72 protein-coding genes, 1 rRNA gene and 2 other annotated features (1 of these 75 only partly in view) are annotated in these 56172 nt (G+C 41.8%); of the genes, 1 reads left to right on the top strand and 72 read right to left on the bottom strand.

What is annotated here, in order from left to right:
• The 71 genes from ACOSV2_RS22010 to ACOSV2_RS21660 form a co-directional block, all read right to left on the bottom strand.
• Nucleotides 1-218 carry the beginning of a P-loop NTPase gene (locus ACOSV2_RS22010; protein ID WP_324746292.1) on the bottom strand. Its footprint begins 832 nt before the window's first position, so the window shows 218 of its 1050 coding nt (coding positions 1-218); its start codon is at nucleotides 216-218; its stop codon lies beyond the left edge, outside the window.
• Nucleotides 219-356: 138 nt separating this feature from the next.
• Entirely contained in the window at nucleotides 357-1085 is a 729-nt protein-coding gene (cwlD, locus tag ACOSV2_RS22005) for an N-acetylmuramoyl-L-alanine amidase CwlD (RefSeq protein ID WP_428976844.1), read from the bottom strand.
• 104 nt (nucleotides 1086-1189) lie between these two features.
• Nucleotides 1190-1636 carry a DUF2521 family protein gene (locus ACOSV2_RS22000; RefSeq protein WP_428976843.1) on the bottom strand — a complete coding sequence of 149 codons (447 nt, stop codon included), beginning with the start codon at nucleotides 1634-1636 and terminating at the stop codon, nucleotides 1190-1192.
• 243 nt (nucleotides 1637-1879) lie between these two features.
• A complete protein-coding gene (gene rpsI / locus ACOSV2_RS21995; protein ID WP_113970907.1) occupies nucleotides 1880-2272 on the bottom strand; it encodes a 30S ribosomal protein S9 in 393 nt (130 codons plus the stop codon).
• A 22-nt stretch (nucleotides 2273-2294) separates the two neighbouring features.
• Complete coding sequence (gene rplM / locus ACOSV2_RS21990; protein WP_113970906.1) at nucleotides 2295-2732, bottom strand: 50S ribosomal protein L13; 438 nt, start codon at nucleotides 2730-2732, stop codon at nucleotides 2295-2297.
• A gap of 182 nt (nucleotides 2733-2914) precedes the next feature.
• Nucleotides 2915-3667: a tRNA pseudouridine(38-40) synthase TruA gene (truA, locus tag ACOSV2_RS21985; RefSeq protein WP_428976842.1), complete on the bottom strand. Its 753-nt coding sequence runs from the start codon at nucleotides 3665-3667 to the stop codon at nucleotides 2915-2917.
• A gap of 14 nt (nucleotides 3668-3681) precedes the next feature.
• Nucleotides 3682-4479, bottom strand: a complete 798-nt coding sequence (locus ACOSV2_RS21980) for an energy-coupling factor transporter transmembrane component T family protein (protein ID WP_428976841.1) — start codon at nucleotides 4477-4479, stop codon at nucleotides 3682-3684.
• On the bottom strand, nucleotides 4476-5345 hold the full coding sequence (locus ACOSV2_RS21975; RefSeq protein ID WP_428976840.1) for an energy-coupling factor ABC transporter ATP-binding protein: 870 nt from the start codon (nucleotides 5343-5345) through the stop codon (nucleotides 4476-4478). The genes ACOSV2_RS21980 and ACOSV2_RS21975 overlap by 4 nt, the downstream gene beginning before the upstream one ends.
• On the bottom strand, nucleotides 5321-6157 hold the full coding sequence (locus tag ACOSV2_RS21970) for an energy-coupling factor ABC transporter ATP-binding protein (RefSeq protein WP_428976839.1): 837 nt from the start codon (nucleotides 6155-6157) through the stop codon (nucleotides 5321-5323). Before ACOSV2_RS21970 ends, ACOSV2_RS21975 begins: the two co-directional genes overlap by 25 nt.
• 285 nt (nucleotides 6158-6442) lie before the next feature.
• A complete protein-coding gene (gene rplQ / locus ACOSV2_RS21965) occupies nucleotides 6443-6805 on the bottom strand; it encodes a 50S ribosomal protein L17 (protein WP_034765940.1) in 363 nt (120 codons plus the stop codon).
• A gap of 46 nt (nucleotides 6806-6851) precedes the next feature.
• Nucleotides 6852-7796, bottom strand: coding sequence for a DNA-directed RNA polymerase subunit alpha (locus ACOSV2_RS21960; RefSeq protein ID WP_034765941.1), 945 nt, complete (start codon nucleotides 7794-7796; stop codon nucleotides 6852-6854).
• Nucleotides 7797-7967: 171 nt separating this feature from the next.
• A complete protein-coding gene (gene rpsK / locus ACOSV2_RS21955; RefSeq protein WP_113970901.1) occupies nucleotides 7968-8357 on the bottom strand; it encodes a 30S ribosomal protein S11 in 390 nt (129 codons plus the stop codon).
• 25 nt (nucleotides 8358-8382) lie between these two features.
• Nucleotides 8383-8748: a 30S ribosomal protein S13 gene (rpsM, locus tag ACOSV2_RS21950; RefSeq protein ID WP_034765943.1), complete on the bottom strand. Its 366-nt coding sequence runs from the start codon at nucleotides 8746-8748 to the stop codon at nucleotides 8383-8385.
• Nucleotides 8749-8772: 24 nt separating this feature from the next.
• Nucleotides 8773-8886 (bottom strand): 50S ribosomal protein L36, encoded by a 114-nt coding sequence (gene rpmJ / locus ACOSV2_RS21945; protein WP_003156543.1) that lies wholly within the window; start codon nucleotides 8884-8886, stop codon nucleotides 8773-8775.
• A 38-nt stretch (nucleotides 8887-8924) separates the two neighbouring features.
• Nucleotides 8925-9143, bottom strand: a complete 219-nt coding sequence (gene infA, locus ACOSV2_RS21940) for a translation initiation factor IF-1 (protein WP_034765945.1) — start codon at nucleotides 9141-9143, stop codon at nucleotides 8925-8927.
• Nucleotides 9136-9456, bottom strand: coding sequence for an RNA-binding protein (locus tag ACOSV2_RS21935; protein WP_397554513.1), 321 nt, complete (start codon nucleotides 9454-9456; stop codon nucleotides 9136-9138). Before ACOSV2_RS21935 ends, infA begins: the two co-directional genes overlap by 8 nt.
• Nucleotides 9457-9474: 18 nt before the next feature.
• Entirely contained in the window at nucleotides 9475-10221 is a 747-nt protein-coding gene (gene map / locus ACOSV2_RS21930) for a type I methionyl aminopeptidase (protein WP_148971245.1), read from the bottom strand.
• Nucleotides 10221-10871, bottom strand: coding sequence for an adenylate kinase (locus ACOSV2_RS21925; protein ID WP_113970899.1), 651 nt, complete (start codon nucleotides 10869-10871; stop codon nucleotides 10221-10223). Before ACOSV2_RS21925 ends, map begins: the two co-directional genes overlap by 1 nt.
• Nucleotides 10872-10934: 63 nt before the next feature.
• On the bottom strand, nucleotides 10935-12227 hold the full coding sequence (secY, locus tag ACOSV2_RS21920; protein WP_113970898.1) for a preprotein translocase subunit SecY: 1293 nt from the start codon (nucleotides 12225-12227) through the stop codon (nucleotides 10935-10937).
• The gene (rplO, locus tag ACOSV2_RS21915; protein ID WP_113970897.1) at nucleotides 12227-12667 is read right to left on the bottom strand and encodes a 50S ribosomal protein L15; all 441 of its coding nucleotides are present in this window, start codon (nucleotides 12665-12667) and stop codon (nucleotides 12227-12229) included. The genes secY and rplO overlap by 1 nt, the downstream gene beginning before the upstream one ends.
• A gap of 32 nt (nucleotides 12668-12699) precedes the next feature.
• A complete protein-coding gene (rpmD, locus tag ACOSV2_RS21910) occupies nucleotides 12700-12882 on the bottom strand; it encodes a 50S ribosomal protein L30 (RefSeq protein ID WP_044340532.1) in 183 nt (60 codons plus the stop codon).
• 13 nt (nucleotides 12883-12895) lie between these two features.
• The gene (rpsE, locus tag ACOSV2_RS21905) at nucleotides 12896-13396 is read right to left on the bottom strand and encodes a 30S ribosomal protein S5 (RefSeq protein ID WP_113970896.1); all 501 of its coding nucleotides are present in this window, start codon (nucleotides 13394-13396) and stop codon (nucleotides 12896-12898) included.
• A 23-nt stretch (nucleotides 13397-13419) separates the two neighbouring features.
• Entirely contained in the window at nucleotides 13420-13782 is a 363-nt protein-coding gene (gene rplR, locus ACOSV2_RS21900) for a 50S ribosomal protein L18 (protein ID WP_113970895.1), read from the bottom strand.
• A gap of 33 nt (nucleotides 13783-13815) precedes the next feature.
• The gene (rplF, locus tag ACOSV2_RS21895; protein WP_148971243.1) at nucleotides 13816-14355 is read right to left on the bottom strand and encodes a 50S ribosomal protein L6; all 540 of its coding nucleotides are present in this window, start codon (nucleotides 14353-14355) and stop codon (nucleotides 13816-13818) included.
• 30 nt (nucleotides 14356-14385) lie between these two features.
• On the bottom strand, nucleotides 14386-14784 hold the full coding sequence (gene rpsH, locus ACOSV2_RS21890) for a 30S ribosomal protein S8 (protein WP_060674108.1): 399 nt from the start codon (nucleotides 14782-14784) through the stop codon (nucleotides 14386-14388).
• A gap of 30 nt (nucleotides 14785-14814) precedes the next feature.
• On the bottom strand, nucleotides 14815-15000 hold the full coding sequence (locus tag ACOSV2_RS21885) for a type Z 30S ribosomal protein S14 (protein ID WP_010191505.1): 186 nt from the start codon (nucleotides 14998-15000) through the stop codon (nucleotides 14815-14817).
• A gap of 24 nt (nucleotides 15001-15024) precedes the next feature.
• The gene (gene rplE / locus ACOSV2_RS21880) at nucleotides 15025-15564 is read right to left on the bottom strand and encodes a 50S ribosomal protein L5 (RefSeq protein ID WP_113970893.1); all 540 of its coding nucleotides are present in this window, start codon (nucleotides 15562-15564) and stop codon (nucleotides 15025-15027) included.
• 26 nt (nucleotides 15565-15590) lie between these two features.
• Nucleotides 15591-15902: a 50S ribosomal protein L24 gene (gene rplX / locus ACOSV2_RS21875; RefSeq protein WP_034765969.1), complete on the bottom strand. Its 312-nt coding sequence runs from the start codon at nucleotides 15900-15902 to the stop codon at nucleotides 15591-15593.
• A gap of 39 nt (nucleotides 15903-15941) precedes the next feature.
• Nucleotides 15942-16310, bottom strand: a complete 369-nt coding sequence (rplN, locus tag ACOSV2_RS21870) for a 50S ribosomal protein L14 (RefSeq protein ID WP_060674112.1) — start codon at nucleotides 16308-16310, stop codon at nucleotides 15942-15944.
• Nucleotides 16311-16354: 44 nt separating this feature from the next.
• The gene (gene rpsQ, locus ACOSV2_RS21865; protein WP_032085279.1) at nucleotides 16355-16618 is read right to left on the bottom strand and encodes a 30S ribosomal protein S17; all 264 of its coding nucleotides are present in this window, start codon (nucleotides 16616-16618) and stop codon (nucleotides 16355-16357) included.
• Between the two features lie 20 nt (nucleotides 16619-16638).
• Nucleotides 16639-16842, bottom strand: a complete 204-nt coding sequence (rpmC, locus tag ACOSV2_RS21860) for a 50S ribosomal protein L29 (protein WP_060674114.1) — start codon at nucleotides 16840-16842, stop codon at nucleotides 16639-16641.
• Nucleotides 16832-17266, bottom strand: a complete 435-nt coding sequence (rplP, locus tag ACOSV2_RS21855; protein ID WP_428976838.1) for a 50S ribosomal protein L16 — start codon at nucleotides 17264-17266, stop codon at nucleotides 16832-16834. Before rplP ends, rpmC begins: the two co-directional genes overlap by 11 nt.
• Nucleotides 17267-17268: 2 nt before the next feature.
• A complete protein-coding gene (gene rpsC / locus ACOSV2_RS21850) occupies nucleotides 17269-17925 on the bottom strand; it encodes a 30S ribosomal protein S3 (RefSeq protein WP_034765973.1) in 657 nt (218 codons plus the stop codon).
• A 3-nt stretch (nucleotides 17926-17928) separates the two neighbouring features.
• Nucleotides 17929-18270: a 50S ribosomal protein L22 gene (gene rplV / locus ACOSV2_RS21845; protein WP_034765976.1), complete on the bottom strand. Its 342-nt coding sequence runs from the start codon at nucleotides 18268-18270 to the stop codon at nucleotides 17929-17931.
• Between the two features lie 19 nt (nucleotides 18271-18289).
• Nucleotides 18290-18568, bottom strand: a complete 279-nt coding sequence (gene rpsS, locus ACOSV2_RS21840; RefSeq protein ID WP_060674120.1) for a 30S ribosomal protein S19 — start codon at nucleotides 18566-18568, stop codon at nucleotides 18290-18292.
• A 60-nt stretch (nucleotides 18569-18628) separates the two neighbouring features.
• On the bottom strand, nucleotides 18629-19459 hold the full coding sequence (gene rplB, locus ACOSV2_RS21835) for a 50S ribosomal protein L2 (RefSeq protein ID WP_113970892.1): 831 nt from the start codon (nucleotides 19457-19459) through the stop codon (nucleotides 18629-18631).
• A 31-nt stretch (nucleotides 19460-19490) separates the two neighbouring features.
• Entirely contained in the window at nucleotides 19491-19775 is a 285-nt protein-coding gene (gene rplW, locus ACOSV2_RS21830; protein WP_397554501.1) for a 50S ribosomal protein L23, read from the bottom strand.
• Nucleotides 19775-20398, bottom strand: a complete 624-nt coding sequence (rplD, locus tag ACOSV2_RS21825; protein ID WP_113970890.1) for a 50S ribosomal protein L4 — start codon at nucleotides 20396-20398, stop codon at nucleotides 19775-19777. Before rplD ends, rplW begins: the two co-directional genes overlap by 1 nt.
• A gap of 30 nt (nucleotides 20399-20428) precedes the next feature.
• Complete coding sequence (rplC, locus tag ACOSV2_RS21820; protein WP_428976837.1) at nucleotides 20429-21058, bottom strand: 50S ribosomal protein L3; 630 nt, start codon at nucleotides 21056-21058, stop codon at nucleotides 20429-20431.
• Between the two features lie 35 nt (nucleotides 21059-21093).
• Nucleotides 21094-21402 (bottom strand): 30S ribosomal protein S10, encoded by a 309-nt coding sequence (gene rpsJ, locus ACOSV2_RS21815; protein ID WP_034676072.1) that lies wholly within the window; start codon nucleotides 21400-21402, stop codon nucleotides 21094-21096.
• A gap of 692 nt (nucleotides 21403-22094) precedes the next feature.
• Nucleotides 22095-23285: an elongation factor Tu gene (gene tuf / locus ACOSV2_RS21810; protein WP_113970887.1), complete on the bottom strand. Its 1191-nt coding sequence runs from the start codon at nucleotides 23283-23285 to the stop codon at nucleotides 22095-22097.
• Nucleotides 23286-23413: 128 nt separating this feature from the next.
• Complete coding sequence (fusA, locus tag ACOSV2_RS21805) at nucleotides 23414-25492, bottom strand: elongation factor G (RefSeq protein ID WP_113970886.1); 2079 nt, start codon at nucleotides 25490-25492, stop codon at nucleotides 23414-23416.
• A 51-nt stretch (nucleotides 25493-25543) separates the two neighbouring features.
• Nucleotides 25544-26014, bottom strand: coding sequence for a 30S ribosomal protein S7 (rpsG, locus tag ACOSV2_RS21800; protein ID WP_034765993.1), 471 nt, complete (start codon nucleotides 26012-26014; stop codon nucleotides 25544-25546).
• A gap of 42 nt (nucleotides 26015-26056) precedes the next feature.
• Entirely contained in the window at nucleotides 26057-26479 is a 423-nt protein-coding gene (rpsL, locus tag ACOSV2_RS21795) for a 30S ribosomal protein S12 (protein WP_032085266.1), read from the bottom strand.
• A gap of 99 nt (nucleotides 26480-26578) precedes the next feature.
• Nucleotides 26579-26827 carry a 50S ribosomal protein L7ae-like protein gene (locus tag ACOSV2_RS21790; RefSeq protein ID WP_113970885.1) on the bottom strand — a complete coding sequence of 83 codons (249 nt, stop codon included), beginning with the start codon at nucleotides 26825-26827 and terminating at the stop codon, nucleotides 26579-26581.
• Nucleotides 26828-26987: 160 nt separating this feature from the next.
• Nucleotides 26988-30587, bottom strand: coding sequence for a DNA-directed RNA polymerase subunit beta' (rpoC, locus tag ACOSV2_RS21785; RefSeq protein ID WP_113970884.1), 3600 nt, complete (start codon nucleotides 30585-30587; stop codon nucleotides 26988-26990).
• A 51-nt stretch (nucleotides 30588-30638) separates the two neighbouring features.
• Nucleotides 30639-34196 carry a DNA-directed RNA polymerase subunit beta gene (gene rpoB, locus ACOSV2_RS21780; RefSeq protein WP_113970883.1) on the bottom strand — a complete coding sequence of 1186 codons (3558 nt, stop codon included), beginning with the start codon at nucleotides 34194-34196 and terminating at the stop codon, nucleotides 30639-30641.
• Between the two features lie 232 nt (nucleotides 34197-34428).
• Complete coding sequence (locus tag ACOSV2_RS21775; protein ID WP_428976836.1) at nucleotides 34429-35037, bottom strand: class I SAM-dependent methyltransferase; 609 nt, start codon at nucleotides 35035-35037, stop codon at nucleotides 34429-34431.
• A 145-nt stretch (nucleotides 35038-35182) separates the two neighbouring features.
• Nucleotides 35183-35542: a 50S ribosomal protein L7/L12 gene (gene rplL / locus ACOSV2_RS21770; RefSeq protein WP_113970881.1), complete on the bottom strand. Its 360-nt coding sequence runs from the start codon at nucleotides 35540-35542 to the stop codon at nucleotides 35183-35185.
• Nucleotides 35543-35599: 57 nt separating this feature from the next.
• Nucleotides 35600-36100, bottom strand: coding sequence for a 50S ribosomal protein L10 (rplJ, locus tag ACOSV2_RS21765; RefSeq protein ID WP_113970880.1), 501 nt, complete (start codon nucleotides 36098-36100; stop codon nucleotides 35600-35602).
• A 42-nt stretch (nucleotides 36101-36142) separates the two neighbouring features.
• Nucleotides 36143-36287 (bottom strand) — a sequence feature (ribosomal protein L10 leader region).
• Between the two features lie 52 nt (nucleotides 36288-36339).
• Nucleotides 36340-37041, bottom strand: coding sequence for a 50S ribosomal protein L1 (gene rplA, locus ACOSV2_RS21760; RefSeq protein ID WP_113970879.1), 702 nt, complete (start codon nucleotides 37039-37041; stop codon nucleotides 36340-36342).
• 119 nt (nucleotides 37042-37160) lie between these two features.
• Entirely contained in the window at nucleotides 37161-37586 is a 426-nt protein-coding gene (gene rplK / locus ACOSV2_RS21755; protein WP_032085258.1) for a 50S ribosomal protein L11, read from the bottom strand.
• 175 nt (nucleotides 37587-37761) lie between these two features.
• The gene (gene nusG / locus ACOSV2_RS21750; RefSeq protein WP_113970877.1) at nucleotides 37762-38295 is read right to left on the bottom strand and encodes a transcription termination/antitermination protein NusG; all 534 of its coding nucleotides are present in this window, start codon (nucleotides 38293-38295) and stop codon (nucleotides 37762-37764) included.
• 169 nt (nucleotides 38296-38464) lie between these two features.
• Nucleotides 38465-38644: a preprotein translocase subunit SecE gene (gene secE / locus ACOSV2_RS21745; RefSeq protein WP_044340513.1), complete on the bottom strand. Its 180-nt coding sequence runs from the start codon at nucleotides 38642-38644 to the stop codon at nucleotides 38465-38467.
• Nucleotides 38645-38688: 44 nt separating this feature from the next.
• The gene (rpmG, locus tag ACOSV2_RS21740) at nucleotides 38689-38835 is read right to left on the bottom strand and encodes a 50S ribosomal protein L33 (RefSeq protein WP_079534455.1); all 147 of its coding nucleotides are present in this window, start codon (nucleotides 38833-38835) and stop codon (nucleotides 38689-38691) included.
• A gap of 72 nt (nucleotides 38836-38907) precedes the next feature.
• Complete coding sequence (gene sigH, locus ACOSV2_RS21735) at nucleotides 38908-39552, bottom strand: RNA polymerase sporulation sigma factor SigH (protein ID WP_374056919.1); 645 nt, start codon at nucleotides 39550-39552, stop codon at nucleotides 38908-38910.
• Between the two features lie 77 nt (nucleotides 39553-39629).
• Nucleotides 39630-40139 (bottom strand): NYN domain-containing protein, encoded by a 510-nt coding sequence (locus tag ACOSV2_RS21730; RefSeq protein ID WP_428976835.1) that lies wholly within the window; start codon nucleotides 40137-40139, stop codon nucleotides 39630-39632.
• A 5-nt stretch (nucleotides 40140-40144) separates the two neighbouring features.
• Entirely contained in the window at nucleotides 40145-40888 is a 744-nt protein-coding gene (gene rlmB, locus ACOSV2_RS21725) for a 23S rRNA (guanosine(2251)-2'-O)-methyltransferase RlmB (protein WP_428976834.1), read from the bottom strand.
• 2 nt (nucleotides 40889-40890) lie between these two features.
• On the bottom strand, nucleotides 40891-41310 hold the full coding sequence (locus ACOSV2_RS21720; protein ID WP_113970873.1) for a Mini-ribonuclease 3: 420 nt from the start codon (nucleotides 41308-41310) through the stop codon (nucleotides 40891-40893).
• Nucleotides 41310-42710, bottom strand: a complete 1401-nt coding sequence (gene cysS, locus ACOSV2_RS21715; protein ID WP_428976833.1) for a cysteine--tRNA ligase — start codon at nucleotides 42708-42710, stop codon at nucleotides 41310-41312. Before cysS ends, ACOSV2_RS21720 begins: the two co-directional genes overlap by 1 nt.
• The gene (gene cysE / locus ACOSV2_RS21710; RefSeq protein WP_397554494.1) at nucleotides 42707-43357 is read right to left on the bottom strand and encodes a serine O-acetyltransferase; all 651 of its coding nucleotides are present in this window, start codon (nucleotides 43355-43357) and stop codon (nucleotides 42707-42709) included. Before cysE ends, cysS begins: the two co-directional genes overlap by 4 nt.
• 203 nt (nucleotides 43358-43560) lie before the next feature.
• Nucleotides 43561-43782, bottom strand: a binding site (T-box leader).
• 43 nt (nucleotides 43783-43825) lie between these two features.
• Nucleotides 43826-45283, bottom strand: coding sequence for a glutamate--tRNA ligase (gene gltX, locus ACOSV2_RS21705; protein ID WP_428976832.1), 1458 nt, complete (start codon nucleotides 45281-45283; stop codon nucleotides 43826-43828).
• An 87-nt stretch (nucleotides 45284-45370) separates the two neighbouring features.
• Entirely contained in the window at nucleotides 45371-45847 is a 477-nt protein-coding gene (gene ispF / locus ACOSV2_RS21700; protein ID WP_428976831.1) for a 2-C-methyl-D-erythritol 2,4-cyclodiphosphate synthase, read from the bottom strand.
• On the bottom strand, nucleotides 45840-46544 hold the full coding sequence (ispD, locus tag ACOSV2_RS21695) for a 2-C-methyl-D-erythritol 4-phosphate cytidylyltransferase (RefSeq protein ID WP_428976830.1): 705 nt from the start codon (nucleotides 46542-46544) through the stop codon (nucleotides 45840-45842). The genes ispF and ispD overlap by 8 nt, the downstream gene beginning before the upstream one ends.
• 76 nt (nucleotides 46545-46620) lie before the next feature.
• Nucleotides 46621-47712: a PIN/TRAM domain-containing protein gene (locus ACOSV2_RS21690; protein ID WP_428976829.1), complete on the bottom strand. Its 1092-nt coding sequence runs from the start codon at nucleotides 47710-47712 to the stop codon at nucleotides 46621-46623.
• A gap of 213 nt (nucleotides 47713-47925) precedes the next feature.
• Entirely contained in the window at nucleotides 47926-48999 is a 1074-nt protein-coding gene (gene disA / locus ACOSV2_RS21685; RefSeq protein WP_113970866.1) for a DNA integrity scanning diadenylate cyclase DisA, read from the bottom strand.
• A gap of 3 nt (nucleotides 49000-49002) precedes the next feature.
• Nucleotides 49003-50379, bottom strand: coding sequence for a DNA repair protein RadA (gene radA, locus ACOSV2_RS21680; protein WP_428976828.1), 1377 nt, complete (start codon nucleotides 50377-50379; stop codon nucleotides 49003-49005).
• Nucleotides 50380-50710: 331 nt separating this feature from the next.
• Nucleotides 50711-53158, bottom strand: a complete 2448-nt coding sequence (gene clpC, locus ACOSV2_RS21675) for an ATP-dependent protease ATP-binding subunit ClpC (protein ID WP_428976827.1) — start codon at nucleotides 53156-53158, stop codon at nucleotides 50711-50713.
• A 1-nt stretch (nucleotide 53159) separates the two neighbouring features.
• Nucleotides 53160-54242: a protein arginine kinase gene (locus tag ACOSV2_RS21670; RefSeq protein ID WP_428976826.1), complete on the bottom strand. Its 1083-nt coding sequence runs from the start codon at nucleotides 54240-54242 to the stop codon at nucleotides 53160-53162.
• Nucleotides 54239-54787 carry a UvrB/UvrC motif-containing protein gene (locus ACOSV2_RS21665; protein WP_428976825.1) on the bottom strand — a complete coding sequence of 183 codons (549 nt, stop codon included), beginning with the start codon at nucleotides 54785-54787 and terminating at the stop codon, nucleotides 54239-54241. The genes ACOSV2_RS21670 and ACOSV2_RS21665 overlap by 4 nt, the downstream gene beginning before the upstream one ends.
• Before the next feature lie 19 nt (nucleotides 54788-54806).
• Complete coding sequence (locus ACOSV2_RS21660) at nucleotides 54807-55268, bottom strand: CtsR family transcriptional regulator (RefSeq protein ID WP_113970861.1); 462 nt, start codon at nucleotides 55266-55268, stop codon at nucleotides 54807-54809.
• Nucleotides 55269-55468: 200 nt separating this feature from the next.
• Between ACOSV2_RS21660 and ACOSV2_RS21655 the strand changes: the two genes are divergently transcribed.
• Complete coding sequence (locus ACOSV2_RS21655; RefSeq protein WP_428976824.1) at nucleotides 55469-55615, top strand: hypothetical protein; 147 nt, start codon at nucleotides 55469-55471, stop codon at nucleotides 55613-55615.
• Nucleotides 55616-55918: 303 nt separating this feature from the next.
• On the opposite strand, the gene rrf is transcribed toward ACOSV2_RS21655, so the two are convergent.
• Nucleotides 55919-56035: ribosomal RNA gene (gene rrf, locus ACOSV2_RS21650) — 5S ribosomal RNA — on the bottom strand.
• Between the last annotated feature and the right edge of the window lie 137 nt (nucleotides 56036-56172).

Genomic DNA, 56172 nt, shown 5'->3' with positions numbered 1-56172 from the left:
GATTCCGCTCCGTTATCCTTTAAGACTTGTACGATCTTTTGTTGGAATTGCATTTGTTCACCAGTACCTGTCTTGGCAATGGCGATCTTCACGCTTACATGCTTCTTTTCTTCCTTAATTGAAATTTCTGCGATACCATTTGTTTCTTCTAACGTTTTATTTAAAAAAGGATCTTTTAATCCAAATAAAAGTTCCCGTGTCTGTTGTTCAGTTAACATGAATAACCACCCTTTTCTATGTATTCGTTTTCAACCAATCTTCTTTCAGTATAACATATTCTCAGTTGAATGAATGATCAAAAGGTTTTGAATGCTTTTGTTGAATAATAAAAGCATTCACTAAAAAAAGCTGAGAGGTTATTCCTCGTCAGCCTTTTCTTCGTCTTCATCTTCCATTGTTAAATAATCGAGAACTCCCTGGTATACAGAGGCAGCGATTTTTTGCTGGTAGTCTTCTTTAAGTAAGTTAGCCCGCTCGCCCGGATTGGATAAAAACCCGATTTCCACTAAGGCTCCTGACTTTTTGGCGTGTTTTAAGATATACACATTTTGAATGCCCTTCGCTTCACGTGTCGTGTTTTCTAAATTACGTGTAAGCTCTCCTTGAATGGCTTTTGCAAGGGCTTTATTTTCTTTATACTTTGGATTATAGAATGTTTGGGCACCGCTCCACTTAGCAGATGGGATGGAGTTCAGATGGATACTTAAAAATAAGTCTGCTTCAGAATCATTGATTAAGCTTAGCCTCTTCTTTAAATCCTCCACTTTCCGGCGGCTGTATCCTTTGGTTCCTTCATCGGCAAGATCTTCGTCTTTTTCACGTGTCAGGATCACGAGAGCCCCTTGTTCCTGGAGATAATCCCTTATCATCAGAGACACATTTAAAGCGATGTCCTTTTCAAGGGCATCCTGATCACCAGCCCCACCGTCCGGCCCGCCATGTCCGGGATCTATATAGATGATTTTACCTGATAAGGGGAGATTCCAGGAATCCCACGTATCCTTGTCCAGAATCTTATATTGAATAATGAATAATAATATCGCCAGTGCAGAAATCATCCCGATAATCTTTAGTTTCTGAATCATTCCAGTCCTCCCATTTCAGTTTCAACCCGGAGTAAAACCTCTTTATAGCTCCGCTGTCCTTACTAAAAAATATGGGACGAGAATGATTTTTAGAACTGAAATGATTAATTCAAACGCAGTTTATGACGCTTGATCCCCTTTTCATACCCTTCTGACCACCATGTTTCCACATAGTGCTCGCAGCAGAAATAAAAGGATTCATCCACTTGATTAGAGACGCCCATCTCTGACCAATACAGCCAAAAATTATATAGGGTATCAATAAAGTGTTTTAATTCTTCCTCGCACCGCTTTTTCACGAGGTCTGCGGATTCACCCGTATAACCAAACTTGCTGACCTTTCCACCGAGCAGATAGGCTTCAATGGCCACATCAAAGCATGCCTCATCGAAGCCCTGCTGCATGAATACGCCGCCTTGAACCTTTATATATCCAAAATGCTTCCGGACACTCTCCTGAAGCATTTTAATCGAAATCTCTTTCAGCAATGTTCTTTCCGTCTTGATTTGCTTTTCTCTTCTCTTTGTATTGAAAGTTGTAATAACGTTCAAAAGTCATCCACCCCTTTGAACGTATTTTCCTACTTAACACAACACTTCATTCGAGTAACTGTTACCAATTTTTTTAAGGGACGGACCTCCACATTCAGCCTTCTTGCAGAGTATTTTCCTGGTATAAAGGGATTCAGGTACAGATTTAAGATGAAATCGCAGGTCCTTCCCTCAAACCACCAATTTTACAAACAAAAAAGCCCAACCGATAAGAATCGATTGAGCTTTTGTTTGAAATAATAATTAACGCTTAGAGAATTGTGGCGCGCGACGTGCACCTTTAAGACCGTATTTTTTACGCTCTTTCATACGAGAGTCACGAGTTAATAATCCAGCGCGTTTTAGAGATCCACGGTACTCAGGGTCTGCTTGTAGTAAAGCACGAGCGATTCCGTGACGGATCGCACCAGCTTGACCAGAATAGCCTCCACCATGAACGTTTACTAATACGTCATAGTTACCAAGAGTTTCAGTTGCAACTAGTGGTTGCTTAATTACTTCTCTTAGTGCTGCGAATGGGATATATACTTCTACTTCACGATCATTGATAACAATGTTTCCGTTACCTGGTACTAAACGTACACGAGCTACTGAGCTCTTACGACGACCAGTTCCGTAATATTGAACTTGAGCCAAGATAATAACCTCCTCTTATTAATTATCCACGAAGTTCGTAAACTTCAGGTTGTTGTGCTTGATGCTTATGCTCTGCTCCAGCATATACATGTAATTTCTTGAACATTTGACGACCTAGAGAACCTTTTGGAAGCATACCTTTGATAGTAAGCTCTAACATTTTCTCTGAGTAGTTTGTACGCATTTCTAATGCTGTACGTTGTTTTAAACCACCTGGGTGATTAGTGTGACGGTAGTAGATCTTATCCGTTAACTTTTTACCAGTTAGTTCAATTTTTGAAGCATTAAGAATGATTACATGATCACCAGTGTCAACATGTGGTGTGAATGTTGGTTTGTGTTTTCCGCGTAGAATTGAAGCAACTTCACTAGCTAAACGTCCTAGAGTTTTGCCTTCAGCATCTACAACGAACCATTTACGATCGATTTCGTTGGCTTTTGCCATATACGTTGTACGCATGATTTAACCTCCTATTTAATGAATCCGTAGTATTTATTTTCTAATCACAATAAGTTTCCGGGGCTTATCGTGGGGTTAATAACATACCATATGCTATATTATCTTGTTCCCAGACTATTGTCAAGAGAATGTTACACCAGGATTAGTTGTTTTAGTATTTTTTTTGAAAGGAATATAAATTCCTATTTAAGATTAGGTTCATAATCAACCTTCCACAGATATAACCCATGGGGTGGCGCTGTCTTCCCTGCCCTATTGCGATCCCGTGCTTCCAGTATTTCATGGATCTTCTCTACCGGTAAATCCCCGGAGCCTACCTCTAATAAGGTACCCACCAGTATCCTCACCATATTGTATAAAAATCCATTTCCTACAAAAGAAAAAATGATTTCTTCTTCATGTTCTTGAATCTCAATATGGTGAATCGTTCTTACTTTATCTTCTACTTCCGTCTTAGCCGAACAAAAGCTCGTGAAGTCGTGCTCTCCGATTAGAAGCTGTGCAGCATGCTCCATATCCGTCACAGATAAAGTGTAGGGATAATGAAGGGAGAAGTGACGGTTAAACGGACTTCTCGACTCTCCCGTATACACACGGTAGCGATATTCCTTCTGTACGACAGAGAACCTTGAGTGGAATTCGGTTGGAACAAACTCAGCTTCTTTAACGGTTACTTCATCCGGTAAGCGTGTATTCAGCACGACCGGCCATTTCTCTTCAGGGATGGATAAAGGTGTATCAAAATGAAAAACCTGACCATTCGCATGAACACCTGCGTCGGTCCGCCCCGACCCACTGATCCGGATTCTTTCCCCTTTATGGATCGTAGACAGAATATCTTCTATGAGCCCCTGGACGGTTCGCTGGTTGGGTTGTACCTGATAACCATGAAAATAGGTGCCATCATAAGCGATGGTACACTTCACTCTCTGCATACATGACACCCCCGTTAGCCTCTAAAAATAATTAATACAACTGTTAGAAAGGCCAGTACCACTAAAGACCCTGTATCTTTCTTGTGCCAGGATAACAGCCGGTATTTCGTCCTTCCTTCTCCGCCTTGATACCCTCTTGCTTCCATGGCTGTTGCCAGGTCCTCTGCACGTTTAAAGGCACTGACGAAAAGGGGGATCAGTAAAGGGATGATGGCTTTGATCCGATCTTTGATAGGACCGGAAGAAAACTCAGCCCCCCTTGCAATTTGTGCCTTCATGATTTTATCCGTTTCCTCCATCAAAGTCGGAATGAACCTTAAGGAAATCGACATCATAAGAGCCAGCTCATGAACGGGAAACTTCACTTTTTTCAATGGGTTCAAAAGCGTCTCGAGACCGTCCGTAATCGTGATGGGGGAGGTCGTCAGCGTTAATAAAGACGTGACGAGAATCAAATAAAAGAATCGTAAAGAAATAAATATCCCCTGCCTTAACCCCTCTTCATGAACAGATAATACGCCTAAGTTCAGGATGACGGGGCCTTCCTTGGTGAAAAACACGTGTAAAAAGAACGTAAACAAAATCAACCATAGGATAGGCTTCAATCCGCCGATAATAAAACGCAAGGAAAGATTAGAAAGAATGAGTGCGCTAAACGTAAAAAGACCGAGCAATCCATACGTAACAAAATTATTTGCGAGAAAGACGACACATATAAATCCAAAGATAAATAAAAGTTTTGCCCTCGGATCCATCTGATGAAGGATGGATTTAGCAGGTACGTAGCGACCAAAGATCATTTTCTCCATCATAGGACTGCACCTCCGTCACTGACTGTACGGATGGCTGAAGCTAATTCTTCTATCGTTAAACAGGTTTTCGGTAGCTTCTTTCCTGATTTGTGTTCAAATTGATATTGAAAACGAACGACGTCGGGCACGTCCAATCCCATCTCAAACAGTTCGTCCGCCGAAGAGAATATCTCCTCAGGACTTCCTTTTCTCTTAAGACGGCCTTTCTGCATGATCACAATCTCTTCTGCATAATGAGCAGCGTCTTCCATGCTATGGGTGACGAGAATGGTCGTCAGTCCTTTTTCTTTATGAAGCTCATAGAACATGTCCATGATTTCACGTTGACCCCTTGGATCGAGTCCCGCAGTAGGTTCATCGAGGACAATGACCTCAGGATTCATTGCAAGTACACCTGCAATGGCCACACGTCTCATTTGTCCCCCTGATAAATCAAAAGGGGATTTTGTAAGTACTTCTTCTGAAAGTCCAACCTTTACGATCAGTTCCTTGGCTCTTCTTATCGCATCTTCTTCGGATACTCCAAAGTTCATTGGTCCGTAACAGATGTCTTTAAGTACGGTTTCTTCAAACAGCTGATGCTCAGGAAATTGAAAGACGATGCCTACCTTCTGTCTGACCGGCTTTAAGCTTTTTGCCTTTTGTTTGGCTTTTATTTGATGCTCTCCAACTTGTACAAGGCCCTCCGTTGGCTTTAACAGTCCATTTAAATGCTGCAGGAGTGTTGATTTCCCTGAACCGGTGTGACCGATCACCGCGAGAAATTGACCTGTCGGGATGGAAAGATCGATGTCTTGAAGGGCAAGTTTTTCGAATGGAGTGTTGAATGAATATCGGTATTCTACCTGTTGAAATGTGATTTGCATAATTCATCCACCAACTCTTCTTCTGTAAAATAGGTTTTAGACAGGGGTATCCCTGCTTCTTTAAGGGCTCCGGCAAGCTTTATTGTAAAAGGAGAGTCAAGGCCCAGCTTGATTAATTCATCCTCTAATAAGAAGATTTCTTCAGGGGTTCCTTCTTTAAAGACCATCCCTTGATTTAAAACAATCATTCGATCGGCTTTTGTCGCTTCTTCCAGGTCGTGGGTGATGGAAATCACCGTCAGGTTTTCTTCCTCTTTCAGCTTACGTACTGTCTCAAGGACTTCTTTTCTTCCTTTCGGATCAAGCATCGATGTCGCTTCATCTAAGATGATGATCGATGGCTGAAGGGCTACGACCCCGGCAATCGCTACACGCTGCTTTTGACCCCCTGATAAATGGTGCGGCTCTTGATTAAGAAAATCTTCCATATGGACACTTTTTAAAGCATCATTGACTCGCTGTACCATCGATTCATAAGGTACCCCATGGTTTTCTAACCCAAAAGCCACATCATCTTCTACTGTAGCACCAACAAATTGATTATCGGGATTCTGAAAAACCATACCCAGCTTTGAACGGATGTCCCAAATAGAGCTCTCCTCAAGAGCGATCCCGTCCACCGTTACCCTCCCTTTTTCAGGAAAATGAAGCCCATTCAACATTTTGGCAAGAGTCGACTTACCGGATCCGTTATGACCGACAATCGCTAACCATTCACCTTGATTGACAGTCAAACTAATGCCTTCAAGGGCGAAGGAATTCTGATCAGGGTATCTGAAATGTACATCGTCTACTTTAATAATTTCCTTCAATTTCTGTATCCTCCTCTACGCTCTTCCATACTCAGCTCTGCTCAAAAAATCTCTGCATATAAAAAAAAAGCCTGCACCCCGACCAAAGAAAAGAGATCTTTTCTTGTTCAACCACTGAACAGCTTCTATGAAAATAGAAGTTGGAAGGGATGCACGAGCTAGACGAGTCAGCCGGAGCTGCTCATCGTAACGCTCTGCTTTTCATCAACATGCACTTATACAAAAAGGGCAAAGAAGCAGTTAAGGATTAACTGTCCTGCCCTTAATGTTAGAAGTCACGAATTATTAAACTAATTCGATGATTGCCATTGGAGCACCGTCACCACGGCGAGGACCAACCTTCATAATGCGAGTATATCCGCCTTGACGCTCTGTGTAACGAGGAGCGATGTCAGAGAATAACTTTTGTAAAGCATCTTGGTTGTTTTCAGCGTTTGCAACTTCTTTACGAATGAATGCACCAGCTTGACGACGCGCGTGAATGTCACCACGTTTACCTAAAGTGATCATTTTTTCCACAACTGAACGAAGCTCTTTCGCACGAGTTTCAGTTGTTTCGATACGCTCGTTAATGATTAGGTCTGTAGCTAAATCACGTAGCATTGCTTTACGTTGAGCACTGGTACGTCCTAACTTTCTGTAAGCCATTAAGGGTTCCCTCCTTTGTTGAATCTATATATGAAAGAAGATGTTATCAGTCGTCTTTACGTAAGCCAAGTCCAAGGTCTTCAAGTTTAACTTTAACCTCTTCAAGTGATTTACGTCCTAAGTTACGCACTTTCATCATATCTTCTTCTGTCTTGTTAGCAAGCTCTTGAACAGTATTGATTCCAGCACGCTTCAGGCAGTTATAAGAACGAACAGAAAGATCTAATTCTTCGATCGTCATCTCAAGAACTTTCTCTTTTTGGTCTTCTTCTTTTTCTACCATGATTTCAGCATTCTGCGCTTCATCTGTAAGGCCAACGAAAATATTTAAGTGTTCTGTTAGAATCTTAGCACCTAAAGAAATCGCTTCTTTTGGTCCAATACTTCCATCAGTCCATACATCAAGAGAAAGTTTATCGTAGTTCGTCATTTGACCAACACGAGTATTTTCTATTTGATAGTTAACGCGTGAAACTGGAGTGTAAATAGAATCGATTGGGATCACGCCAATAGGAAGATCCTCACGTTTGTTCTGGTCTGCTGGTCTGTATCCACGTCCACGTGATGCGCTTAAACGCACACGGAAGTGTCCACTCTTAGATAATGTTGCGATGTGTAAATCAGGATTTAACACTTCTACATCACTATCATGAGTAATATCAGCAGCCGTTACAACTCCTTCGCCCTGCACATCAATTTCAAGCGTTTTTTCTTCATCAGAGTAGATCTTCAACGCTAGCTTCTTGATATTCAAAATGATGGATGTGACATCCTCTACGACGCCTTCAATTGTTGAAAACTCATGCAGTACTCCATCTATTTGAATAGATGTGACAGCAGCACCTGGGAGTGACGATAGTAGGATACGACGTAAGGAGTTACCCAAAGTTGTACCATATCCACGCTCAAGTGGTTCTACGACGAACTTTCCATATGTGGCATCATCGCTGATCTCAACCGTTTCAATTTTTGGCTTTTCAATTTCGATCATTAATATTTACCCTCCTTCAAAACGTCGAAACTCCGGGCTAAATAAGTTAAAGTCCGAAATTCCCCATGTTTACGTTCCCTATTGTGCACCAACAACTGGTTACTTTTCTGAATGAACGTATCTTGTATCATATCCCATTATAGACAACGATACAAAATTTATACAGAAAAATTAAACGCGGCGACGTTTTGGTGGACGGCATCCATTATGAGGAACTGGAGTAACGTCTCTGATTGCAGTAACTTCTAGACCTGCTGCTTGAAGAGCACGGATAGCTGCTTCACGACCAGCACCAGGACCTTTAACTGTTACTTCAAGAGTTTTTAAACCATGATCTTGAGAAGCTTTCGCTGCAGTTTCAGCTGCCATTTGCGCTGCGAATGGAGTGGATTTACGAGAACCTCTGAATCCTAGTGAACCTGCACTTGACCAAGCAATAGCATTTCCGTGAACATCAGTAATAGTTACGATTGTGTTATTGAATGTAGAACGAATGTGTGCAATACCAGCTTCGATATTCTTTTTCACACGACGTTTACGAGTGTTTGTTTTACGTGCCATACTAAGAAGTAACCTCCTTTACCTATTATTTTTTCTTGTTAGCTACAGTCTTACGAGGACCTTTACGTGTACGAGCATTGTTCTTCGTATGTTGTCCACGAACAGGTAGTCCACGACGGTGACGAAGACCGCGGTATGAACCGATTTCCATAAGACGTTTGATGTTTAGTGATACTTCACGACGAAGATCACCTTCTACTTTTAATTTATCAACGATATCACGAATCTTTCCTAGTTCGTCGTCAGTAAGATCGCGAACGCGAGTATCCTCAGATACACCAGCTTCAGATAAGATTTTCGCTGCAGTATTTTTACCAATACCGTAGATGTATGTTAATGAAATGACAACACGTTTGTCACGTGGAATGTCTACACCAGCAATACGTGCCATAGTGATAGCGCACCTCCTTTAAGATTAGCCTTGTTTTTGTTTGTGTTTAGGGTTTTCACAGATAACCATGACTTTACCTTTTCTACGAATAACTTTACATTTTTCGCAGATTGGCTTAACAGATGGTCTAACTTTCATCTTATTCTAACCTCCTTAATAGTACGGAGTGCAATAGATTATTTATAACGATAAGTGATTCTACCACGAGTTAAGTCATACGGTGATAATTCTACTGTTACCTTGTCACCAGGTAGGATACGAATGAAATGCATACGGATCTTTCCTGAAACATGCGCCAGTACTGTATGACCATTTTCTAATTCTACCTTAAACATCGCATTGGGCAAAGTCTCAGCGACCTTACCTTCAACTTCAATTACATCATCCTTAGCCATCGAACATGTCTCCCTTCTTCTCATCATTTAAAACTTCGTTAACAAACTTTGAAACAGCATAACGCAGTTTACCGTTCGTAACTCTTCCTGTTTCTATAATACTGTTTTGAACTTCTGGAGAAACATAGTCACACAAGTGAAGATGAGCGATGTTCTTTCGCTTGGCGCGATCAAACTTTCTTCGATCTCCATCTGCTATGAGTACAAAACGTTCATCCAATTGCTGAACAACGACCGAGTAGCTTCCTGTTTCTCTCCCTTTAAGGGTTTGAACAATCTGGCCGATCCTCGGAATCGTCGAATCTGAGTCGATCAATCCAATCACCTTCACTTAGGCTTTCGTCAATATCTCATAGCCGTCTTCAGTAATTGCAATGGTGTGTTCAAAGTGCGCACACATTTTATCATCTACTGTGACGACTGTCCAGTTATCTGATAACGTTCTAACATATCGACTTCCTGCATTAACCATTGGTTCAATAGCCAGTACCATGCCAGGCTTTAAACGAGGACCTTTGTTGGGTGGTCCATAATGAGGAATTTGCGGGTCCTCATGTAAGTCTTGACCAACTCCGTGCCCCACATACTCTCGAACGATAGAAAAGCCATTAGCCTCAACAAATGTTTGTATACTATGAGAGATATTCGACAGACGCTCGCCTGGTTTAGCTTCCTTAAGTCCCAGAAATAATGACTCTTCCGTAACATCCAGAAGCTTCTGGGTTTCATCATCTATTGTTCCAACTGGATATGTCCAAGCCGAGTCACCGTGATAACCGTTATATTTAGCACCGATATCGATGCTGATTATATCGCCATCTTTTAAAACCCGATCGCCTGGAATTCCATGAACCAACTCATTGTTGACGGAAGCACAGATGCTGCCACGAAACCCATTATACCCTTTAAAAGATGGAATTGCATCATGTTTACGAATGAATTTTTCAGCAATTGCATCCAATTCCTTCGTCGATATTCCCGGAGAAATATGCTTTTGCAATTCCGCATGAGTTAATGCCACAATCTTTCCAGCTTGCCGCATAATCTCAATCTCTCTCGGAGTTTTAGAAATGATCATTATGAAAGGCCTCCAAGTAGTTCATCAATGTCATCAAACACTCTATGGATGTCTTGTTGACCGTCAATGTTTTTCAGATAGCCTTTGTCTTCGTAGTAAGCCAATAGTGGTTGAGTTTGCTTGATGTTTACGTCTAAACGGTTTTGAACCGTTTCTTCGTTATCATCTGCGCGTTGATATAACTCGCCGCCACAGCGATCACAAACGCCCTCTTCTGTTGGCGGATTAAAGACAAGATGATAAGTAGCGCCGCACTCTTTACAGATCCTGCGACCTGTCAAGCGCTCCATCAGGATGTCCTTATCTACATTTATATTAATGACATAATTCATTTTTTTACCAAGATCAGCCAGGATGTTTTCAAGTGCTTCTGCCTGAGCAACCGTTCTTGGAAACCCATCCAGTAAGAAGCCTTTTTCACAGTCCTCTTTGCTTAAACGTTCACGAACGATACCGATTGTTACTTCATCAGGAACAAGGTCGCCATTATCCATGAATGATTTAGCCTTCAAGCCTAGTTCAGTACCGCCTTTAATAGCTGCACGGAACATATCGCCAGTAGATATATGGGGGATACCATATTTATCTACGATCTTTTCAGCTTGAGTGCCTTTTCCTGCGCCTGGTAAGCCCATAAGAACTATATTCACTCTCGAACTCCCCCTAATTGTCTATAAAATGGCTTCAGGAACAAAACGTTCCCGAAAACCCTCTTATTTAATAAATCCTTTGTAGTGACGTTTCACTAACTGCGCTTCCAGTTGCTTCATTGTCTCAAGTGCAACCCCTACTACGATGAGCAAGCTTGTTCCACCGATTTGAGCTGCAGGAGGTAATCCCGCAAAGTTAATGAAGAAAACAGGAAGTATCGAGATGACAGCTAAGAAGATTGCCCCAACAAATGTTAGACGATACAGAACGCGAGTGAGATACTCTTGTGTGGTTTTACCTGGACGAATACCAGGGATATATCCACCTTGCTTCTTCAAGTTTTCAGCCATTTGTTCTGGATTCACTTGAATGAAAGCATAGAAATACGTAAAGGCAACGATCAGAGCTACATAGATGATCATACCAACTGGTTTAGTGTAATCAAAGATGTACTGAATAGTACTTGTCACATCATTTTCTCCGAAGAAAGATGAAATGGTCTGTGGCGTGATTATGAAAGATATCGCAAAGATAACTGGAATAACACCCGCAGCATTTACCTTTAACGGTAGATGTGTTGATTGTCCACCAACCGGACTACGCCCCACTAAACGTTTTGCATATTGAATCGGAATTTTACGAAGTGCTTGTTGAATAAACACGACACCAACCACGATTGCAATAACTGCTAAAACAAGAAGTGCAAGAACCACAATTCGAAGGAAGAGCTGTTCGCCTGCCCCTTCAATTTGTTGAGCATAGATTTGGTTTACTGTGTTAGGGATAGCAGCAACGATACCTGCAAAGATCAGGATCGATATACCATTCCCGACACCTTTAGCCGTGATTTGTTCACCTAACCACATAAGAAAAGCCGTACCAGCTGTTAGAACTAACGCTATTAGTAGGTACGTACTAACTCCTGGGCTCTGGATAAGCATTCCACCATATATTCTATTAAAACCATAGGACATACCTAAAGCTTGGATGAATCCGAGAACGATGGTGAAATATCGTGTGAACTGAGCTAATTTTCGGCGTCCGACTTCACCTTGCTTAGACCACTCTGTAAACTTCGGAACAACATCCATTTGCAGGAGTTGTACGATGATTGAAGCAGTAATGTAAGGCATAATTCCCATCGCAAAGATGGAGAAATTTTGCAGTGCACCGCCACCAAATGTATTAAGGAATCCGAGAATTCCTGCCTGGTCTTGCATTTTCAATACATTAGCGTCTACGTTTGGCACCGGAATGAAGGTACCAAGACGAAAGACTATTAACATTAGAAGGGTGAAAATAATTTTATTTCTTATATCACCCACGCGCATAAAATTGGAGATAGTTTGAAACATTAGATCACCTCGGATGTACCGCCAGCAGCTTCGATAGCTTCTTTAGCAGTGGTTGAGAATTTTTGTGCTTTTACTGTAAGCTTTTTCTCGATTGAACCTTTACCAAGAATCTTAATTCCCGCTTTTTCGTTACTCACTACGCCAGTTTCTACAAGTAGAGCTGGAGTAACTTCTGTACCATCTTCGAAGCGATTCAATGCGTCAAGGTTGACGATTGCATATTCTTTACGATTGATGTTCGTGAATCCACGTTTTGGTAGACGTTGGAATAATGGTGTTTGACCACCCTCAAAGCCAGGACGAGTTCCGCCACCTGAACGAGCGTTTTGTCCTTTATGACCTTTACCAGAAGTCTTTCCATTACCTGAACCAATACCACGTCCTACACGATTGCGGACCTTACGTGAACCTTCTGTAGGCTTTAACTCATGTAATTTCATGTCGGCACCTCCTTTTTTTCGAAAGAAATCGATTATTTTTCTGTAACCGTTACAAGGTGAGCAACTTTGTTGATCATACCGCGGATAGCAGCATTATCTTGTTGTTCAACTGTTTGATGCATTTTGCGAAGTCCTAAAGCTTCAACAGTTTTACGTTGATCTTGTGGACGACCGATTGTACTGCGAGTGAGGGTAATTTCTAGTTTGTTAGCCATCGTTATCCCTCCCTTATCCTAATATCTCTTCTACTGATTTACCACGTAATTTTGCAACGTCTTCAGCACGCTTTAATTGTTTTAAACCTTCGATAGTAGCGCGAACCATGTTAATTGGAGTGTTAGATCCTAAAGATTTAGATAGGATATCTTGAACACCAGCTAATTCAAGTACGGCACGAACAGGTCCACCGGCAATAATTCCTGTACCCGCAGAAGCAGGTTTGATCAGGATTTGACCAGCACCAAATCGTCCAGTTACTAGGTGAGGTGTAGTACCATCAACCATAGGAACTTCAATTAGATTTTTCTTCGCATCTTCAATCGCTTTACGGATTGCATCAGGTACTTCCTGAGCTTTACCAGTTCCGAAACCAACGTGACCGTTTTTGTCGCCTACTACAACAAGAGCAGCGAAACGGAAACGACGTCCACCTTTAACAACTTTCGCAACACGATTGATTGTAACTACGCGTTCTTCAAATTCTAGTTTACTTGGATCAATACGACGCATCTGGATTGTCCCTCCTTTTTTTATTAAAATTCTAAGCCGTTTTCACGAGCTGCTTCAGCTAAAGCTTTGATACGGCCATGATATAAATATCCTCCACGGTCAAATACCACGGATTTCATTCCTTTATCTACTGCACGTTTCGCAACTAGTTCTCCAACTTTTGCTGCTGCATCGATAGTAGCTGCTGAGTCTAGATCGAAATCTTTATCTTGAGAAGATGCACTTACTAGAGTAACACCGTTCACGTCATCGATAAGTTGAGCGTAGATATTTTTGTTAGAACGGAAAACGTTCAAACGAGGACGAGTTTCAGTTCCAGTAATTTTTGAACGGACACGAGCATGTCTCTTCTTACGTGTTTTGTTCTTATCTGGCTTAGTAATCACCTACGGTCACTCCTTTCTTTTGCCTACGCGGCATTATTTACCTGTTTTACCTTCTTTACGACGAACATATTCACCTTCGTAGCGAATACCTTTTCCTTTGTAAGGCTCAGGAGAGCGTACAGCACGAATGTTTGCAGCTAATGCTCCAACACGTTCTTTATCGATACCTTTAATAGATATCTTTGTGTTTGCCGGTACTTCGATCTCGATACCTTGTTCTGGTTCGATCTCAACTGGGTGAGAGTAACCAACGTTAAGTACAAGCTTAGTACCTTGTTTTTGAGCACGGTAACCTACACCGACTAGCTCAAGGTTTCTTTGGAATCCTTTAGATACACCTTCAACCATGTTCGCGATTAGGGCACGAGTTGTACCGTGTAACGCGCGGTGTTCTTTTGCATCAGAAGGGCGAGTAACTGTTGCTACGTTTCCTTCTAATTCTACTTTAATATCAGAATTGAATGTACGAGAAAGTTCCCCTTTAGGTCCTTTTACAGTTACAGTGTTATCTTCACCTACTGTTAGAGTAACGTCAGATGGAATTTCGATTGGTAGTTTTCCTACACGTGACATCCTGTTGCACCTCCATTCATATAAAAAATATTACCAAACGTAAGCTAGTACTTCTCCGCCTACTTGTTGAGCACGAGCTTCTTTGTCAGTTAAAACACCTGTAGAAGTAGAAACAAGTGCGATACCTAGACCGTTTAATACTCTAGGTACTTCTGTAGATTTCGCATATACACGTAAACCAGGTTTAGAGATACGCTTTAATCCAGTAATTACACGTTCGTTGTTTGCTCCATATTTTAAGAAAATGCGGATAACACCTTGCTTGTTATCTTCTACATATTCTACGTCACGTACGAAACCTTCACGTTTAAGGATTTCTGCAATTTCTTTCTTGATGTTAGAAGCAGGAACTTCTAATCTTTCGTGACGAACCATGTTCGCATTACGGATGCGAGTAAGCAAATCTGCAATTGGATCTGTCATTGTCATAATAATTTACCTCCTTCCCAAAATAGGGTATTACCAACTAGCTTTTTTAACGCCAGGAATCTGACCCTTGTATGCAAGTTCACGGAAACAAATACGGCAAAGCTTGAATTTACGGATAACTGAATGAGGACGTCCGCAACGTTCGCAACGTGTATACGCTTGAACATTATGCTTTGGCGTGCGTTTTTGTTTCGCAATCATAGATTTTTTAGCCACATTTTCGCCTCCCTTATATAGCGATTACTTTTGGAATGGCATTCCGATTTGTGTCAATAATTCACGAGCTTCTTCGTCCGAGTTCGCAGTTGTTACGATTACGATATCCATACCACGTACTTTAGACACTTTATCATAGTCAATCTCAGGGAAAATCAATTGCTCTTTAACTCCTAATGTGTAGTTACCGCGACCGTCGAATGCTTTTTTAGAAACACCACGGAAGTCACGTACACGTGGAAGTGAAACAGAAATTAACTTATCTAAGAATTGGTACATACGCTCTCCACGAAGAGTAACTTTTGCACCGATAGGCATACCTTCACGAAGACGGAAACCTGCGATAGATTTTTTAGCTTTCGTTACAACTGGTTTTTGACCAGTGATTTGAGTCAACTCATCAACAGCTACATCAAGAGCTTTTGAGTTTTGAACAGCTTCACCGATACCCATGTTGACAACGATCTTTTCAACTTTAGGTACTTCCATTACTGATTTGTAATTGAATTTGCTTACTAGAGCTGGACTGATTTCTTGTTGAAATTTTTCTTTTAGGCGGTTCATTCAGAATACCTCCCTTCTTAATCGTACTATTTATCTAGAACTTCACCTGATTTTTTTGCTACACGTACTTTTTTGCCGTCTTCTGTCTTATATCCTACACGAGTTGGCTCGTTGGATTTCGGATCTAGAAGCATAACATTTGATACATGGATAGATGCTTCTTGGCTGATGATTCCGCCTTGCGGATTCATCTGTGAAGGCTTAGCGTGTTTTTTCACAACGTTAATTCCTTCAACTAGCACTCGGTCTTTCTTAGGGAATGAAGCAAGAACAACACCTGTTTTGCCTTTGTCTTTCCCAGTAATGACCATTACTTTATCGCCTTTTTTTACATGCATTTCATCGCACCTCCTTGAATGGCCCAATGCTAATATCTATTAAAGAACTTCTGGAGCTAAAGATACAATTTTCATAAAGTTGCTGTCACGTAGTTCGCGAGCAACAGGTCCGAAGATACGAGTACCACGTGGTCCCTTATCGTCACGGATAATTACACAAGCGTTCTCGTCGAACTTAATGTAAGTACCGTCTTGACGACGTACACCAGATTTAGTACGTACAACAACCGCTCTTACTACGTCACCTTTTTTAACAACGCCACCTGGTGTTGCTTGTTTTACTGTACACACGATAACATCACCGATGTTAGCTGTTTTGCGTCCAGAACCACCAAGCACTTTGATAGTTAATACTTCACGAGCACCAGAGTTGTCAGCAACTTTTAAACGTGATTCTTGTTGAATCATGTAGGTAACCTCCCTTCGGAATATAAAATATCCGAACAAATATATTAGATAATAACTGCTTTTTCAACAACTTCTACTAAACGGAAACGTTTTGTAGCAGATAGTGGACGAGTCTCCATGATACGTACGATATCTCCTACTTTTGCTTCGTTGTTCTCATCATGAGTTTTAAACTTCTTAGAGTACTTAACGCGCTTGCCGTATAGAGAATGCTTTTTATAAGTTTCTACCATAACCGTTACTGTTTTATCCATTTTGTCGGAAACAACACGGCCAGTGTATACCTTACGTTGGTTGCGGTCACTCATTTAAGCAAACCTCCTCTCATTTATCGATTGTTAACCCCGATCTCTCTTTCACGGATTACAGTTTTCATACGAGCGATCCCTTTGCGGACTTCACGGATGCGAGCTGTGTTTTCTAATTGTCCAGTCGCAAGTTGGAAGCGAAGGTTAAATAACTCTTCTTTTAGAGTTTTTACTTTTTGTTCAATTTCAGCAGTGGTTAGGTCACGAATTTCATTACTTTTCATTTGATTCACCACCAATTTCCTCACGTTTTACAAACTTCGTTTTGATAGGAAGTTTGTGTGATGCTAGACGAAGTGCTTCACGAGCTACCTCTTCAGACACACCAGCGATTTCAAACATGATTTTTCCAGGCTTAACTACTGCTACCCAACCTTCTGGAGCACCTTTACCTGAACCCATACGTACTTCTAAAGGTTTTGCAGTGTAAGGTTTATGAGGGAAGATTTTAATCCATACTTTACCGCCACGTTTCATGTAACGAGTCATAGCGATACGAGCTGCCTCGATTTGACGGTTTGTGATCCAAGAAGCTTCCACTGCTTGTAAACCGTATTCACCGAACGCTACCTCTTGACCGCCTTTAGCACGTCCACGCATTTTTCCGCGGTGTTCGCGACGATGTTTAACGCGTTTAGGTAATAACATAATTATTTGCCTCCTTCCTCAGATTTCTTTCTTGTAGGAAGAACTTCTCCACGATAGATCCATACTTTAACGCCAAGCTTACCATAAGTTGTGTCAGCTTCTGCATGAGCATAGTCAATGTCAGCGCGTAGTGTATGAAGTGGAACAGTACCTTCACTGTAATGTTCTGCACGAGCGATATCTGCTCCGCCTAAACGACCAGATACTTGCGTTTTGATTCCTTTTGCTCCAGCACGCATAGCGCGTTGAATTGATTGCTTCTGAGCACGACGGAAAGAAACACGGTTTTCTAATTGACGAGCGATGTTTTCTGCTACTAGTTTAGCATCAACGTCAGCTCTTTTGATTTCAACGATGTTGATGTGTACACGTTTTGAAGTAAGTTCGTTAAGAGCTTTACGAAGAGCTTCAACTTCTGTACCACCTTTACCGATAACCATACCAGGCTTAGCTGTATGAACAGTAATGTTAATACGATTTGCAGCGCGTTCGATTTCTACTTTAGAAACAGAAGCGTCTACTAAACGTTTTGCAATATATTCACGTACTTTAATGTCTTCGTGTAATAGATTAGCGTAATCTTTATCTGCGTACCATTTAGATTCCCAATCACGGATTATACCGACACGAAGTCCGACCGGATGTACTTTTTGACCCACAGCTTATCCCTCCTTCTTTTCTGATACGACAAGTGTAATGTGACTTGTACGTTTGTTAATTTGACTTGCACGTCCCATCGCACGAGGACGGAAACGTTTAAGTGTTGGTCCTTCATTTACATAAGCCTCAGTTACCACTAGGCTATTAATATCCATGTCAAAGTTGTGCTCTGCGTTCGCAATAGCAGACTTAAGTACTTTTTCGATTACTGGTGAAGCAGCTTTAGGTGTATGCTTTAAGATAGCAACCGCTTCTCCAACTTGCTTACCTCGGATTAGATCAACGACTAAACGTACTTTACGAGGAGCAATACGTACTGTTCTTGCAACAGCTTTTGCTTGCATTAGGATACCCTCCTCTCAATTAGCGTCTTGTTTTCTTATCATCACTTGCGTGACCTTTGTAAGTACGAGATGGTGCGAATTCACCAAGCTTGTGTCCTACCATGTCTTCAGTGACGTATACAGGTACATGTTTACGACCATCGTAAACTGCGATAGTGTGACCGATGAATGCTGGGAAGATCGTTGAGCGACGAGACCAAGTTTTAACAACTTGTTTGCCTTCAGTTTCGTTCAATTTCTCAACCTTATTCATTAAATGATCATCAACAAAAGGTCCTTTTTTTAAGCTACGACCCATGTTTGAACCTCCCTTCGTGATTGATCTACGGCTCTTTTCAGGAACCGTAGTACAATCCCGTTATTTTTTGCGACGACGCACAATAAATTTATCAGATTTGTTGTTTTTCTTACGTGTCTTGTATCCAAGAGTAGGTTTACCCCATGGAGACATTGGTGATTTACGTCCGATTGGAGCACGTCCTTCACCACCACCGTGTGGGTGATCGTTAGGGTTCATTACAGAACCACGAACTGTTGGGCGTTTACCTAACCAACGAGAACGTCCGGCTTTACCAATGTTGATAAGTTCGTGTTGTTCGTTTCCAACTTGACCTACAGTAGCACGACAAGCAGAAAGAATCATACGAGTTTCACCAGAGTTAAGACGTACAAGTACATATTTACCTTCTTTACCAAGTACTTGAGCAGATGTTCCAGCAGAACGAACTAACTGGCCACCCTTACCTGGTTTAAGTTCAATATTGTGTACGATTGTACCAACTGGGATGTTGATAAGTGGTAATGTGTTACCCACTTTGATATCTGCTTCAGGTCCAGACATTACTTCCATACCTACAACAAGTGTTTTAGGTGCAAGAATGTAACGTTTTTCCCCATCAGCGTAGTTGATTAGTGCAATGTTAGCTGAGCGGTTTGGATCGTATTCGATCGTAGCAACGCGTCCAGGTATACCATCTTTTTCACGTTTGAAATCGATGATACGGTATTGGCGCTTATGACCGCCACCTTGATGACGAACTGTTAACTTACCTTGGTTGTTACGGCCACCCTTTTTGTGTAGGGGTGCTAAAAGTGACTTTTCCGGAGAATCTGTAGTGATTTCAGCGAAATCAGAACTAGTCATGCCGCGACGACCATTAGAGGTAGGTTTATACTTTTTAATCGCCATGTTTTTCCCTCCTCTTCTTAATTAAAGAATTTTATACTTCAAAGAATTCGATTTCTTTACTATCAGTAGTAAGCTTAACGATTGCTTTACGACGCTTGTTAGTGTAACCAGCGTGTTTACCCATACGTTTGAACTTACCTTTGTAGTTCATGATGTTAACTTTATCTACTTTCACGTCAAAGATTACTTCAACAGCGTCTTTTACTTGAGTTTTGTTCGCTCTAGTATCAACTTCGAAAGTATATTTCTTCTCAGACATAAGATCAGTTGAAGCCTCTGTAATTACGGGGCGCTTAATGATTTCACGTACATCCATTATGCAAGCACCTCCTCTACTTTTTCAACAGCTGATTTAGTGATCACTAGTTTGTCGTGTCCTAATACATCAAGTACGCTAACTCCATCAGCAGGAACAACAGTTACACCAGGGATGTTACGAGCTGAAAGTGCTACGTTTTCGTCGATTCCATCAGTGATTACTAAAGTTTTAGAATCAACAGAAAGACCTTTTAGAACGTTAGCAAATTCTTTTGTTTTAGGAGCATCGAATGATAATGCTTCTAATACTAAAATGTTTTCTTCTACTACTTTAGAAGAAAGAGCAGATTTAATCGCTAAGCGACGAACTTTCTTAGGAAGTTTGTAGCTGTAGCTGCGTGGAACTGGTCCAAATACAGTACCACCACCGCGCCATTGTGGAGAACGGATTGACCCTTGACGAGCACGGCCAGTTCCTTTTTGACGCCAAGGCTTACGCCCACCGCCACGTACTTCAGAACGATTTTTTACTTTGTGATTACCTTGACGTAAAGAAGCTCTTTGCATCAATACTGCTTCAAACATTACATGTTTGTTTGGTTCGATACCAAAAACAGTGTCATTAAGTTCGATATCACCAACTTTAGAACCGCTTTGGTTAAATAATGCTACTTTCGGCATTCTTGTTTCCTCCTTTCTTGAAAAGTTCTATTAGTTTGCTTTAATAGCAGACTTTACTTTGATCAGTTGTTTCTTAGGTCCAGGTACATTACCTTTAACTAAGATAAGGTTACGATCAGCATCGATTTTTACAATTTCAAGGTTTTGAATTGTAATCTGCTCTCCGCCCATACGTCCAGGTAGTAATTTACCTTTGAATACACGGTTTGGATCAACAGGACCCATTGAACCAGGACGACGGTGGTAACGAGAACCATGGGACATAGGTCCGCGAGATTGGTTATGACGCTTGATAGCACCTTGGAATCCTTTACCTTTTGAAACTCCTGTTACATCTACGATTTCGCCTGCCGCGAAAATATCAACTTTGACTTCTTGACCAACTTCGTACTCTTCTACGTTTACACCGCGGATTTCACGGATGAAGCGCTTAGGAGCAGTTTCAGCTTTAGCAACGTGGCCTCTCTCTGGTTTGTTAGAAAGCTTTTCACGTTTGTCTTCAAAACCTACTTGGATAGCTGAGTAGCCATCAACATCGACAGATTTCTTTTGAAGTACCACGTTTTGAGCAGCTTCGATAACAGTTACAGGGATAAGATCACCGTTTTCAGCGAAAACTTGAGTCATACCAATCTTTCTTCCTAAGATTCCTTTGGTCATAAGTCACACCTCCTAATAATTATGGTTTTTATGAATTAAAGTTTGATTTCGATATCTACACCTGATGGTAAGTCTAAACGCATAAGCGCATCAACTGTTTGAGGTGTTGGGTTTACAATGTCGATTAAGCGTTTATGAGTACGCATTTCGAATTGCTCACGAGAATCTTTGTATTTGTGCACAGCACGTAAGATTGTGTAAATAGACTTTTCAGTCGGTAGTGGGATCGGTCCAGAAACCGCCGCACCAGAACGTTTTGCTGTTTCAACAATTTTCTCAGCTGATTGATCAAGAATTCTGTGATCATAAGCCTTTAAACGGATACGAATCTTTTGTTTTGCCATTATTTTCCCTCCTTTATCGCCTATTTTTGAATAGACATTCTCCACAGAAATTTCCCACACACTCGCCATGGCAAAGCGGCCGTGTGTGTCAGCAACCTTCTGTTTCATCGCAGTCAAAGACCAACATTGTCTATTATAACTAAAACACCTAGAAGATGCAACTGTTTCTTGCAAAATCTTTGTGTTTTGCACACTTTCTCTATTATACAAACGAACCGTGTGATTTTCAAGGCTATGTGTTATTTTCACAATATTTAATATAACGGTTTTATTGGATCAAAGTATATTAATTTAAAGGAAACAAATATTCATTCCTTATTAGAACTTTTTTCTATTACTTCCTAAAAAGTGAGTGCTTGTTGATTTCCGCTCCACGATGTTCGCTTTCCGCGGGTGGGCGGTGATCCTCCTCGGATTCGCCTGCGGGGTCTCACCTGTCCCACTATTCCCGCAGGAGTCGAACATCCTTCCGCTCCAATCAACTTAGTGTATCGATTACTTATTCATGTAGGAAATTTATTTTATACGATAATCACTGTAGGTTGATCAACATAAATAAACGAGTACTATACTATATAGAAGAAACTCGACAACACCATTATTATATTCGGGATAGTACGTCCAAATTGTATAGCTATTTACACACAAAAAAACAGATGGACATGATGTCCATCTGTTTTTGATATCAATGATTACTCAGTGATTGTAGCTACTACTCCAGCACCTACAGTACGTCCACCCTCACGGATAGAGAACTTAGTACCTTCTTCGATAGCGATTGGAGCGATAAGCTCAACAGTCATTTCGATGTTATCGCCAGGCATAACCATTTCTACACCTTCAGGAAGGTTACAGATACCAGTTACGTCAGTTGTACGGAAGTAGAACTGTGGGCGGTAGTTAGTGAAGAATGGAGTGTGACGTCCACCTTCTTCTTTAGAAAGAACATAAACTTCTGCTTTGAACTTTGTGTGTGGAGTGATTGTACCTGGCTTAGCAAGTACTTGTCCACGTTGGATATCTTCACGAGCTACACCACGAAGTAGTGCACCGATGTTGTCTCCAGCTTCAGCATAATCAAGAAGCTTACGGAACATTTCTACACCTGTTACAGTTGTAGATTTTGGCTCTTCAGAAAGACCGATGATGTCGATAGTGTCTCCAACTTTAACTTGTCCACGCTCAACACGACCAGTTGCAACTGTACCACGACCTGTGATTGAGAATACATCCTCAACAGGCATCATGAATGGCTTTTCAGTGTCACGCTCTGGAGTTGGGATGTAGCTATCTACAGCTTCCATAAGTTCGTAGATTTTTTCTTCCCACTCAGCTTCTCCTTCAAGAGCTTTAAGAGCAGAACCTTTGATTACTGGTACGTCATCGCCAGGGAAATCGTACTCAGAAAGAAGGTCACGTACTTCCATTTCTACTAATTCAAGTAGCTCTTCGTCGTCTACCATGTCACATTTGTTCATGAATACAACTAGGTATGGAACACCTACTTGACGAGAAAGAAGGATGTGCTCACGAGTTTGTGGCATTGGGCCATCAGCAGCAGAAACTACTAGGATCCCACCATCCATTTGTGCTGCACCAGTGATCATGTTTTTAACATAGTCAGCATGTCCTGGGCAGTCAACGTGTGCATAGTGACGAGTATCAGTTTCATACTCAACGTGCGCAGTAGAGATTGTGATTCCACGCTCTCTTTCTTCTGGAGCACCGTCAATTTGGTCATATGCCATTGCAGTTCCACGACCATACTTCTTGTGAAGTGTAGTTGTGATTGCAGCTGTTAGAGTTGTTTTACCGTGGTCAACGTGACCGATTGTACCGATATTCGCATGTTGCTTGGAACGATCAAATTTTTCCTTACCCATTTGAAAATCCTCCTTTGATTTTAAAGAAAATAAGTATATTTTGGATGCCTCAGAGATAGCTAAAAACCATCTCTGACACAACAATTGCTTACATTAGTATTTATACTTTATAAAAGCGAATAAATCAATTATTCACCTTTATTTTTTTTGATGATTTCTTCAGAAATCGATTTAGGTACTTCTTCATAGTGATCGAAGTGCATGGAGTATGTTCCACGTCCTTGTGTGTTAGAACGAAGGGAAGTTGCATATCCAAACATTTCTGATAAAGGTACGAACGCTTTAACGACTTGAGCGTTACCGCGTGCTTCCATACCTTCTACGCGTCCACGACGAGAAGTTACATCACCCATGATATCTCCAAGGTATTCCTCAGGGATAACAACCTCAACCTTCATCATTGGCTCTAAGATTACCGGCTTACATTTAGAAGCGGCATTCTTAAGTGCCATAGAAGCAGCGATCTTAAACGCCATTTCAGAGGAGTCAACATCATGGTATGAACCATCGAATAATCTTGCTTTAACATCAACAAGTGGGAAACCAGCTAAGACACCATTTTCTAAAGCGTCAGTTAGACCGGCTTGTACTGCAGGGATGTATTCACGAGGAACTACACCACCGACGATACCGTTCTCGAATTCGAATCCTTTACCTTCTTCGTTAGGTGAGAACTCGATCCAAACGTGTCCGAATTGTCCACGTCCACCAGATTGACGGGCGAACTTACCTTCAACTTTAGCCGTATCACGGAAAGTCTCACGGTAAGATACTTGAGGAGCACCTACGTTTGCTTCAACTTTGAATTCACGTTTCATACGGTCAACGATGATATCTAAGTGAAGCTCACCCATACCTGCGATGATAACTTGACCAGTTTCCTGGTCAGTATGCGCACGGAATGTTGGATCTTCCTCTTGAAGTTTTTGTAGAGCTGTAGTCATTTTATCTTGGTCAGCCTTTGATTTAGGCTCAACAGATAGAGAGATAACCGGCTCTGGGAATACCATGGATTCTAAGATAACCAGACTCTTTTCATCACATAGTGTATCTCCAGTAGAAGTATCTTTCAAACCAACAGCTGCTGCAATATCCCCAGCGTAAACTGTAGAGATTTCTTCACGAGAGTTAGCGTGCATTTGTAGGATACGTCCTACACGCTCACGTTTACCTTTAGAAGAGTTTCTTACATATGAACCAGAATCTAATGTTCCTGAGTACACACGGAAGAATGTTAATTTACCAACATAAGGGTCAGTTGCAACTTTGAACGCTAAAGCAGAGAATGGCGCATCGTCTGTTGATGGACGAGTTACCTCTTCTTCTGTATCAGGAACAAAACCTTTGATATCTTCAACGTCTGTTGGCGCTGGAAGATAGTCAATAACTGAGTCAATTAATAATTGAACCCCTTTGTTTTTAAATGCAGATCCACAAACTACCGGGTAGAACTCGACAGTAAGTGTAGCCGCACGGATAGCAGATTTGATTTCTTCGTTAGAAAGCTCTTCACCTTCTAAGTACTTCATCATAAGCTCTTCATCAAGTTCAGAAACTGCTTCAATTAACTTTCCGCGGTATTCTTCAGCTTGATCTTTGTACTCTTCAGGAATGTCACGAGCTTCTGCACGCGTTCCAAGGTCATCTTCATAGAAGTAAGCTTTCATTTCTACTAAGTCGATGATACCTTCGAAATCATCTTCAGCACCGATTGGAAGCTGAATTGGATGCGCATTCGCTTGTAAACGTTCATGAAGCGTTCCAACTGAATAAAGGAAGTCAGCACCGATTTTGTCCATTTTATTAACGAACACAACACGAGGAACCCCGTAAGTTGTTGCTTGGCGCCAAACAGTTTCAGTTTGAGGCTCAACACCAGATTGAGCATCAAGTACTGCTACTGCACCATCAAGTACACGCAATGAACGCTCAACTTCAACAGTGAAGTCTACGTGTCCAGGTGTATCGATGATGTTAATACGATGGCCTTTCCATTGGGCTGTTGTCGCAGCAGAAGTGATAGTGATACCACGTTCTTGCTCTTGCTCCATCCAGTCCATTTGAGAAGCACCTTCGTGAGTTTCTCCAATTTTATGGATACGACCTGTATAAAATAGGATACGCTCAGTTGCAGTTGTTTTACCAGCATCGATGTGTGCCATGATACCGATATTACGAGTGTTTTCTAAGGAGAACTCTCTAGGCATGCGGTCTTTCTCCTTCCTTATATGAGAATGGTTTGTTTGTTTAAGATCAGATTACCAACGATAGTGAGCAAACGCTTTGTTCGCTTCAGCCATCTTGTGTGTATCTTCACGCTTCTTAACAGAAGCTCCAGTGTTATTAGCTGCATCAAGGATTTCGTTAGCTAAACGCTCTTCCATTGTCTTCTCACCGCGAAGACGAGAGTAGTTTACTAACCAACGAAGACCTAATGTAGTACGACGCTCTGGACGCACCTCTACAGGTACTTGATAGTTTGAACCACCAACACGACGAGCTTTAACTTCTAATACCGGCATGATATTTTTTAGAGCTGCATCGAATACTTCCATTGCATCTTTACCTGAACGCTCGCTAATGATATCAAACGCAGCGTATAGTTTCTTTTGAGCTTTACCTCTTTTACCGTCAATCATGATTTTGTTGATTAAACGAGTAACTAATTTTGAATTGTACATTGGATCAGGTAAAACGTCTCTTTTTGCTACAGGACCTTTACGTGGCATGTGATTTCCTCCTTTCAACGAGAAATGAATTTATGATTTTTATTATTTTTTAGCTGCTTTAGGGCGCTTAGTTCCGTATTTAGAACGTCCTTGCATACGGCCTTCAACTCCAGCTGTATCAAGCGCACCACGTACGATGTGATAACGTACCCCCGGTAAATCCTTTACACGTCCTCCGCGAATAAGAACAACACTGTGCTCTTGAAGGTTATGTCCGATACCAGGAATGTAAGCAGTAACCTCGATTCCATTTGTTAAACGAACACGAGCATATTTACGTAGCGCCGAGTTCGGTTTCTTTGGAGTCATTGTACCAACACGAGTACATACCCCACGTTTTTGTGGAGAAGACAAGTTCGTGTGCACTTTCTTAAAGCTGTTATAACCTTTGTTAAGTGCAGGTGACTTTGATTTAGTTGATTTAGACTGACGAGGCTTGCGAACTAATTGGTTAATAGTTGGCATTTTGTTTTCCTCCCTTCTTATTTGGTAAGCCCACACATCCAGGTGGTTCTTTTTTGGGTAAAAGTAAAGTTTTTGCAGATAGCTTCTACAAAAACTATTTTACTGTATAATCGCAACAGCTGCTGCTCCAACATCTATTCCGCACGATTTACCAAGTTTCTTCATAGAATCCACTTTGTTAACCGGTACTTTAAGATCAATAGCGGCCTGAACTACTTTCGCTGTAACTTTGGGATCAGCATCTTCCGCAATAACAACTTCTAGTACATGACCTGTTTTCAGAGCTTTCACTGCTTGCTTTGTTCCTACAATAATTTCATTAGCCTGCGCTACTTTTTCATAAGACATTTCGTATCCTCCAAAGTAACAGGTTATTAATAGGAGCAACCTTGAATATATTATCATCTTAAAATCTTTATGTCAACATAGATTTAAAAGATTTATAAAAGCTAACTCTTAGAGCTTCTGTTTGAGCAATCAAACACGCCTAAGAGTTAGCCTAAATAGATTACTCTACTGTTACTGTTTCTTCACTAGTATCTTCTGCTAAAACCGGTTCTGCCTTGCGGTAACGTTGCATACCTGTACCGGCAGGAACCAATTTACCGATGATAACATTTTCTTTCAACCCAAGTAACTCATCACGTTTTCCTTTAATAGCAGCGTCCGTCAACACACGAGTTGTTTCCTGGAACGATGCTGCTGATAAGAAGGAATCTGTTTCAAGTGAAGCTTTGGTGATTCCGAGCAGTACAGGACGTCCTGTTGCTGGAAGCTTTCCGCCAAATAATGCTTTTTCGTTCGCATCTCTGAATTGATGGATGTCCATAAGTGTACCTGGCAGTACCTCAGATTCACCTGCATCAATAACACGAACCTTACGTAACATTTGACGAACCATAACCTCAACGTGTTTGTCGCCGATTTCAACCCCTTGCATACGGTATACTTTTTGTACCTCACGCAGCAAGTATTCTTGAACAGCTGACACATCACGAACTTTAAGAAGTTCTTTAGGATCGATAGAACCTTCAGTGATTTCCTGACCGCGTACTACTTTATCGTTCACAGCGAATTTCAAGCGCGCTGTGTAAGGAGCTGTGTAACTTCTTGTTTCCACATCACCTTGAACGGTAATTTCGTACTGACGATCTTTTCCTTCACTGATGGAAGTAATAACACCATCAATTTCAGAAATAACGGCTTGACCTTTAGGGTTACGCGCTTCGAAGATCTCTTGGATACGCGGTAAACCTTGAGTGATATCGTCTCCTGCAACCCCACCAGTATGGAATGTACGCATCGTTAATTGTGTACCAGGTTCCCCGATGGATTGAGCAGCGATGATCCCAACAGCTTCCCCGACTTCGACTTTTTGACCTGTTGCCAAGTTCGTTCCGTAACATTTCTCACAAACACCATGTCTTGTGTGACAGGTGAAAGCAGAACGAATCGAAACATGTTCGACACCAGCATCAATGATCGTCTTAGCTAAGTCTTCTGTGATCAGCTGATTTTCTGTCATGATGATTTCATCTGTCTCAGGGTGACGTAATGTTTTACGTGAGTAACGACCAAGTAAACGTTCTTCAAGAGGTTCGATGATTTCGGTACCCTCTTTAATGGAGCCTACAAGTAGGCCTCTGTCCGTTCCACAGTCTTCTTCACGAACGATTACATCCTGGGCCACATCAACAAGACGACGTGTCAGGTAACCTGAGTCAGCTGTTTTCAGTGCAGTATCGGCAAGACCTTTACGGGCACCATGTGTAGAGATAAAGTACTCAAGAACCGTTAAACCTTCACGGAAACTTGATTTGATCGGTAACTCAATGATACGACCAGCCGGGTTGGCCATCAGTCCACGCATACCAGCAAGCTGTGTGAAGTTAGATGCGTTACCACGGGCACCTGAATCACTCATCATGAAGATTGGGTTGCGTTTATCCAGTGTCGCCATTAATTTACCTTGAATGGTATCTTTCGCAGCACTCCAGATTGAGATGACACGATCGTATCTTTCATCCTCTGTAATAAGACCACGTTTAAATTGTTTTAATACGTTGTCTACTTTACTTTGTGCTTCGATTAAGATTTCTTCTTTTTCCGCTAGTACGACGATATCTGCGATACCAACCGTAATACCGGCTTTAGTAGAATATTTGAATCCTAAGTCTTTCATTTTATCAAGCATACGAGACGTTTCAGTGATAGCAAACTTCTTGAATACTTCTGCAATGATATTCCCTAAGAAACCTTTTTTGAACGGGTTGATTAACTCTCGGTTTTGGAATACTTCTTTAACGTCCGTTGACGGATCAACAAAGTATTGCTCGGGAGTAGCTACTTCCAAGTTTGTTCTTGTTGGTTCGTTAATGAACGGGAATGTATCAGGTAAAATCTCGTTAAAGATTACTTTACCTACCGTTGTGATCAATAATTGTTTGTTTTGCTTTTCAGTGAACGTTTTGTTGTTGATGGTGCTTGCATGGATCGCAATACGGGTATGCAAGTGTGCATAACCATTTTGATAAGCAAGGATGACTTCATTTGCATCATTGAAGATCATACCTTCACCAACAGCATTTTCACGCTCAAGTGTCAGGTAATAATTACCTAATACCATATCCTGGGACGGAGTAACAACTGGCTTACCGTCTTTCGGATTAAGAATGTTTTGGGCAGCCAGCATCAGCATGCGTGCTTCAGCTTGTGCTTCAGAAGATAGAGGTACGTGAACCGCCATTTGGTCACCATCAAAATCCGCATTGTATGCAGTACATACAAGTGGGTGAAGACGGATCGCTCTACCTTCGACTAGAGTTGGTTCAAATGCTTGAATACCAAGTCTGTGAAGAGTAGGTGCACGGTTTAAAAGAACTGGATGTTCTTTAATAACCCCTTCTAATACATCCCATACTTCCGGTTGTACGCGTTCGATTTTGCGTTTTGCACTCTTAATGTTGTGAGCCAATCCTTTTTCAACAAGCTCTTTCATAACAAATGGTTTGAATAACTCAAGAGCCATTTCTTTAGGAAGACCACATTGATACATCTTAAGGTTAGGTCCAACGACGATTACAGAACGACCTGAATAGTCAACACGTTTACCAAGAAGGTTCTGACGGAAACGACCTTGCTTCCCTTTAAGCATATGTGAAAGGGATTTTAATGGACGGTTACCTGGTCCAGTAACTGGACGTCCGCGACGGCCATTATCAATTAAAGCATCGACCGCTTCTTGAAGCATACGCTTCTCGTTTTGAACGATGATACTTGGAGCACCAAGGTCCAATAAACGTTTCAAACGGTTATTACGGTTAATAACACGACGATATAAATCATTTAAGTCAGAAGTCGCAAAGCGCCCACCGTCAAGCTGAACCATCGGGCGAAGCTCTGGAGGAATGACAGGTAATACATCAAGAATCATCCAATCCGGATCATTTCCTGAGTTTCTGAAAGATTCCACTACTTCTAAACGTTTGATTGCACGGGTTCGGCGTTGACCTTGAGCTGTTTTCAGTTCTTCTTTAAGGAAATCAGCTTCTTTATCCAGGTCAATGTCTTGAAGAAGCTTTTTAATCGCTTCAGCTCCCATTGCAGCTTGGAATTTCACACCGTATTTCTCACGATACGCACGGTACTCTTTCTCAGAAAGAAGTTGCTTTCTTTCCAGAGCCGTGTCACCCGGTTCTGTTACAACATAGGAAGCGAAGTAAATAACTTCTTCCAAAGCGCGGGGAGACATGTCTAAAACAAGTCCCATACGGCTTGGGATTCCTTTGAAGTACCAGATGTGGGATACAGGGGCAGCCAGTTCAATGTGACCCATACGTTCACGACGAACTTTAGCCTTCGTTACTTCAACACCACAACGGTCACAAACGACGCCTTTATAACGTACACGCTTGTATTTTCCACAGTGACATTCCCAGTCCTTCGTAGGACCGAAGATACGTTCACAGAACAAACCATCTTTTTCAGGTTTTAATGTACGATAGTTAATCGTTTCAGGTTTTTTAACCTCCCCGAAAGACCACGAACGGATCTTATCGGGGGAAGCTAAACCAATTTTCATATACTCAAAATTATTTACATCTAGCAAGGGGCCTACCTCCCTTTTAATCTACAGGCTCTAACCCTAATTGCTCTAAATTTATTCTTTTGACCCTACTGTCTCGGATTCTTGTGTGTTAGATTCAGAGATATTTAGCGTGTCAGCTTGTTGTACTTCTTCTTCTTCATCTAAGTCACGCATTTCAATTTCTTCTTCGTTGCTAGAGAGCATCTTAACATCCATTCCTAAACTTTGAAGCTCTTTGATCAGAACCTTGAAGGATTCCGGAACTCCCGGTTCAGGAACGTTTTCACCTTTGACAATGGCTTCGTATGTTTTCACACGACCCACAACATCATCAGACTTAACTGTTAGAATTTCTTGCAGAGTATAAGCAGCACCATAAGCTTCAAGTGCCCATACCTCCATCTCACCGAAACGTTGTCCACCGAATTGAGCTTTACCTCCGAGTGGCTGTTGCGTAACAAGTGAATAAGGACCAGTTGAACGTGCGTGAAGTTTGTCATCGACCATGTGAGCAAGCTTGATCATATACATGATCCCCACTGATACACGGTTATCAAACGGTTCACCTGTTCTACCATCATATAGAACAGTTTTCGCATCACGTGCCATACCGGCTTCTTCTATGGTTGCCCATACGTCTTCTTCACGCGCTCCATCAAATACCGGTGAAGCGACATGTACACCAAGATATCTCGCTGCCATACCTAAGTGAAGTTCAAGCACCTGTCCGATATTCATACGTGATGGTACCCCTAATGGGTTCAACATGATATCGATCGGTGTGCCGTCCGGTAAGAACGGCATGTCTTCTTCAGGAAGGATTCTCGAGATAACACCTTTGTTACCGTGACGACCAGCCATTTTGTCCCCTTCAGAAATCTTACGCTTCTGAACGATGTATACACGTACAAGCTGGTTTACACCTGGTGGTAATTCATCGCCGTCTTCACGATTGAAGACTTTGACATCGAGGATGATTCCTCCCCCACCATGTGGTACACGAAGGGAAGTATCCCGGACTTCACGAGCTTTCTCGCCGAAGATTGCATGTAATAAGCGTTCTTCAGCAGTCAGCTCAGTTACACCCTTAGGCGTTACTTTACCAACAAGTAAGTCGCCATCTTTTACTTCAGCACCGATGCGGATGATTCCACGCTCATCAAGATTGCGAAGTGCATCTTCACCAACGTTTGGAATATCACGAGTGATTTCTTCAGGTCCTAATTTCGTATCACGAGATTCAGACTCATATTCTTCAATATGAATTGAAGTATATACATCGTCTTTTACAAGACGTTCACTCATGATAATCGCATCTTCATAGTTGTAACCGTCCCAAGTCATGAACCCAACCATTACGTTACGTCCTAAGGCGAGTTCTCCTTTTTCCATTGAAGGACCATCAGCAAGGATTTCTCCTTTAACTACCCGGTCACCTTCACTTACGATCGGACGCTGGTTGTAACATGTACCCTGGTTGGAACGGATGAATTTTTGCATACGATATTTATCGAGGTCACCTTTTACTTCTTGACCGTCGATTTCTTTCACACGACGTACCCAAACTTGTTTCGCTTCAACCTTTTCTACAATACCTTCATATCTACAAATCACAGCTGCACCAGAGTCTTTCGCAGATACGTGTTCCATACCCGTTCCGACGATCGGTGATTCCGGATTCATTAATGGTACTGCTTGTCGCTGCATGTTCGCTCCCATAAGAGCACGGTTAGAGTCATCGTTCTCTAAGAAAGGAATACATGCTGTCGCAGCTGATACTACTTGTTTAGGAGATACATCCATGTAGTCCAGACGTTCGCGCTTGATAACCGTGTTTTCACCACGGAAACGAGCGATGACTTCTTCATCAAGGAAGGCTCCGTCATCACCAAGACGCGCGTTTGCTTGTGCCACTACGTAGTTATCTTCTTCGTCTGCTGTCAAATAATCGATACGATCGGTTACTTTCCCTGTATCAGGGTCAACACGACGATACGGCGTTTCGATAAATCCGAATTTATTCACTTTCGCAAATGAAGAAAGTGAGTTGATCAGTCCGATGTTTGGTCCCTCAGGTGTTTCAATCGGACACATACGACCATAGTGGGAGTAATGTACGTCACGCACTTCGAATCCTGCACGTTCACGCGTTAATCCACCAGGTCCTAATGCAGAAAGACGACGTTTGTGCGTTAATTCTGCAAGAGGATTCGTTTGATCCATAAATTGAGACAATTGAGAGCTTCCAAAGAACTCTTTCATTGATGCGATTACCGGACGAATGTTGATCAGTTGTTGAGGCGTGATCGTGTTTGTGTCCTGGATGGACATTCTTTCACGAACAACACGCTCCATACGTGATAAACCGATGCGGAATTGGTTTTGAAGCAATTCACCTACCGAACGTAAACGACGGTTACCTAAATGGTCAATATCATCCGTTAGTCCTACTCCGTGTAATAAGTTAAAGAAGTAAGAAATAGAAGAGATGATATCTGCAGGTGTAATGTACTTAACCTCTTCTTCAACATACGCATTGCTGATGACATTAATCTCAAACTCTCCCTCTTCGTTAGGAGAATAGATTTTGATAGATTGAAGAACAACGTCTTCTTCTAACACGCCACCAGACTGTTGGTAGTTTTTAAACCCGATGCCATTTTCTAAATAAGGAATAACCTTATCAAGAGCGCGACGATCAAGAACCGTGCCTTTCTCCGCCAGAATCTCACCCGTTTCCGGATCTGCTAGAGTTTCTGCTAGAGTTTGACCGAATAAACGGTTCTTAATGTGAAGCTTTTTGTTCATTTTGTAACGTCCAACGTTTGCCAAGTCATAACGCTTAGGATCAAAGAAACGAGAAACGAGTAAACTTTTAGCATTTTCTACTGTAGGAGGCTCTCCTGGACGCAGACGCTCGTAAATCTCGAGCAATGCCTTGTCGATACCTTCCGTGTTGTCTTTCTCGAGCGTGTTACGAATGTACTCATTATCACCGATCAAATCGATGATTTCTTGATCAGAGCCAAACCCAAGGGCACGTAAAAGAACCGTTACCGGTAGTTTGCGAGTTCGATCAATTCGTACATATACAACATCTTTCGCGTCTGTTTCATACTCAAGCCAAGCTCCGCGGTTTGGTATAACGGTAGCAGTAAACCCTTTCTTTCCGTTCTTATCTACTTTTCCGCTAAAGTAAACACTAGGTGAACGTACTAACTGAGAAACGATAACGCGCTCAGCACCATTGATGACAAAAGTACCTGTGTCTGTCATTAATGGGAAGTCACCCATAAATACGTCTTGATCTTTTACTTCTCCTGTTTCCTTGTTCACAAGACGGACTTTTACTCTAAGCGGTGCAGAGTAAGTAACATCTCTTTCCTTTGATTCTTCCACCGAGTACTTTGGCTCTCCCAGACTATAATCAATAAATTCCAAGGAGAGATTACCAGTGAAGTCCTCAATCGGAGAAATGTCACGGAACATTTCTCTTAACCCCTCATCAAGAAACCATTGATACGAGGAAGTTTGAATTTCGATTAAATTCGGTAATTCTAAAACTTCACTGATACGCGCAAAACTTCTGCGTTGGCGGTGTCGTCCATACTGAACTAGTTGACCTGTCAACTGATTCACCCCTCAAATCAAGCGTTTTGGTTGTGTCTATATGTCTTCAAGTAGGAATGCTACTCTACACAAGACAAAAAGAAAAAGGGTTTTAATGATAAAACCTCATTTTCAAATGACGAACTATTATTTTATAATCTTTTCCAATTTATCCAATATGTATACATATGGACATAATACCGGAAAATAATATTTTTGCATTTTATAATGTTATCATAGCAGTAAAGCTACGTCAACGGATTTCTTTTACTGATCTCAAGATGTAGTATCCCTTTTTTCTAGCGACAATTTCTACATTTGAAAACAATTTTTCCATTTTATCCATGGCAGACGGAGCACCTTGCTTCTTCTGAATAACGACCCACAATTCACCATTCTCCTTCAGGTAGTCATAACTAGTTTCAAGAATCGAATGAACTGTTTCTTTCCCTGCTCTTATCGGCGGGTTTGTTAAAATGGCCGCAAATTCCGTTTCAACGACATTCGTATATCGGTCACTTTGATAGATGCTCACGTTTTGAACTTTATTCTCTCTAGCATTTTCTTTCGCTAAAGACAACGCTCTCTCATTTACATCAATCATATGAACCATACGATCATCTATGTCTTTCGCTAAAGACAAACCGATCGGACCATACCCACAACCGACATCCAGTAACGGACCCGTTACGCCAGGTAATTCAAACGTTTCAATCAAAGCTCTAGATCCAAAGTCAACTTCCTTTTTCGAGAAAACACCTTGATCCGTTTTGAAACGAAACGCATGTCCTCTTAACTCAAAGGTGATCGTTTGGGGGTTACTCTCTACATCAGGGTTATGAGAATAATAGTGATTGGTCATTATATCATCTCCATCCATTCTTACATCACGTCTATTAACCATCATTCCCAAAAGGGCTGAAAATTACGGACATGTTTATATTCCGATAGAAGCCAGACAAGAAAAAAGCCCGCCAAATATAGCGAGCTTTTCATCTATACAATCATTACTTAACTTCTACGCCAGCTCCAACTTCTTCAAGTTTAGCTTTAAGTTCTTCAGCTTCCTCTTTAGAAATACCTTCTTTAAGAGCTTTTGGAGTGTTATCAACCATTTCTTTCGCTTCTTTAAGGCCAAGACCTGTGATTTCACGAACAGCTTTGATAACTTTGATTTTTTGAGATCCAGCGCTCTCAAGGATTACGTCGAATTCAGTTTGTTCTGCAGCAGCTTCTCCGCCACCAGCAGCAGCAGCTACAGGTGCAGCAGCAGTTACTCCGAATTCTTCTTCGATTGCTTTAACTAGATCATTTAATTCAAGAACTGACATTTCTTTAATCGCGTCAATGATTTGCTCTTTACTCATTTTAAATTTCCTCCTTGTAATGTGTGCTTAATTTTTATTTAAACGACTTGCTTTAACTTACGCGCCTTGCTCTTCTTTTTGATCTGCAACGGCTTTTGTTGCCAATGCAAAGTTGCGCATTGGTGCTTGAAGCACGCTGAGTAGCATAGAAAGAAGTCCTTCGCGGCTTGGAAGTTCAGCGATTGCTTTAACGTCCTCAACTGAAGTGATTGTTCCTTCAATGACACCCGCTTTGATTTCAAGCGCTTCGTGTTCTTTAGCAAAGCTGTTAATAATCTTTGCAGGTGCAACTACTTCTTCACTGCTGAACGCGATTGCGTTAGGACCAGTTAAGAATTCGTTTAACCCTTCAAGACCAGCTTCTTCTGCCGCACGACGTACCATAGTGTTTTTGTACACTTTGAAGTCGATGCCAGCTTCACGGAGTTGTTTACGAAGCTCAGTTACTTCGGAAACATCCAGACCACGGTAATCTACAACGATTGTAGATACACTGTTTTTTAGCTTGTCAGAGATTTCTCCAACGATATGTTTCTTTTGTTCTAGAATGCTGCTCATCATTACACCTCCTGTAGATTGACTGATGAACATTTATACCGTCATCCAATAAAAAATGCCCTTATATCAAGGTAGACATAAGGGCATTGCAAACACGCTATCAGCGGTTATTTTATCGCAATTACCTCGGCAGGGTATTAAGCTCTTAACGAGCACCTACTGTCTACGGTACAAATGTATTCATTTTTTTAACAACAGAACTAATTATAATCACTAGTCCCTAGTAAGTCAATACCAAATTATGCCTTAACTGCGAAAGATGAAGGATCGACTTTAACGCCAGGTCCCATAGTGGAAGTTACAGAAACGTTTTTCATGTAAGTTCCTTTTGCAGCAGCAGGTTTAACTTTAAGCATTGTTTCATACATTGTAGCAAAGTTTTCAACAAGCTTGTCGTTGTCGAATGAAACCTTTCCAACAGGAACGTGAACGTTACCTGATTTGTCAGCACGGTATTCAACTTTACCTGCTTTGATTTCATTAACAGCTTTTGTCACGTCGAATGTAACTGTTCCAGTTTTAGGGTTTGGCATTAAACCTTTAGGTCCTAATACACGACCAAGTTTACCAACTTCACCCATCATGTCCGGAGTCGCTACGATTACGTCGAACTCGAACCAACCTTGGTTGATTTTGCTGATAAGATCTGCATCACCTACGAAATCAGCGCCAGCAGCTTCTGCTTCTTTTGCTTTATCGCCTTTAGCGAATACAAGAACCTTTTGAGTTTTACCAGTTCCGTGTGGAAGTACAACTGCTCCACGGATTTGCTGGTCGTTTTTACGAGTATCTACACCTAAGCGGAACGCTACTTCGATCGTTGCGTCAAACTTAGCGAAGTTTGTTTTCTTAACTAGTTCGATTGCTTCTTCAACTGAGTAAGCTGTAGTACGATCTACAAGCTTTTGAGCTTCAAGAAACTTTTTACCTTTTTTTGCCATTTTATATTTCCTCCTATATGTGGTTTTAGCGGAATAACCTCCCACGAAATAAGGTTGCGAGTGAAACGTACATTTCATCATCGCAACCTCGTTCAACAGGACCTTTAACGAAGCAGGGATTAGTCTTCGATGACGATACCCATGCTGCGCGCAGTTCCTTCTACCATGCGCATAGCTGATTCAACACTAGCTGCATTTAAGTCAGGCATTTTTGTTTCAGCAATTTCACGTACTTTGTCGCGTTTAAGTGTTGCCACTTTCTTGCTGTTTGGTTCGCCTGAACCAGACTCGATACCAGCTGCTTTTTTAAGTAAAACTGCAGCGGGTGGAGTTTTTGTGATGAATGTAAATGAACGGTCTTCAAATACCGTAATTTCAACAGGAATGATTAAGCCAGCTTGATCTGCTGTACGAGCATTGAATTCCTTACAGAATCCCATGATGTTAACACCTGCTTGACCTAGTGCAGGACCAACTGGTGGAGCTGGATTAGCTTTACCGGCAGGAATCTGCAATTTAACCATTTTGATAACTTTTTTAGCCACGAGACACACCTCCTTAAGTCCGTGATGTGGTTATTGGGTTCTTCACCCTCCCACTCATGTAAAAAATGTCTTTATCAACATAAAGAACGTCTATTAGTTTCAGTATCTCTTTGTGGAGACGCACTGACTTATGAAATAGTACCATTTTTTCAGAATGATTTCAAGTTCTTTTCCATTATAATTTATCAATTTGGGAGAAATCCAGTTCTACCGGGGTATCTCTGCCAAACATATTAACAAGAACTTTCACTTTTGCTTTCGCATTGTCTATCTCTTCGATTGAGCCAGTAAAGTTTGCAAACGGACCTTCGTTTACTTTTACTGTTTCTCCTAATTCGAAGTCAATCTCAACCTTTTTCTCTGTCATGCCCATTTGCTTCAGAAGATTTGTTACTTCTTCAGGCAATAATGGTGTAGGCTTCGATCCGGAACCTGATGAACCGACAAACCCTGTAACGCCAGGCGTATTTCGTACAACATACCAGGAATCATCAGTCATGACGATTTCAACAATCACATAACCGGGGAATACTTTTTTCTTTACGACTTTCTTTTTACCATTTTTAAAATCAGTCTCTTCTTCTTCAGGTACCATTACGCGGAAGATTTTATCCTGCATCCCCATTGTTTCAACACGCTTCTCAAGGTTTGCTTTAACCTTGTTCTCGTACCCTGAATAAGTATGGACTACATACCAATTCTTCTCCATTTAATAGGACTAAACGTCCGTCCCTCCTCGCTATTTAAGAATACTCTTTCGCCTTTTTCTCCAAATGAAAAAACCCGTAAAAAGATAACGGGCTCTAAGGTCATGTACTCTATTAATATTCATTATACCATGCTTTCACGGTATATATACAACTAATTCTATGTTTCTCTTACTTAGAACCAATGATCAATCGCATAAGTTCTGAGATGCCCAGGTCAATGACAGCAAAGAAAAGGGCAACAAATACCACTGTTGTAATAACGGTAATCGTATAGCGTGTTAACTCTTTACGTTTAGGCCAGCTGACCTTTCTCATTTCTGATGCAACATTGCGAAAGAATTTAAACATCCGTTTGTAACCTCCAACTAATATCAATACCACTTGGTGCTCCACTATTTTGTTTCTTTGTGTAGGGTGTGAGCATTACATGTATTACAGAATTTCTTTAACTCTAATCGAACTGCTTGATTACGATTACCCGGTACACTATAATTCCTGGAACCACACACCGTACAAGCAAGTATTAATTTAGTAGTCATATATTCCACCTATACTATCCATAGTAAGTCCTATCAAAAATAACACGACCACCAATTTGTGTCAATATGACTTTACATCGTTATTTCGCGAACTTCCAAGTATCGTTCGAGCTTTCTCTTCACCCGCTGCAAGGCATTGTCGATGGATTTCACATGGCGGTTCAGTTCTTCCGAAATCTCCTGATAGGATTGCCCGTCTAAATAGAGAGCCAGGACTTTCCTCTCAAGATCACTTAATAACTGAGCCATCTTGTCTTCCATATTATCGAATTCTTCACGATTGATAATCAGCGCTTCCGGATCCATTACTTTCGCACCTGAAATAACATCTAAGAGCGTTCGGTCTGACTCGTCATCATAAATGGGCTTATCCAATGATACATAAGAATTCAGCGGTATATGCTTTTGTCTCGTGGCTGTCTTAATGGCCGTAATGATTTGTCTTGTGATACAAAGCTCTGCAAACGCTTTAAAAGAAGTCAGCTTGTCCTCTTTATAATCACGGATCGCTTTGTATAATCCAATCATACCCTCCTGGACGATATCTTCCTTATCTGCCCCAATTAAGAAATACGAGCGGGCTTTCGCTCTGACAAAATTACGATATTTCCTGATTAAAAAATCTAACGCTTCGCTGTGACCCTGATGGACGGCTTCTATTATTTCTTCATCATCCATGCCTTCTAATCGATTATCAAATGCTTCTGTCCTGGTGATATTGCTCACACACATCCCCCCGCGCAAAACAATAGATAGAAATATTATACATTACAGAAAATTCAATCGTCAACCTCTCATTGTTCACCACGGCGCCATTTTTCGAAAATTTCAGCAACTTCATCTGATAATTGGATCTTGGAAACCGGCCTTTTATCACTTGAATTCCGTACTTTTCTTTCGATCTTTTTTTCGATGACTTTTACTTCTGTATGCAGCTCCCTTGCTGATTTACGAAGGGCTCCCTGACCAAAGATCGCCCATTGCTCGGTAAAATCAGAAGTGGCTACATGAATTTGAGTTTTAATATTACTTAACTCAATAGCTAATTTTTCAATCCGTTCGTCCGCTGTTTCATTTTCTTTCGTGAAAATGACTTCTACCCTATAATTTTTATACTTACGGGCAATTCCCTGAACGTAATAAGCATCAAACACGACAATGACGCGGTAGCCCGTATACCCTTGATATTCTGCCATTTGCTCTACAAGGCGATCTCTTGCTGCGGCCAAATCCTTATGCTTCAACTCATTCAGCTCTGACCAGGCACCGATTATGTTATAGCCATCCACAAGGAGAATATCCATTTCTGCTATTCTCCCAACGGGTGGCGTTTACGATAGACCTCATACATTAATATACTAGCTGCCACCGAAGCGTTTAATGATGTTACATGACCGACCATTGGCAACTGAACAAGGAAATCACATTTGTCTCTGAGTATTCGGCTCATCCCTTTACCTTCGCTTCCGATAATTAAGCCGATAGGCAGGGTACCATCCAATTGGCGGAAATCCTGCTTTCCTTTCGCATCCGTTCCTGCCACCCATACACCACGTTCTTTCAGTTCATCAACCGCTCTCGACAGATTGGTTACACGTGCAACCGGAATGTGCTCAATGGCGCCCGTGGATGCTTTCGCTACCGTTGACGTAAGTCCCACTGCTCTCCTCTTCGGGATGATGATCCCATGGGCACCCACAGCATCCGCTGTCCTCATGATCGAACCCAGGTTATGGGGATCCTCTAATTCATCCAGGATCAGTATAAATGGATCTTCCCCTTTTTGTTCGGCTCTATGAAACAAATCATCGATTTCTGCATACTGGTAAGCAGCTACGGAAGCCACGACCCCTTGATGATTCTCCGATACCATTTGTTCAATCTTCTTCTTCGGGACGAATTGAACCATCACATTCAATTCTTTAGCCAGTCCAACAATTTGCTGGATGGAGCCTTTCTGAGAACCTTCTGCAATCCAAATCTTATTGATATCCCTTCCTGACTTCAATGCTTCCATAACCGGATTTCTTCCTCCGATAAAATCTTTACTCATTTCTACTCCTCCTTTCCTGCCTGGGCTTGTTCAAATATCATCTTTAACAGTTCCTCTAATCGCTCTGTCCGATTAAGTAAAAACAAATATCCAATAAGTGCCTCAAAAGCAGTGCTGTGTTTATACGTTTGTACATCTGTGTTTTTTGGCGTGGTCCCGGATTTCGCATTCCGGCCGCGCTTGACGATCGAAATCTCTTCTTCCGTTAAGACGTCCTGATCGAACAACGTTCTGAGAATGGCCGCTTGAGCTTTGGCAGACACATACTTCGTCGCCGCTCTGTGCAGCTGATTCGGTTTAATCTTTCCTTTTGTTAATAGGAGCTGCCGTACATACGTTTCATATACAGCATCCCCCATATATGCCAGTGCAAGTGCATTGATTTGTTTTGCATCGATTTGTTCATTTATCTCGTGCAGCATTAAGATCCCCTTTTCCAGCGAATGCCTTGAGGAGTATCTTCCAGGATGATATTCATCTCTTTTAACGTGTCACGAATCTCATCCGCTAATTGGAAGTTACGATCTTTACGTGCCTGAACACGTTTTTCGATCAGTTCTTCCACTTCTTCATCCAACAGTTCTGCTTCCTTAAGGCTTAGTCCCAGAACAGAGAAGAAATCTTCGAATTGGCACAAGAACGTATCAATGACTTCTGTAGCTGTATTCTTCTCCATCAAGTAATAATTGGCTTGCTTGGATAATTCGAATAATACGGAAATTCCGTTGGCTGTGTTAAAGTCATCATCCATTTCAGAGATGAACTGCGCTTTTAACTCAGCTATTTTGTCCAGCCATTCCCGGTTGTTATCCGTTAAGTCTGTACTTGATTCCTTACGGTGCTTCAAGTTCTCATAAGCAGTCTTAATTCTATCCAAAGCGGACTCAGCATTTTGCAGAAGCTCTAAATTGTAGTTGATAGGATGACGGTAATGAACAGATAGCATAAAGAAACGAAGGACTTGTGGATCCTGTTCTTTAATGATGTCATGAACCAATACAAAATTCCCCAGTGATTTAGACATTTTCTCATTATCAATATTGATATATCCATTGTGCATCCAATACTTTGCGAACGGCTTACCTGTAAGTGCTTCTGATTGTGCAATTTCATTCTCATGATGAGGGAAGGTTAAATCTTGTCCCCCGGCGTGAATATCGATGGTATCCCCTAAATAACGCTTTGCCATGGCAGAGCACTCAATATGCCAGCCTGGACGGCCTTCACCCCAAGGGCTACCCCAAGAAATTTCCCCTTCTTTCGCTGATTTCCATAATACGAAATCAAGGGCATCTTCTTTTTTATCCCCTACCTCTATGCGGGCACCTGCTTTAAGCTCATCGATCGGCTGATGAGAAAGCTTACCGTAGCCATCAAACTTTCTTGTACGATAATAAACGTCGCCTTGTGATTCGTATGCAAACCCTTTTTCAACAAGCGCAGAAATAAAATCAATGATGGTATCAATATTGTCTGTTACAGTCGGATGAACATCCGCTTTCTTGCATCCAAGTGCTCCGGTATCTTCAAAATATGCCTGGATAAAGCGCTGGGCAACCGTAGGTACATCCACTCCCAACTCCTTTGCCGCCCGAATCAATTTATCATCCACATCTGTGAAGTTAGAGACAAATTGAACATCATAGCCCCTGTATTCCAAATAGCGTCTCACCGTATCGAAGACAATGGCAGGGCGTGCATTTCCTATATGAATATAGTTATAAACTGTCGGCCCGCACACATACATTTTGACTTTACCCTCTTCTAAGGGTGTGAATTCCTCTTTTTTTCTTGTTAATGTGTTATATAAACGAATCGTCAATATGATCGACTCCTTTCTTCATACTCCCTTAATAATGATTTTACCTCGTTCAATTCCATTTCCAGTTGTTTCATACGATCATTCATCGGATCCGGGAGATCACAGTGATTCAGATCCTTCTGTATCTTGACACCATCCTGAATGACGACCTTCCCCGGAATACCAACGACCGTTGAGTTTGGAGGAACATCTTTAAGCACGACCGATCCAGCCCCTACCTTAGAATTTTCCCCAACTACAATCGATCCTAACACTTTCGCTCCCGTGGCGATAAGGGCATTATCCTGAATCGTAGGATGCCGCTTCCCTTTTTCTTTGCCTGTTCCACCAAGGGTCACCCCTTGAAAGAGCGTTACATTATCTCCGATTTCACACGTTTCACCAATCACGACTCCCATCCCGTGATCAATGAAGAATCTGCGCCCGATCTTTGCCCCCGGGTGAATCTCCACCCCGGTGAAAAAACGGCTTACCTGAGAAATAACGCGCGCGATAAAAAAGAATTTCCTTTTGAAAAAAGCATGGGCTATGCGATGGGCCCAAATGGCATGAAGACCCGAATACGTAAGGATCACCTCAAGATAATTCCTCGCTGCCGGATCCTGATCAAACACAACTTCTATATCTTCCTTAAATGACTTAAACATCCGGATCCCCTCTCCTTGAAAAAATAAAAGCGCAGGTGGCTTGGTCAGAGGCGACAAGCATAAGATGAATGGGCCGGGAAGGCGTTTTTTGCCTTCCTGGACCATTTAGCTTATGACCTCGAGCCTCTAGCCGCCGGAGCTAGACAATAGAAAAGCGCAGGCGGCTTGGTCAGACAATAAAAAAACGCCCCTGTCAATAAACTGACAGAGACGCTTAGGTAGCGCGGTTCCACTCTGATTGAGAAGAAAAACAACCTTCCCCAACTCAAATCCTGTTAACGGTAGGAAACCGCCTTTACCTACTATATTTCAGTAACGGGCTCAGAGGTGCATTTCAGAATCGGAGGGGCTTAAACCACTTTCAGCCGGTGGTGGTTCTCTCTACTAAGCATCCTTTTCTTACTTCTCCTCATCAACGCGATATCATTTATTGTGATACTCTTACTATATTACATAACATCCAAAATGTTAACCTAAAAGAATTTGCAGACGATGTTTAACGGTATCTTTCCCTAAAAGCTCAATCGCATTCGGTAATTCAGGACCATGAGTCTGACCTGTTACCGCTACACGGATCGGCATGAACAGCTTTTTCCCTTTATGACCAGTCGACTTTTGCACCGCTTTGATAGACGATTTAATTTCTGCTGCTTCATAATTTTCAAGAGCTTCGATTTCATTCAAGAAAGCTTGAAGAACTTCAGGAACCTGCTCTTCTTCCAAGACCGCCTTGGCATCCTCATCATATTCAAGATCTACCTTGAAGAACATTTCAGACAGCTCTACGATTTCAGCACCGAAGCTCATTTGCTCCTGGTATAAAGAGATGACGCGACTCGCCCATTCACGCTGCTCGCTTGACATATCCTCATCCAGTTTACCCGCACTGATTAAGTGTGGAAGGGATAACTCCACAACTTGACTTAACTCCAGATTCTTCATGTACTGATTATTCATCCATGTAAGCTTCTGATTATCAAACAGAGCAGAAGAAGTCGATAAACGCTCAGGGTCAAAGATTTCAATAAACTCATCTTTAGAAAATAGCTCTTCTTCTCCTTTTGGAGACCAGCCTAGTAACCCAATGAAGTTGAATAAAGCTTCCGGTAAATAACCTAAGGCTTCGTATTGCTCAATGAACTGAATGATACTTTCATCACGCTTACTTAGCTTTTTACGGCTTTCATTAACGATTAATGTCATATGTCCATAGACGGGTGCTTCCCATCCAAGAGCTTCAAAAATCATTAATTGTTTTGGCGTATTGGAAATATGATCTTCCCCGCGGAGAACGTGTGAAATTTTCATCAGATAATCATCTACTGCAACGGCAAAGTTATACGTTGGCGTACCGTCTTTTTTCGCAATGACAAAATCACCGATTCCGTCTGATTCGAAGGCTACATCTTCTTTCACGATATCATTGAAAGAATAGACCTTTCCTGCAGGGACTCGGAAACGAAGGCTCGGCTTGCGGCCTTCAGCTGCTAATTTGTCCTGATCCTCTTTCGTCAGGTTGCGGCATTTCCCTGAGTAGCGGGGCATTTGACCTGATGCTGATTGCGCTTCACGTTCCGCTTCAAGCTCTTCTTCCGTACAGTAGCACTTATAGGCTTGTCCGCTTTCTAACAGCTCATTTAGATACTGCTCATAAATATGGTTACGCTCGGATTGGCGATAAGGACCGTAATCACCCGGCTTATCTGTGCTCTCATCCCAATCGATTCCAAGCCATTGAAGATATTTAAGCTGACTTTCTTCTCCGCCTTCAATATTACGTTTCTTATCCGTGTCTTCAATACGGATGATGAACTTTCCACCAACACTGCGAGCGTATAGATAATTAAATAAAGCGGTTCTTGCATTTCCAATATGTAAATGACCCGTTGGACTTGGAGCATAACGGACGCGTACTTCTTTTGTCATTTGATTTCCTCCTCTTTGTCTTCCTGCATTAAAGTCTCTGACCTATTTTAACACCGTTATGAAAGGGAATAAAGCGAATTTATCCCCTTACTTCTTTTTGATCAACACGGTCGTTTGCGCTGCGATCCCTTCGCCTCTCCCAGTAAAACCAAGCTGCTCAGAGGTTGTGGCCTTTACGTTCACTTGCGTAATATCTGCTTCTAATAACGCTGCAATGCTTTGTCTCATTTCATCAATATAAGGAGCCATCTTCGGTTTCTGCGCAATGATTGTGCAATCGATATTCCCTAATTCATACCCTTCCTCTTTCACAAGAGCCCATACATGCTGAAGAAGCTTTGCTGAATCTGCATCCTTGAACTCAGGATCTGTGTCTGGAAAGTGCTTGCCGATATCCCCTGCAGCCACAGCCCCCAAACACGCATCCGCTACAGCATGTAATAATACATCTGCATCTGAATGTCCTAATAATCCCTTTTCATATGGTATCGTTATACCTCCCATAATAAGAGGTCTCTCTTCTACTAATTGATGAACATCAAAACCTTGTCCGATCCTAAACATGGTTGTCTCCTCCACTCATTTCCTCTTGCTTCTTCAAAATGGCCTCAGCAAAATATAAGTCCTCAGGTGTCGTCAGTTTAATATTGTCATAATCACTCTCGACAACAGCAACCTCAACATCCATTCGTTCCACCAGCGAAGCATCGTCTGTTCCAAGAAAACCATCTTGCTCCGCTTCCCTGTGCGCTCTTTTCAACAATGAAACACGAAAAGCTTGTGGAGTTTGAACCATCCACAAGCTTGAGCGTTCAATCGTTTCCTCGACTTCCCCATCCAGTACTTTTTTAATCGTATCTTTAACAGGAACAGCAGCAATGGCCGCTCCTGTTGAATGGGTTTTCTCTACTAATTGTTGAATCGTGGATTCTTTAATAAATGGCCTTGCCCCGTCGTGTACGAGAACAATTTCATGATCAACCTCAAGCAATGCATTGTATACACTATGCTGTCTTTCTTCCCCGCCATCTACAAGCTTAACGACCTTCTTAATACCAAAACGGTCTAATAAACTCTTGAAAGCATTCCGCTCCGATGGATGAATCGCTAAATAGATCCCCTGACAATGGGAGTCATGTTCAAAGACGCGAAGTGTATGAATAATGACTGGACATCTATCCAGCTCGAGGAGCAGTTTGTTCTTGCCCGCTTTCATTCGTTTCCCTTGCCCTGCAGCCGGAATGACAACTTCATATTCCATACGATAACTCCTTTAACACTCGAGTAATACTATTTATTATACCTTACTGAATCAATAGAGTCAGGGCAATGATTACTTATAAAGCTTTTTCTAATTGTTTGGGCTTAGCAAAGATCATCCGGCCTGCAGAGGTTTGAAGAACAGATGTTACAAGTACATCTATGTACTTGCCGATATAATTGCGTCCCTCTTCCACTACAATCATCGTACCATCATCGAGGTAGGCAATCCCTTGGTTATGTTCTTTCCCATCTTTGATTACCTGTACCTTCAATTCTTCTCCTGGTAATACAACAGGCTTAACGGCGTTAGCTAAATCATTGATATTCAATACTTGTACACCTTGAAGATCGCATACTTTATTCAAGTTGAAATCATTCGTTACAACAATCCCATTCGTAAGCTTCGCTAATTTTACCAGCTTCGAATCAACTTCCTGAATTTCCTCGAAGTCACCTTCATAAATCTGAACCTCTACAGGAAGCTCCTTTTGAATTCGATTCAGGATATCAAGCCCGCGTCGTCCACGGTTTCGTTTTAACACGTCTGAAGAATCCGCAATATGCTGAAGCTCTTCCAGCACGAACTGTGGAATCACGACAATTCCTTCTAAGAATCCAGTTTGACAGATATCTGCGATACGACCATCGATAATCACACTCGTATCCAGTATCTTCAGGGTTTTCACACCCTCTTCATCAGAATCTTCGTCAGTCCCTTTTTTCTTACCCCTATTTGAAGTGCCGAACAAACTGACCAGTTCATCCCTCTTCTTAAAGCCAACCTGAAATCCTAAATATCCAAGAATCAACGTTAATAGAATCGGAATCACTGTGTTGACAATCGGAATCTCCATTTGATTGAAAGGAATCCCAAACAGATACGCAACAAAAAGACCGATAATCAGACCTAAACTGCCAAATAACAGATCCGTTACTGGAGCTTTTACTAAACTATCTTCAAACCACTTGACGAAATTGACGACATACTCGACTGCCCAAAACGTAAGAATATAAAAAATAATGGCACCAAATATAGCAGTCATATAAGGGTTATTAATTAAAGGAATGTCTGATAAATTTATGACGGTAAATAATTCGGGAAGAAGAAATATCCCCAGTGTTCCCCCGACGATAAGGAAGCACGCTTGAACGATTCTTTTTAACATTCCCTCACCTCCTCCTATTCATTATAAACAATTTACTATCTTTGAAACCTCTAAGTCCTTGAAATTTTAAATTTAATCGAATGGAAACCATTTTGATATACTTATCCCATTTTACTAGCTTCCTTAAGTGAAGGCTAACATGTCTTATAAAGACTGTCAATTTTTTGAAAATGATTCAATTATACCATATATGGCAAATACAGGACCACATACCTATAACTGTCGATCGGCAAACGTTTGTTCTTTGATCAGTTTTAACCCCTCTTTGATTTTCCGGGCCCTGACCTCTCCGATTCCTTCCACTTCATCCAAATCATCCACTGAAGCACTCACTACATGAGGGAGGGTTTCAAACCTCGTAATAAGGTTTTCGATGATCACAATCGGTAAACGCGGAATTTTATTCAACACGCGGTATCCTCTTGGATAGATGGCATCATCGTGGTGAACATACCCATGATAGCCTAATAGTTTTAATAGGACATTATCCTCTAATACCTCTGAATGAACAAGCTCCTGAAATTTATAGAGGAGTTCGAACGGCTTGATATTTCTTTCCTGGGAATAATCCCTTATAATGAGCATCGCCTCATCTTCGATATCCGCCAATAGTTCATTCATCTGCAGGCGGATCAACCTTCCTTCAACACCCAGCTCGCTTAAATAGGTCAATAACTCGTTCTTAATCCTTAAAACCATTTCGAATCTGTGAAGAACTTGCAGCAGGTCGCTTTGTGTGACAAGCTCCTCGAACTCCAACACCGATAAATTAGAAATGCTCTGATCCAGCACCACCTTATACTTCTCCAATGTTTGAATCGCCTGGTTGGCTTTCGTCAAGATGACAGAGATGTCCTTTAATGCATATCGAAAGTTACCTTGGTACAGGGTGATGACGTTCCTCCGTTGAGAGATGGCGATGACAAGGGCATTGGTTTGTCTTGCAACCCGCTCAGCTGTACGGTGTCTCATTCCAGTTTCAGTGGAAGGAACGTACACATCTGGAGCCAACTGTGCATTGGCCAAAATAATCTTCGTACCCGCTTCATTCAAGATGATGGCCCCATCCATCTTGGCCAACTCATATAGATAGCTGGGAGAAAAAGCGCAATTGATATGAAATCCGCCGTCCAGTACAGATTTCACCTTATCATTGTAGCCAACAACAATGAGCCCACCCGTATTGGCTCTCAGCACATTATCAATGCCATCCCTGATCGGGGCACCAGGAGCAACGAATTGTAAAATATCCGACATGGACTTCTCTCTTGCCTTCTTATCTTCCATTTCCTATCCTCCTAAAATAATAGCCAGCGCTTCGTTTATATTTGATACTCCTGTAATCTCTATATCAGAAGGCGGCTGCCACCCACTTAAGTTATTTTGGGGAATAATCACACGTTTAAAGCCTAGTTTTGCCGCTTCCTGGACACGTTGCTCAATCCTCGAAACCCTTCTGATTTCACCTGTCAAACCAACTTCTCCAATGATACAATCGTGGGCCCTTGACGCTTTATCCCGAAAACTCGACGCTATACTCGCTGCAACGGCCAAATCAATCGCCGGTTCATCCAGTTTAACTCCACCTGCCACTTTCAGATAGGCATCCTGCTGCTGCAATAGCATTCCTGCCCGTTTCTCCAATACGGCCATAATGAGTGAAACACGGCTATGATCTATCCCCGTAGCCATTCGTCGTGGGTTGTTGAAACTGGTCGGGGTGACAAGGGCCTGTATCTCCACTAGAACAGGTCTTGTACCTTCCATGGAAGCAACGACCGTTGAGCCTGCCGCGCCTTGGGAGCGCTCCTCCAGGAATATCTCAGAAGGATTTGCGACTTCCTCCAAACCAAGCTCCTTCATTTCAAAAATCCCCATCTCATTCGTCGATCCGAATCGATTCTTCACGGCTCTTAAAATACGATACGAATGATGACGCTCCCCTTCAAAATACAGCACGGTATCAACCATATGCTCCAATAAACGAGGCCCTGCAATCGATCCTTCTTTTGTAACATGCCCTACAATAAAGATGGCGATGCCTTTGGTCTTCCCTATTCTCATTAATTCGGCTGTACATTCCCTTACCTGAGAAACACTGCCTGGAGCAGACGTCACTTCTGGGTGAAAAATCGTTTGAATCGAGTCGATGATGACAAAATCAGGTGAGATCTGTTCAATCGTCTGATGAATCAATTCAAGATTTGTTTCTGCAAATATATATAGATCATCGGATTTCACATGTAATCGATCTGCCCGAAGTTTTGTTTGCTTGATGGATTCTTCTCCGGATATATATAAAACCTTCTGCTTTTGATCAGCCAGCTGGGCAGAAACCTGGAGCAATAAAGTAGATTTTCCGATTCCCGGATCTCCACCAATCAACACAAGTGATCCCGGAACGACTCCCCCACCCAACACCCGATTCAGCTCTTTCGACTCGGTCAATACTCTTGGTTCTTGCTTTGTTTCGATTGAGATAAGCTTTTCTGCTTTAGTTGGCCCGCTATTTTCAGAATGCATAAACGACCCACGAGGCTTCTTCCCCGTCATCTCAACCTCTTCCACCATCGTGTTCCACTCATTACACCCTGGACATTTCCCCATCCATTTAGCAGACTCATATCCACAAGATGTACATACAAACTTTGTCTTTTTCTTTGCCAATCTATTCTTCTCCTCTTTTACTCTATTTGTACTCTAACCCTTCCATATAAATACCCTTTTGGAATGATTGTATCGGTTTTATGTAATGGTTACAAGAAAAGCGCAGGTGGCTTGATCAGGCCCGACAAGCATAAGGCGAGCTCGCTGAAAAGGCGGTCTTTGCCTTTTTGGCGAGCTTGACTTATGACCTCGAGGGACTAGCCACCGGAGCTGGACAATCAGAAAAGCGCAGGTGGCTTGATCAGAGGCGACAAGCATTTCAGAAAAGCCATATTATGATAAAAGAGGTACACGAAAAACATATACGTGTACCTCTTTTTCTATCGTTGTATTAAGTAGGAGTATTTGCTGCTTCTTCTTCTTTTATCTTCACAACAAACTCACTGTCTTCTACATCGATCAATATATTCTGTCCTGTCAGTACCTTACCTCTTAATAGTTCTTCTGACAGTTTATCCTCTACATGTTTCTGAATGGCACGACGCAGTGGACGCGCACCGTATTCAGGATCGAATCCTTCATCTGCAATTTTTTCTTTAGCAGCAGCTGAAAGCTCTAAATGAATATCCTGCTCTTTCAAGCGATTTGTCAATTGGTTGGACATCAAGGTCACAATCTCTTTTAAGTGGTCTTTTTCAAGGGAATGGAACACAATGATTTCATCGATACGGTTAAGGAATTCTGGTCGGAACGCTCGTTTCAGCTCCTCCATCACCTTGCCTTTCATATCCTTATAATCCTGTTTTCCATCTTGAATATTGAACCCAACATATTTATTGCTCTTAAGGGACTGGGCACCAACGTTAGATGTCATAATTAACACAGTGTTTCTAAAGTCTACCGTTCTTCCTTTGGAATCCGTCAATCTCCCGTCTTCCAAGACTTGTAGAAGAATGTTAAATACATCAGGGTGTGCTTTTTCAATTTCATCCAACAGGACGACTGAATACGGTTTACGGCGAACTTTTTCCGTTAACTGGCCGCCTTCTTCATATCCTACATACCCTGGAGGAGAACCTACTAAACGGGAAGTCGAATGTTTCTCCATGTACTCGGACATATCAATACGGATCATGGCATCCTCGTCACCGAACATAGATTCCGCCAGCGCACGGGCAAGTTCTGTTTTCCCCACCCCTGTCGGTCCTAAGAAGATAAAGGAACCGATTGGACGCTTCGGATCTTTAAGCCCCGCTCTTGCACGACGGACAGCTTTTGACACCGCTACGACGGCTTCAGATTGACCAATGACTCTGGAATGGAGGATTTCCTCTAATTTAAGTAAGCGATCCGTTTCCGTTTGAGCAAGCTTAGATACCGGTACTCCTGTCCAGTTCGATACAACTTTCGCAATATCTTCAACGGTCACTTCTGTATTTTCCTGACCTTGCTTTTCTTTCCATGTGTTCTTCGTTTCTTCCAACTCTTCACGAAGTTTTTGCTCTGAATCTCTTAGAGAAGCTGCTTTCTCAAACTCTTGACTTTGAACCGCTGCATCTTTCTCTTTGCGGATTTCTTCCAGCTTGGCTTCAAGCTCTTTCAAGTTTGGCGGCGTTGTATAAGAACGTAAGCGCACTTTAGAGCCAGCTTCATCAATTAAATCGATCGCCTTATCCGGTAAGAAGCGGTCTGAAATATAGCGATCAGAAAATTTCACTGCCGCATCGATCGCTTCATCTGTAATCGACACGCGGTGATGGGCTTCATAGCGATCACGTAAACCTTTAAGAATCTGAATGGACTCTTCTGCCGTTGGCTCATTGACTTGGATTGGTTGGAAACGGCGCTCTAACGCAGCATCCTTTTCAATATATTTACGGTACTCATCTAATGTCGTCGCACCGATGCACTGTAATTCCCCGCGGGCAAGAGATGGTTTTAAGATGTTTGACGCATCAATGGCACCTTCAGCCCCACCTGCTCCGATTAATGTATGAAGCTCATCGATGAACAGGATGATGTTACCTGCTTGACGGATTTCATCCATTACTTTCTTTAATCGATCCTCGAATTCCCCACGATATTTAGTACCGGCTACCACTGTACCCATATCCAGGGTCATGACGCGTTTGTCCCGAAGAATCTCAGGAACCTCATTGGCAATGATCTGCTGGGCGAGACCCTCTGCAATCGCGGTCTTACCTACACCAGGCTCACCGATCAGCACCGGGTTATTCTTCGTACGTCGACTCAGCACTTCGATGACACGCTGAATTTCTTTGCTTCGACCTATAACCGGATCTAAACTGCCTTCACGGGCAATCGCCGTCAAGTCACGGGCTAAGCTATCAAGGGTAGGCGTATTGGCATTTGCATTGCCCGCGCCCTGGTGGTTACTTGAATCATTACTGCCAAGTAACTGCAATACCTGCTGTCTTGCTTTATTTAAACTGACTCCAAGATTGCCAAGTACACGAGCGGCTACTCCTTCACCTTCACGAATCAACCCTAATAAAATATGTTCCGTTCCTACATATGAGTGACCCAGTTTACGAGCCTCATCCATAGAAAGCTCAATCACTTTCTTCGCTCGGGGTGTATAATGGATCGTTTGAGATTTCTCGGTACCTTTTCCGATCAACCCTTCCACTTCTTTCTGAATCTTTTCAGGGCTCAGTCCCAACGCCGTAAGTGCTTTAGCGGCAATCCCTTCACCTTCGCGGACAAGTCCCAATAAAATATGTTCAGTACCAATATTACTGTGCGCCAGACGAATAGCTTCTTCTTGAGCTAATGCTAATACCTTTTGTGCTCTTTCTGTAAATCGACCAAACATCATATTATTTTTCCTCCTCACATGTATCTTTATCTAACTTAATTCGCTCCCGAATCAAAGAAGACCTTCTTATATCTCTTTCATTTGGTCTCAATGGACCTCCAGAATATTGTTGTAAAAATCCAGGTTGGGTTAAAATCATTAGTTCATTCAATATATTCTTAGATATGACTTTGATGTATCCTAAATCTATTCCAAGTCTGACATCCGATAAACACTTCGCTGCTTCCTTGGACTCGATAATTCTACTGTGCTCCAATACGCCAAGTGAACGAAAGATCCTATCTTCTAATTGTATGTTAGACGTTTTAACTAATGCGTCCCGTGCCGAGTGTTCTTTATCAATGATTTGCTTTACAACACTCAATAAATCTTCCACAATATCTTCTTCTGATTTACCAAGTGTCGTTTGATTCGAGATCTGAAAGATGTTCCCTAACGCCTCACTGCCTTCTCCATATATCCCTCTTACCACCAGACCTAATTGGTTAATGGCAGGAATGATGCGATTTAATTGCTGGGTCAGAACCAGACCCGGCAAGTGCATCATCACGGAAGCTCTAAGCCCTGTCCCCACATTAGTGGGACAAGTCGTTAAATATCCATGTTTCTCATCAAAAGCAAAATCAAATTCACTTTCAAACCAATCATCAATCTGATTCGCTCTCTGTAAAGCTTCCTTCAATTGCAATCCTGGATATAAACACTGTATTCGAATATGGTCCTCTTCGTTTACCATTATGCTAATATCTTCTTCACTGGATAGAAGGACAGCCCCATAATTCGTGTCCTCCGCTAAGTTAGGACTAATTAGGTGTTTCTCCATCAATACCCTCTTTTGGAGAGGCTGAATCTCACTTGTAGCTAAAAATTCTAATTCTCCTAAATTCCCAGGGTATAAAGAGAGCTTATCCTTCACGCGATCCACAATCTCTTTAGCTTCTTCTGAAGAATATAGAGTGGAGAAACGAAAGTCCGTCATGTTTCTTGCGAGCCGGACCCGTGAACTTAGAACAATATCTGAATTCGGTCCTTCTTCATTCATCCAGGAACTAACAGCATTTTGTAAAAATTTCTCCAGACTCATCCTTTATCTCCCCCCTCTTTAGTAGCATCTTTCTCCAGGGAGCGAATTTCGTCTCGTATATCTGCAGCTTTTTCGAACTCTTCATCCGCAATCATCGTTTGCAGATCCGATTTCAATTGCTGAATCTTTTTCTTTATGTGAATGGCTCCACCCATGCGTTCCGGAACTTTCCCATGGTGCTCCACATTCCCACTGTGAACACGCTTTAAAAGAGGAGTAAGTTCATCCTTAAACGTTTCATAGCAATGAGCACAGCCGAAGCGTCCTACGTTAATGAATTGCTGAAAAGTCATTTTACACTTTTCACACTGTAATACCTCTGTCTTAGGAATTTCCGTTTCTTTTGCCTGCTTAAATGCAGGTGCTATATTAAGAAGACCTGCCAATAGATTGTTCACAGAGAACCCGGAAGAAGAATCAAACATAAACATTTCACCCTTATCCTGAGCGCATTGTTCACATAAATGAACCTCTGTCTTTTCCCCATTGATCACCTTGGTGAAATGAAGGGTTGCAGGTCTTTCACTACACTCTTGACAAACCATCCTACTCACCTCTCAAAACTTACTCATACTTCAATGTATCCAGCATGGCTCTGAGCATTCTTCCTCTCAATACATCCCGTTCAGGTAAATCTACCATGATCACCGAACGATCCATTACGCTCAGCATAATCTTCGCTTCCCGCTCAGAAATAATATCCTCTTCCACTAATCGAAACACAATATCTGCCGCCGTATTCTGACTGATGGTTTGTGTGATTAAAGCCACTAGCTGGTCGATAAGATGAACTTGATCGTGGGCCTTTACCTTCATGATTCGGATGTAGCCCCCGCCACCTCGTTTACTTTCTACTACATACCCTCGTTCTATCGTGAACCGGGTATTGATTACATAATTAATTTGAGAAGGAACACATTGAAACTTATCAGCAATCTCGCTTCTTTTAATCTCGACTATCTCACTTTCACTCAGTTCTAAAACATTCTTTAAATAATGTTCAATGATGTCGGATATGTTCCTCATCAAACCTCCTCCTCATTTTGACTTTGACTATATTTGACTATAATTATACAACCGCGTTTTAAACTTTGCAATTATGAAGTATGACCTTAGAAGTTTTCCTGTTTTAGGAAGGTTTTAAACGTGGGAATGTGAGATTGTTGGATAGAATTAAGGAAATGGGGCACTGAGAGAGTGGTGTGAGGTTTTGGTTGGGGAGTGCGATGGTATTGTGGCTAGGAGTTGATTTTAGGGATGTGATGGTTGGAGGGATGGATCGGTTTGTGATGGGATGGATGAAGAAGCTATTTTGGTGTTGTGATGAAGGAAGAGTAGAATTTATTATTAAATTTGGATGGATTGTTTCCTAAAAGTTGTGGCGAATTGGGTGATTAGTAAGAGAAAGTGCTCTATTTTGTACCAAAGATGGGTTTTCAGGGATGAACTGAGTGTTTTGAATCGTGGATTCGTGGTAATTGCGTCGTTTTAGAATATTATTGCGTCAATTTTTCGTTTTTTGCGTCTTTTACCAATTATCCTAAATACTCAGAGTAATTAACGTCTGAAATAGATTATCCGATCAGCTGTATAGAGGATGGATGTTCAATCTGCGATTTCATCAATTCAAACAATAAAAAAGAGCAGCCCCTAAGAGCTACTCTTTCTTCACATTTGCCTGGCGACGTCCTACTCTCACAGGGGGAGATCCCCCAACTACCATCGGCGCTGAAGAGCTTAACTTCCGTGTTCGGCATGGGAACGGGTGTGACCTCTTCGCCATTGTCACCAGACGAATATTCAATTGAAGGGTTGTTCCTTCAAAACTAGATAAAGAATTGATGTCAAGAAAGCCGAATATCGACCCATGTTGTTCATTTAAAAAATGACTCTTTGTGGTTAAGTCCTCGATCGATTAGTATCAGTCAAC

The sequence above is a fragment of the Rossellomorea sp. DUT-2 genome (assembly GCF_052665285.1).
Note: the sequence above shows the minus strand (reverse complement) of the source record. Positions and strands in the feature narration are given on the sequence as shown.

Bases quoted from the DNA above. Each gene is read 5' to 3' on its own strand.
- rpsM (WP_034765943.1), bottom strand. From the start codon at position 8,748: ATGGCACGTATTGCTGGTGTAGACATTCCACGTGACAAACGTGTTGTC.
- rpmC (WP_060674114.1), bottom strand. From the start codon at position 16,842: ATGAAAAGTAATGAAATTCGTGACCTAACCACTGCTGAAATTGAACAA.
- truA (WP_428976842.1), bottom strand. From the start codon at position 3,667: ATGCAGAGAGTGAAGTGTACCATCGCTTATGATGGCACCTATTTTCAT.
- rplF (WP_148971243.1), bottom strand. From the start codon at position 14,355: ATGTCACGTGTAGGAAAACTACCAATCGAAATTCCATCTGACGTTACT.
- rpsJ (WP_034676072.1), bottom strand. From the start codon at position 21,402: ATGGCAAAACAAAAGATTCGTATCCGTTTAAAGGCTTATGATCACAGA.
- rpmG (WP_079534455.1), bottom strand. From the start codon at position 38,835: ATGACTACTAAATTAATACTTGCTTGTACGGTGTGTGGTTCCAGGAAT.
- rpsL (WP_032085266.1), bottom strand. From the start codon at position 26,479: ATGCCAACTATTAACCAATTAGTTCGCAAGCCTCGTCAGTCTAAATCA.
- ispD (WP_428976830.1), bottom strand. From the start codon at position 46,544: ATGGAATATGAAGTTGTCATTCCGGCTGCAGGGCAAGGGAAACGAATG.
- rplJ (WP_113970880.1), bottom strand. From the start codon at position 36,100: ATGAGCAGCATTCTAGAACAAAAGAAACATATCGTTGGAGAAATCTCT.
- cwlD (WP_428976844.1), bottom strand. From the start codon at position 1,085: ATGATTCAGAAACTAAAGATTATCGGGATGATTTCTGCACTGGCGATA.
- map (WP_148971245.1), bottom strand. From the start codon at position 10,221: ATGATCATTTCTAAAACTCCGAGAGAGATTGAGATTATGCGGCAAGCT.
- rplW (WP_397554501.1), bottom strand. From the start codon at position 19,775: ATGGATGTACGTGAAATCATTAAGCGCCCCGTAATTACAGAGGCTTCA.
- disA (WP_113970866.1), bottom strand. From the start codon at position 48,999: ATGGAAGATAAGAAGGCAAGAGAGAAGTCCATGTCGGATATTTTACAA.
- ACOSV2_RS21975 (WP_428976840.1), bottom strand. From the start codon at position 5,345: ATGCAAATCACATTTCAACAGGTAGAATACCGATATTCATTCAACACT.
- ACOSV2_RS21790 (WP_113970885.1), bottom strand. From the start codon at position 26,827: ATGTCTTATGAAAAAGTAGCGCAGGCTAATGAAATTATTGTAGGAACA.
- rplA (WP_113970879.1), bottom strand. From the start codon at position 37,041: ATGGCAAAAAAAGGTAAAAAGTTTCTTGAAGCTCAAAAGCTTGTAGAT.
- secY (WP_113970898.1), bottom strand. From the start codon at position 12,227: ATGTTTCAAACTATCTCCAATTTTATGCGCGTGGGTGATATAAGAAAT.
- ACOSV2_RS21960 (WP_034765941.1), bottom strand. From the start codon at position 7,796: ATGATCGAAATTGAAAAGCCAAAAATTGAAACGGTTGAGATCAGCGAT.
- fusA (WP_113970886.1), bottom strand. From the start codon at position 25,492: ATGCCTAGAGAGTTCTCCTTAGAAAACACTCGTAATATCGGTATCATG.
- ispF (WP_428976831.1), bottom strand. From the start codon at position 45,847: ATGTTTAGGATCGGACAAGGTTTTGATGTTCATCAATTAGTAGAAGAG.
- ACOSV2_RS21660 (WP_113970861.1), bottom strand. From the start codon at position 55,268: ATGAGGAACATATCCGACATCATTGAACATTATTTAAAGAATGTTTTA.
- rplD (WP_113970890.1), bottom strand. From the start codon at position 20,398: ATGCCGAAAGTAGCATTATTTAACCAAAGCGGTTCTAAAGTTGGTGAT.
- rplX (WP_034765969.1), bottom strand. From the start codon at position 15,902: ATGCATGTAAAAAAAGGCGATAAAGTAATGGTCATTACTGGGAAAGAC.
- rpmJ (WP_003156543.1), bottom strand. From the start codon at position 8,886: ATGAAAGTTAGACCATCTGTTAAGCCAATCTGCGAAAAATGTAAAGTT.
- rpsQ (WP_032085279.1), bottom strand. From the start codon at position 16,618: ATGAGTGACCGCAACCAACGTAAGGTATACACTGGCCGTGTTGTTTCC.
- cysE (WP_397554494.1), bottom strand. From the start codon at position 43,357: ATGTTTAAGTCATTTAAGGAAGATATAGAAGTTGTGTTTGATCAGGAT.
- ACOSV2_RS21655 (WP_428976824.1), top strand. From the start codon at position 55,469: ATGGTATTGTGGCTAGGAGTTGATTTTAGGGATGTGATGGTTGGAGGG.
- rplL (WP_113970881.1), bottom strand. From the start codon at position 35,542: ATGAGTAAAGAGCAAATCATTGACGCGATTAAAGAAATGTCAGTTCTT.
- infA (WP_034765945.1), bottom strand. From the start codon at position 9,143: ATGGCTAAGGATGATGTAATTGAAGTTGAAGGTAAGGTCGCTGAGACT.
- rplN (WP_060674112.1), bottom strand. From the start codon at position 16,310: ATGATTCAACAAGAATCACGTTTAAAAGTTGCTGACAACTCTGGTGCT.
- rpsE (WP_113970896.1), bottom strand. From the start codon at position 13,396: ATGCGTCGTATTGATCCAAGTAAACTAGAATTTGAAGAACGCGTAGTT.
- rpsH (WP_060674108.1), bottom strand. From the start codon at position 14,784: ATGACAATGACAGATCCAATTGCAGATTTGCTTACTCGCATCCGTAAT.
- rplV (WP_034765976.1), bottom strand. From the start codon at position 18,270: ATGCAAGCAAAAGCTGTTGCAAGAACAGTACGTATTGCTCCTCGTAAA.
- rpsS (WP_060674120.1), bottom strand. From the start codon at position 18,568: ATGGGTCGTAGCTTAAAAAAAGGACCTTTTGTTGATGATCATTTAATG.
- ACOSV2_RS21730 (WP_428976835.1), bottom strand. From the start codon at position 40,139: ATGGATATTCTCCTTGTGGATGGCTATAACATAATCGGTGCCTGGTCA.
- ACOSV2_RS21665 (WP_428976825.1), bottom strand. From the start codon at position 54,787: ATGGTTTGTCAAGAGTGTAGTGAAAGACCTGCAACCCTTCATTTCACC.
- ACOSV2_RS21775 (WP_428976836.1), bottom strand. From the start codon at position 35,037: ATGACCAATCACTATTATTCTCATAACCCTGATGTAGAGAGTAACCCC.
- nusG (WP_113970877.1), bottom strand. From the start codon at position 38,295: ATGGAGAAGAATTGGTATGTAGTCCATACTTATTCAGGGTACGAGAAC.
- rpsK (WP_113970901.1), bottom strand. From the start codon at position 8,357: ATGGCACGTAAAACAAACACTCGTAAACGTCGTGTGAAAAAGAATATC.
- ACOSV2_RS21670 (WP_428976826.1), bottom strand. From the start codon at position 54,242: ATGAGTCTGGAGAAATTTTTACAAAATGCTGTTAGTTCCTGGATGAAT.
- secE (WP_044340513.1), bottom strand. From the start codon at position 38,644: ATGTTTAAATTCTTTCGCAATGTTGCATCAGAAATGAGAAAGGTCAGC.
- rplO (WP_113970897.1), bottom strand. From the start codon at position 12,667: ATGAAATTACATGAGTTAAAGCCTACAGAAGGTTCACGTAAGGTCCGC.
- ACOSV2_RS21720 (WP_113970873.1), bottom strand. From the start codon at position 41,310: ATGCTGCACGAGATAAATGAACAAATCGATGCAAAACAAATCAATGCA.
- ACOSV2_RS21980 (WP_428976841.1), bottom strand. From the start codon at position 4,479: ATGATGGAGAAAATGATCTTTGGTCGCTACGTACCTGCTAAATCCATC.
- clpC (WP_428976827.1), bottom strand. From the start codon at position 53,158: ATGATGTTTGGTCGATTTACAGAAAGAGCACAAAAGGTATTAGCATTA.
- rplP (WP_428976838.1), bottom strand. From the start codon at position 17,266: ATGTTATTACCTAAACGCGTTAAACATCGTCGCGAACACCGCGGAAAA.
- rpmD (WP_044340532.1), bottom strand. From the start codon at position 12,882: ATGGCTAACAAACTAGAAATTACCCTCACTCGCAGTACAATCGGTCGT.
- rplB (WP_113970892.1), bottom strand. From the start codon at position 19,459: ATGGCGATTAAAAAGTATAAACCTACCTCTAATGGTCGTCGCGGCATG.
- rplM (WP_113970906.1), bottom strand. From the start codon at position 2,732: ATGCGTACAACGTATATGGCAAAAGCCAACGAAATCGATCGTAAATGG.
- ACOSV2_RS21690 (WP_428976829.1), bottom strand. From the start codon at position 47,712: ATGTTAAAAAGAATCGTTCAAGCGTGCTTCCTTATCGTCGGGGGAACA.
- rplC (WP_428976837.1), bottom strand. From the start codon at position 21,058: ATGACCAAAGGAATCTTAGGAAGAAAGATTGGTATGACTCAAGTTTTC.
- rplE (WP_113970893.1), bottom strand. From the start codon at position 15,564: ATGAACCGCCTAAAAGAAAAATTTCAACAAGAAATCAGTCCAGCTCTA.
- gltX (WP_428976832.1), bottom strand. From the start codon at position 45,283: ATGACAAAAGAAGTACGCGTCCGTTATGCTCCAAGTCCAACGGGTCAT.
- rpsG (WP_034765993.1), bottom strand. From the start codon at position 26,014: ATGCCACGTAAAGGTCCTGTAGCAAAAAGAGACGTTTTACCTGATCCA.
- rplQ (WP_034765940.1), bottom strand. From the start codon at position 6,805: ATGGCTTACAGAAAGTTAGGACGTACCAGTGCTCAACGTAAAGCAATG.
- rlmB (WP_428976834.1), bottom strand. From the start codon at position 40,888: ATGAGTAAAGATTTTATCGGAGGAAGAAATCCGGTTATGGAAGCATTG.
- tuf (WP_113970887.1), bottom strand. From the start codon at position 23,285: ATGGGTAAGGAAAAATTTGATCGTTCCAAGCAACATGCGAATATCGGT.